This window comes from Leptospira adleri (assembly GCF_002811985.1).
GTDB lineage: Bacteria > Spirochaetota > Leptospiria > Leptospirales > Leptospiraceae > Leptospira > Leptospira adleri.
Map to the genome: position 1 here is coordinate 1 of NZ_NPDU01000021.1, position 57267 is coordinate 57267.

A 57267-nucleotide genomic window follows, 5' to 3' on the forward strand; every position below is an offset into this window, starting at 1 on the left:
TTATCCTACTCCTAAGTTTCGGATCCGTAATCTTTTTGTAATTCTGCGGTAACAATTCTCTCTTATATTACAGTCACATTTTGATCGGAGATATCGATGAAATTTTCTTCTTTAAAAAAAGAATTCAAATGGGTGACAACCGCACTCATCCTTTCGGGACTCATTTCCCTTTCCACGACTGTAATATTTGCGCAAGATAAAACAACCGAGCCAACTAAAACCGAAACGACTCAGACCGCGCCGGCCGCGGAAGAAGCCAAAGCGGAAACTCCCGCGGCTCCCGCGCCAAAACCCGAAAAAAGCTGGGGCTTTGTCGATCTCTTTCTACTCGGTGGTTGGACCATGTATCCTCTGGCTCTTTCTTCCATCGTCGCTCTTGGAATCATCTTCGAAAGAATCTTCTTCTTATCCACGGCGAAACTTCTTCCAAAAGGTTACAACATAGACTTGGGCGAAGCGATGGATTCGAAAGGACTCGATGCGGTTCAAAGTTTCTTGGATGAAAGAAAAGATTACAAGATCACTCAGGTTTTGGCCGGAGGGATCGACGTATCATCCGGAGACGCGGAAATTTTCTCCAAAGGTGTGGAAAGAGAAGCGGCGGAAGTAATCACCGTTCTTGAAAGAGGACTCGTTATCTTAGCAGCGGTCTCCACGATCGCTCCACTGATCGGATTCTTGGGAACCGTATCCGGGATGATCAACGCTTTCGACGCGATTGCAAACGCGGACCAAGTAAACGCAAAAGTGGTTGCAGGCGGTATCAAAGAAGCATTGATCACGACCGCAGCGGGTTTGATCGTAGCCATCCCTGCGATGACGTTTCACCAATACCTTACCTCAAGAATCGACGGATTTACGTCCGAAATCGAAGAAGCGGCGAACAGAATCTACAAAGAATTCTTAAAAAGAAATTCTAAAAAAGCTTAATTCGCTTTTTCTAATAAAGGTATCGGCATGATCCAGATAAAAAAGAAACGCGTATTGGAAGAGATCTCCGCTTCTTCGATGTCGGATATCGCATTTCTTCTCTTGGTGTTTTTTATGGTTACGGCAGTATTCTTCGTAAAAGAGGGGTTAAACGTTCAACTCCCGCGAAAAAACGCCAATCCCACGACCGTCCTAAGGGAAAACGTCTACGAAATTCTCGTGACGGGCGAAACGATAAAGATGAGAAATAAAACCATCGGAACGAAGGATTATAGAAATCTAAACGACTTTCGTCAACAATTGAACCTTTTGGAAATTCCGGACATCGCGAACAAGGTTGCGCTCATTAAAACCACCGGCGACACTAAATACGGAAACATGCTGGACGCGCTTTCAGCGGTTCAGTTACGCGGATTCAAGTTGATCTCCGTAAAAAGGTTAAAGTAAAACCAATGAGTTTAAAAAAGAAAAAGAATCCACCGAGCATTCCCGTCAGTTCCATGGCGGATATCGCTTTCCTCTTACTCGTATTCTTTATGGTCACTTCGGTTTTGGATACGGATCCCGATATACCGATCGCTCTTCCGGACGTTCCCGGCGGAGAACAGTTGAATAAAAAGATCGCGAACATTTATTTGAGCGCGGATCCGGGCAGAACCGTTTTCTACAATTCGATCAAGATGCCGATCAACGAAGCGATCAACAATATCAGAGCAAAACTCACGACCACTCCGGACTTAAAAGTTCTCATACACGCCGACAAGGAACTTCCTTACGCGGAACTGGACCAAGTGTTTGAAACTCTTCAGGATGCCGGCGCACTTAAAATCTCTCTCGTGACTAAAACCACGCAGGGCGGCGGGTTGAAATAAAGGAACTGGCATTGAATACCGGGACTCAAAATAAACTTAAAAGTAAACTCAAACGTTTTGTTGAGAGATATCCATACGAATCTTGGATCGGACTTTCGTTCGTTCTACAGATATTGATTCTTTTGTTTTGGTACACTCCTTCGATCGAATTCGATCGTCTGGATAAACTCGTGGAAGAAGTCGCGTTCATCGACAATCTCTCCATCCAAGAACCGGCCGAAGGAGCTCCCGAAGACGGCGACTTCGAATTAACGGACACGCTCAAAAAGAAAGAGGATCCGAGAATTGCAGGCGCACAAGACGCGGTCATCTCCGGAGCGACCGCTCCCGTGGATTTGACTCCGAACGTGATCCCGGTATTTACGAGCGACGCGAAAGCGGCGGGAATTTCCGGAACCACAACTCTTGAAATCGTAATCGCCGATACGGGTGAAGTGCTCCGAGTGAGATCCGTCGGAAAGGCGTTAGGATTCGGCTTGGAAGAATCCGCCATCGAGGCCTTTTATAAAAAAAGATATTCACCCTCCATCTTAGAAGGTAAGGCGATCACCGTCAAAGTTTTGATACCGGTTCGTTTTAGTCTTTATTAGCATTCCAATTCAAAATCAAAGGACAGGGTTTAGACTCTGTCCCATTTCCTCTTTTTCTTTTATCTAGTTGCAATCCGGGAAAAACCGAATTTTCTTTGTAACTTCGAAAGTTTTCTTCCGAAGAATCCAGCGATGTTACACATTCAGTTTAAGAATATACGAAATACCTTTAATCAACTCGCGGATCTACTTTCCACGATCGAGGAAACCGATTATTCCCGGGAGATCACTCAAGTAAAAGGATCGAGTATCGGAAAACACGTACGTCATTGTATGGAGGTTTTGGAGAATCTGGTCGGCGGAATCGATACGTCCGGACTTTCCTATGACCGTAGAAAAAGAAATCCTCTCTATGAAACCTCTCCTCTCGCGGCCAGAGATAAAATTTTCGAATTATTAAGCGAATTAGAATCGATCGACGAGAATAAGATGATCGAACTTTCCTATCTTTTGGATCCGGAAACCGGACTGGAAGGCAAAACGATCAGCAATCTCAAACGGGAATTCTTATACGTCCAGGATCATACGATCCATCACATGGCGATCATCAAAATTTACGCGGAGTGTTTTTTAAGCGATGTTTCCCTACCGAAAGAATTTGGAGTTGCCTTTTCGACTCTTCAGTTCCAGAAAAAAACAACTCACAAAGAAACCTAATCGGAAAAAAAACTTTGGTAGAATCCCGTCATGGGAAATCTCGTTCGGAAAAATATCCAAACCCGAGTTCTGGCCGGCTTGGCTCTTTTATGCGCCGTTGGTTCCGTATATAGTCTATTTGACGGTTCGTAACGGAGGATTCGGAACGATCTGCGCGGCCAACCCCGGGATCGACTTAGGCGGCTTGGTGGGAGAATCCAAAAATGAAATTCTCAAAAACATATCCTCCGATCATATATTAAGATTTCATAAAATTTCAAGAATCGATTCGGAAACCGATCTAAAAAACATTAGAACATCTTTCGCAACTAATACATTCCAATATCCTTATATTCTAAAACCGGACGCCGGACAAAGAGGCGCGGGAGTAAGGCTCGTAAAAGAGGAGGAAGACGCGGTTCGATATATATCCGAAACAAACGTTGACTTTATCATGCAGGAATATCACCCGGGACCGATGGAAGCCGGAATTTTTTATTACCGTTTGCCGAAAGAAAAAAAGGGAAATATTTTTTCCATAACCAGGAAAACGTTTCCGATCGTCGAAGGAAACGGAATATCTTCGCTTGGAGAATTGATCTTAAACCATCCTCGATTTCGATATCAATCTAAGGTCTTTCAAGAAAGACATGAAAAACAATGGAACAGAATTCTTGCAAAGGGAGAAAAAATGAGACTCGCCGAAGCGGGGAATCATTGTCAAGGAACTCTATTTTCGGACGGAAGCGATCTGATTACCGAAGCCTTGGGTGAAAAAATCGATCAAATCTCCCGAACCTTCTCCGGTTTTTACTTTGGAAGATACGACGTTCGATACCAATCGGATGAAAAATTAAAATTAGGACAAGAATTCGGAATCGTAGAATTAAACGGAATCACTTCCGAATCCACAAACCTCTACGATCCAAAATTTTCGGTTTTGGAAATGTACTCGATTCTTTTTAGACAATGGAATCTTCTTTTTCGAATCGGTTCCGAAAACCGCAAATCGGGCGTTCCTAAAACGAGCTTGTATGAGATCGTTCGAGTTCTGCTTCGATTCTACGCGGGAAACAGAAAAGTAACCGATCGATCCGATTGAATTTATCGAAAAGAATTCGGTTTTTAAGAACTCTTTGGAAATAAATGATTTATCTCCGACGAAAGGAAATCTAGGATATCGAGAATGACCGATCAAGTTCTAAAGTTCGTATATTTCATGTTTGGAGATCCGAAGAAAAATTCTTTGGAACACAGGCTTTTTAATACCGTCGCCTTTGTAAACGGCGCGCTTAATATTTTCGGCGCCTTTTCTTCTTTTTATCTCGAGAATTTCATGGTTATCTTTCTCTTAAACCTCGTCTCGGGAGTTCTTTTGACGGGAATGTATCTGATCTCTCGGATCAAAAGCGTATATTATTCCCTGTTCTGGCCCTTCAATCTAACGATCTTAGCATATCTTTCTTCCATGTGGTTTTTTAACGGAGGATCGATCGGCGGAAATCACTACTACTTCATTCCCGCCCTCGTGATCGCGACAATTCTATTAAGGAATCATAATGTATGGCTCGTGTATCTGATCTACGCGGCCGCGACCGCATTCCTCTACGCCGCCGAATTCCACAATAGACAATGGATCAAGGCGTATCCCAACGAAACGGAAAGATATTTGGACGCGGGGGGAAATTATCTTTTTGTGCAGATTCTTACCGGACTTTTGATCTTCATTCTAACGAGAAATCTGAACATAGAAAGAAAAAAATCCGATTCTTTATTGTTGAATATTCTTCCCGAAACGGTCGCAGAGGAGTTAAAAAGAAACGATTCGGTGGCCCCGGTCCGTTACGAAAACGTAACCGTACTTTTTACGGACATGGCGGGCTTTACACAAATCGCGGAAACGATGACGCCGGAAGAATTGTTAAGCGAACTGGATCTTTTTTTCCGCAAATTCGACTCGATCATAAAAAATCACAGAATGGAAAAAATAAAAACGATCGGCGACGCTTATATGGCGGCGGGAGGACTCCCCGTAAAAAATAAAACGCATTGTATCGATGCGGTCCTTTGCGGATTGGAATTTCAAAGATTTATGAATTTAAAAAAACGGGAAAGAGAAAGTAAGAATCTTCCTTTTTGGGAACTCAGACTCGGAATTCATACGGGTTCGGTGGTGGCGGGAATAGTAGGAACTGATAAGTTTGCGTACGATATCTGGGGAGATACGGTCAACACCGCGAGCAGAATGGAAAGCTCTGGAATACCGGGAGAAGTCAACGTTTCCAGCGAGACATACGAAAACATCAAAGACTTTTTTATCTGCGAGCACAGAGGAAAGATAAAGGCTAAGAACAAAGGTGAAATCGATATGTATCTCGTAAAAGGAATCCGAGAGGGCCTTTACGAACCCGATAACCCTTCCTTACCGAATTCGACTTTCTTGAGATTCTACGGACAGATACAAAGGGGAGAATTTCCGGCAGCGTAGACGGACGATTATAAAATGTCGCTTAATCTTTTTCGAATTATCACGGCTGCGGCTTCAACCGTATGTCTTTTGTCTTTCTGCAGAATTCCGGAAGACCTCCAAAAAAAACCGGAGGAAAGCCTGCGGCAACTCGAAGAAGAAGGGGCTTCCCCGAGAGAAGTCCGGTTTTTATCGGAAGGACTCGTCGTCTACGGCGTGACAAGCGGATGCGAATCAAAGAATGAGAATATTATAATATTCATTCACGGATCTCCGGGCGGCTGGCAGAATTATGCTTGGTATCTGGGAGATAAAATTCTCACTTCTTCTTTTTGTATTCTTTCCGTGGATAGACCCGGCTTCGGAAAATCAAACAATAAAATAAGCCTCCCCGACGTGGAAAAACAATCTTCAATACTGGCTAAGACTATTTTAGAATTTCGAAAATCGATTTCAAAAGAGGAGAAAGGAAAAACCATTTTAGTAGGACATTCCTACGGAGGACCGATCGCCGCGAGAATTGCATCCTTCCCGAAATCAAGGATCGACGGACTTCTACTCTTGGCGGCTCCTCTGAGCGGTGAAGCGGAGGAAGTTCAGTGGTACAATCGAATCGCAGATTGGAATTGGCTCAAAGCGCTCCTTCCAACGGAACTCAATCACAGCAACTCCGAAATGCTTCCTCTCAAAGAACAGCTCTTCGCATTGGAACCATATTGGAAGAATATTCGCTGCAAAACAGTTCTCATCCACGGAAAAAAAGATTCCCTTGTTCCCTATCAAAACTTGGAATACTTTCAAACTCAACTTTCAAATACCGTTTTGAAAACGATCCCCTTAGAAGATGAAAATCATTTCATCCCTTGGACTCAAAAAGAACTAATTCAAAAAACGATTCTGGAATTCATAAGAACCTGTCCCAAAACTGGGACAGGTTCTTGCAGCCCGATCTTTCCGACAAAATAAAATAAGGTTTTGCGACGCGCTGTAAATTGATTTTCTAAAACGAAAAATTCAAATCTCTCTTGATCTCTCGAAAGAAAATGTTGCGCAGAAAGATTTCTTCATTAAATTCTGATCCGGAGCGTATGTATTCGAAAATTTCTTTGAAACAGATCGTTGCTACGTTTTTGAGGCATTCTTGTTGATCTGGATAAAGTATGAGATCCTACGTTAGACTCTGAGGAAAGTCCTTTGAAATTTGAGGTTAAACTTCGTCCGAGAAGGTGATTTCAGAATTTATTTCTCATCTTCAGGCAATGCTCGCCGGAAATAGAAACGAGTTTTACATTCGGAATATACGATAAAATATTCAGTTTTTAGAATACATTAAATACATAATTCTTCGAGAAAAATGCGCGCGTCAAAAGACGCACGCATTAAAATACTCAATCCAATTCCCAACCGGAATGGATATCGATCTCACAGAAATCTTGCACAGTAACAATCTTGTTTACCCTTGCCTTTAGCTGACTCGCAAATTCCAACAACTTCGCTTTGTGAAACGCTCCGTCCTTTGCGACTTGTCTAACCTGAAAAGGAGTATGAATTTTCCATTCTTTTTGACTCTCACCGTTCCTACACTTCAAAGGAACGTCGACCTCCGGAAAAACGGCTCCGTTTAAATTCATTTGATCGTCCCGATCAAATGAATAGTGATGTGAAGATCCCAAGGCCATCGACAAAAAACCGTATATGATCTTTTCAGAACAAAGAGCGTTGATGTCGTGAATCATATCTTTTTTCTTTGAGACGATATCCAACTTCCAACCGGAGGCGGTGTGGATTTGATGGGGAATTATATTTTCGTTTTCATCTCGAAGAGGATTATCCTCCGTTTCAGCTTCCGAATCCAGTTTGTCATTCCAGTCCTGGAGCATTCTTTCTCGCGCCGTTTTTTTATCATAAACGGACTTTGGCTGAAAAGCCACCGCAACATCATCACCATCGAGCGCCGCCTCAAATTTATCCTGAATTCCCGGATTGTAATGAATTGCATAGACGACCTTGTGCTGCGTCTCATCAAACGAATGCCAAGCATTTTTACCGTTTAATTTCCGAGGATCCGAATTGATCCAGAGCACTTTGTTACTTTCCTTTTCTATAATATAATTCATGCTACCCTCACTTTGTATTTTACTGCTACGTAAGCAGGCGTGGTTTCGTTTCCGGTTCGCGGAGTGCCGTTATTATAAGCGATCGCATAATCTGTCGTGGACCGATGATCTGCACCAGTGAAACCACCTCCCCCCGTTGGACCGGCAGTATAGTTATAAGGAAATCCATTTAAGACTTGGTGGCCGTGCTCTTGGAACTGATCTTGTCCTTCAAACCCGATGCCTCCTCCATCATAGTTCCCGCCGGCCGCCTTGGCTCTTGTTCCATGCAGTCCGGCTCCTCTTGCAAAAAGACCTCGCCTATCCGGAACATTGAACGTAGTAGCTCCGTCCCCGAAACCATATTCAGTATTTAGAATCATCTCGCCCGTTTGAGAGGAAGTAAGATCCAATACGCTACCCGTCGGTGTGGATGAAATTTGGAAATCGTTTGTAGTCGGATTTCTCACGTAGTATTTTGTGAGAGCAGTAACTCCTCCTCCCGTGAATGCAAATTTGACGATTTGTCCTTCGATCAACCCGTGAGAAGCAACGCTGATTCGATCACTAGCGGGAACGATACCGGTTACGTTCTTTCGAACCAAGTTCCAAAGCGCCGAGTATGTGGTCCGCGAAATCGCCTGAGCATTTGCCTCCTTAAACAAAACCGATGAGGCTTGGTCCAAATTATCTTCTATGATTCCGCCTAACGGAACCTGTGCACCGGAAAGATTCAAATCCGTTTGATCAATTCGATCCTTCAAATATTGATCATTCGAATATTGACGATCGATTTCATCATTAATAAGGTCGCCGTCCGCCGGCGTGCTCTTTGACCAAGTCCTTGTTTTTGTAGCGTTGAATACTGCCATTGTTACTCCTTTACGTTCATATAATATTGATTGAATGTATTTTAAATTGATTGAATTTTACAAACTCCTTTGATCTTTTTTGTCATACTTGCGCTCCTTGAATCAATCCTGCCTCAGCCAAACCGTTTTCTTTCCGACCCTTTTGACTTGCGGAAGGAAAACGGATCTCTGCAAGTTAGGGAATCGAGACTTCATTTCGATCTAGATTCCTGTTTTTCGAACCTCATCTTTCTCACAAAAATTGATCATTGAAAATCCTCTTGAACTACGAAGTTATAAAGAATCAGATTGTCCTTCGCCTTTGAAGGAAAGGTTTTGAGAAAGAGTAAACTTCCGTTTTCGTCAAAGAGTCCGAGCTCGTTGATGGAGGCGCCAATAGCTTCGGATTGTTTCAGAGTCGTCTCGAAGATTCTTGTACCATCGGGTTGAGTCCTTATTTCCACGGCCTTTCTAAGAACTTCGTTTTGCAATCCAGTGTCCTCCGCTTGTGGAACTCTCGGTTCGCCCTCGTTCACTCCTCCGACCCCGAACGCAACCTCATAAGGTTGGATTCTTATATTAGAATCCGATAATAGAGTCGAGGCGTCCAACGCCCACCCCCCGTCCAAAAAAGGGGTTCGAAGCGCGGCTCCATACAGGCGCCCGGATTGAGTCGATGTTTCGAAACGATAACTAATGACGGCCTTAACGCCGCCCGCTCGAATCTGAGCGATCGCCTTATTGAACTCAGGCGCAACCACGACGGAATCGACCGATCCGGAAAAGATCACTCGAATCGTGGCGGGCCTCTTTGTATTCCCGGAAAGGGGAAATTCTCCGTTGAGCGTCAACGAGCCGTCGAGATATTGAGGAACACCTCCGTAACAAAGTTCTTGAATTTCATACAAAGTCCCCGTTCCGGCGAGAATCTGAGATCCGATTTCATTCATAGAATGAATATCTCCTTTCGACTTTCTTTTTTGTCTCGCGATCGAAAGGAAAATCTTATAACGAAAATCATCCATTGCTTCTCGTGGTTGTTTTAAGTTTTTTCCGATCAGATCCAGGACGCTTCCGGTTTGTGTGCGAAAGTCCGTCAAACCGCGCAACGACTCAAAAACTAAATTGACTTCGTTTAACAATTCTAGATCCGCATTCCATCTTTTTCCGATCTTAGAATTCGGATCGCGTGTAAAAAGCGAGGAAGGGTATTTTTGTAAAACCTCGATAACCGATGTCATATAAAATTCACCTGAACGTTTGCGGTGACGAGTTTCGCCCTTTGACGACTGTTCATCGAGAGTTCGTCTAACGTAGCCGGAGCCGACAAACCAACTTTGACCGACATTGACTTGATTCCCTGAACCTTTGACGATTCGTATTCGCTCAGACCGCTTTGAGCGGCGATCAGTTTCCAAGCAAACACGTCAGCCCCGGTTCCGTCCCCCTTATAAGTCGTAGAAATCGCGTTAACCGTATCCACTCCTCCGATGACTTTGATACAATTCGTTTTTACTATGGATTCAGATCCCGGGATCCAAAGCGCAGAATCCTGAACGATATCGATTCTCACATATACGGTCACGTTAGTCGGCCTATTAAAAAAATAGGTTCTCGCAACTCCTTTGCTATCGATTACCGTCGTATTTGTGGATCCGTATGATTCGATTCCTCCGGGCCAATTTTTTAAAAAGACGTCTCCGATTTCCTCCGAACTTCCCCCTTCGATAACCGCTTCCATAGAATGCGGAGGTCGCCCGTCTATATCCGCAAAATCTGTATTGTTCTCATAGACGACGGCGCTCAGTACTGAGTCTATCTGATTCAGAACGCCTTGAACGTTAGCCGCTGACGAACCTCCGTTGACTCCGAGTCCCATGAAGCGGTTCAAATATTCCACGTCGGTTTCAATCGATCGTCCTCCTCTCGCGGGCTCGAGATTGGCGACGGAATCAACGCCTGCAATCGCGGTGTTGATCGTATTTACGGTGTTAGCCGCTACGTTACCGTTGAGACCGTATTCTATGCTCAACGCTTGTGCGTTTAGAATTACGAACCCGCCCGAAATCGAGCCGGATTCAATCGTAATAAACTGATAACCGCTGCCAGTCTGACAAATCGTACCAGTTTCTACAAACGAACCTTCCAAACCCGAAAATTTTAATGCGACAATAGAACGTTTCGCCGGTTGGCGTTCGGCTCCGAGCGGATTCAAAACTCGATCCAAAGAAACCCCTCTTGCCGTGTGAGCGAAGTTGGAATAAAATACGGACTCGGCCAATTGATGAATCAAGTCCAGTTCATCGGCAAGAATTCTCATCCTAATCCCGTCCTCGCTCAAAATGGATAAGTCGATATCCTGACCTAAATTTGTTCTGTATTTCTCTTCCAATTCCGAGAGAATCTGATCTCTCGTTTTTCGAATAAAGCCCTGTTCCGTAACTCCAGCCATTATATTTCCCCCACAACGGTTCCGAATTTAGTATTTGCAGAATATTGAATATACAACCTACGACTTGAATCGTTCGTCTCTTTCACTTCTATCCTTTCGACGGAAATCGTTTCAGGATCCTTTAGAATGACTTTCCTGATTTCTATCATCGCTCTATCTTTTGAAACTTTGGTGGAAAAGATCGTAAACCAATCCAAACCGGTGAGCGGTTCGTAAGCGGATTCCCCGAGAGACAATCGGATCGCGTGCTTGATTCTTTGAGCATAGTATTCCAAACCCGCCAAAACGAAACTTTGACCGTTCGTTCTTACTATATCTCCGTCTTCTATCTTAAAACCTTTCATCCTATTTTCACCTTATTTGAAAGAATCTGGTCCACTTCCGCTTTTCTTAGATTAAGTTGCGATACGACCGAGGGAGCCAAGCCGGCTGGCGAACTCGGAATCGTATTCGTAGTAAACGAAGCGGCGTTATTAATAAAAACGTCCAAGATCAGCTTTATCAACTGTGCAAGCGTATCACCTAACACCGCCGATTCGGTAAGATCGATCAAACCTCCCTGAATCTTAATCGTATCGTTATCGAACTGGATAAAGGATTTCCCTTCCTTATCGCCTATCAACAAGCCCGAGCGATTCGAAGTAAGCGCCGGCGCCTCTGCGTCGCTTTTATAGCCGCAAACGATACATGCGCTTTGAAGATCAAACAAGGATTCCGAGACCACGGAACTCACTCCTCTGATCGCGTCAGACGTATCGTGCGTGGAAAAAGAAATCCAAACGTTGTCTCCGCGTTTATAATCGGGCTTCACATAAAAATCACCCGCCCACAACGTTCCTACTCTAATATTTGAAAGAATAGGGAACGTCTTTTCATCACCGGATCCGTCCTTTTGTTTAAAAGGAATTCTTACGTTAGCCGTCATCTCATTCGGATTAAAAGAATCTATGATTCCCGGTAAACCGACCTGGACCCTGGAGAGGGACTTTTTCATCGCTGCGATAATGACTTCGTCGAGATTCATAAGGGAAGTACCTCCAATTCCGAATAGTTTTCGGACTGAAACGTGGAGAATTTATGTTTTCCGCTTACGATTCTACAATCTCCGTTCAAATTTCCTCCGTGGATTGAGATTACCATGTTCTGTTTAAATTTATGTCTAAACAGACTTGTAACCTTCCAATTTTTTTGTCCTTCTTCGGGAAGACCGATCAAGCCGGATGTGCTATCCAGAAAAATGGAACTCCGTTTTTGCTTTGGCTGAAAAGAATCTATGTGCAAAAGGCCGTCTTGAAACCAGTACTGTGATTTGGTAAGATCGCATATTTTTTTGACGGACTCGCCTAACGAAGTGTTTGCGCTTAGGCTTATCATCTTATTCTCGCCAAGAACGATTTTACCGGGTTTAATGTTACCTCTTTCCAAAACGTCCAGTATTACGCTCATTGCGGGAAGTTTACTATACGTTTTCATAATATAGGAACGAGACCAAGTCCCCGCGTTAGCGCTGATCTGAAATTCTAAAATCCGATTTGTTCCATCCTGTTTGAACTTAGGACGAATTACGTTCCCGGACGCGACCAAACCGTTCTCATCCTTATAACCGGCGTTCAAGAAAACGCTCGGATATTGAAAACCGGCTCCTTGCGCTTTTGCCCCGACCAACGTCATCGTATCTTCGTTCACATTGTAAAGAGTGACCGTGGTTAGGTTCAAAGGACCCAAATCGGATTCGAATTCCATATCGAACGGAGGGAAGGTAAACTCCTTTGCAGTTCCTCCTTTGGGAAAAATTTCAAGAGACGCCACTCTGCCGAAAAGTTTTGGATTTCCGTTCATTCTTCACCTTCTATGTAGAGTTGAACGTTTGATCCGAGGGTCTGCGGGTTTACCGGGATCTCGACAAATTCATCACGATATAAATCGTCGATATCAAGCGGTCTCAGCACAATAGACACTGGGAACTCGTCGACGACGAGATGATTGAGGGAGACACCATAGACTAGACAAGAAGAGAACAGTTCGTTTCCGTTCTGGTCTCTAACGAGCACCGTCACGAAATCTCCGACCTGATTGTACGCAAATTCGAATTCGAATTCCTTAGATCCGATCTGATATGTATTTCGAATCGGAATGGAATCCGAATCAATGGGTAAATATTTAAATATTGGCATATTCTAATAACCTATTTTACTTTTGTTTGGCGGGGTTTGCATTTCCCGATTTATTGACTTCACGGGTCGTTTTTTTACCGCCGGATTTCATGGAGTTCAACTCCCTCGTTTTTGCTTCTGCGACCAGAATGGGAACTATCGAAATATTAACCGGAACGTCGTTTCCGTTCTCCTTGGATTCGGAGAATGTAATGTCTCCGAGAAGCAGGTTTGGAATCTCATCCACCGATCTTCCCAAATATCTTTGATCCGGATCGTTCGGTTTTACATAACGAAAGAAAGACGGAAGCATCGATAAAATTCGATTGATAATGCCCCCGGTTCCGTAACCCAGCAAAGTCAAGACCGTTCCGTCTGTTTGCCAGCGAATCAAAGTGTTTAACTTTTCGTCCACGGTCATTATAGAAAGACTCGAAACGGAAGAAGAGGAAGACAAAAGAGCGCCTAACGTAATCCCTCTTTGACCCGGAATAACATAATCCGTAATGGATGCTTTCCCCTTTTCCCTTTCTATCGGATGTCCCGTAACCTCAGCCGGATAGGAATATTGAATATCGAATGATACGTTCATTTCAACTTCCGTATCGCCGTCGGTAAGCGCGATCGTGTCTCGGCTTGTGAGTATTCCCATTATGCAGCTCCTTCCGGTGAAAGTCCGGATTGAAGACCGATTTTCAAAGCGATCTTCTCGAGTTCTTTTTCCAAATAAGCTCCAAACATTTGTGCGTCTTTTTGAGTGGAGCCGGACCCTAACGTCACGTTGGCAATGTTAACCGAGATTCCCTTTCCGTTGCCCGACTTGGATCCGCCTAAGATCCCCAGATCTTTCACCGCGACCAAATTGTCATCGGGATGAAATTGAATCACCTTTCCGTGTTTGGTGATGATCGCGTCTTGGACTTGCGTCGGCGGCTCTTTTACTTCGGGAGCGATTCCTAAAAATTTAAGAACTCCGGCAGGGACGATGTCGCTTATCATTTTACGGATCTTAGATCCTAAATCGCTGAAAAACTGAATAATTTTATCTTTAAAGGATCTAACCGTGTCCAATAACGTGTTAAACTTCTGTATCAACGGATCGATAAACTGAAGAAAGTCTCCGATAACCGATTTTCCGCCCTTCATCCATTTGAAAAGATCGCGTATTACAAAAGTGATTCCGCCGATCACCAACGCGACCGCGATGCCGATCGCGATAAACGGAAGCCAAGGTGCAATTGCGGCCCAACCGGCGGCGGCCATTCCGATCAAAGCTGGAATCAAAGACGCGAACGTAAAACCGGAAGTGATCAACATCTGAACTCCGGCCGCGATCAACGCCGCGACGATTCCGGCCAAAATACTACCCAGGACGATACCGGCGACTTCCAATCGGCCGACGGCCTCTTCACCTATCGTAAAATATTCAAAAAGATCCACGAATAAACGCAAGACCGGATTTAGCGCATCCAAAATCAAGGATCCGAGTTTTTCCTTTAAGATCTCGATCGTCCCGTTGAATCTATCAACGAGGGCCGAAGTAGTCCTTACGTGTTCTCCATAAGAATTTTGTAATTTACTATTCTCACTCAAAGCGGAGGAGAGGAGCTTTTCTCTTGCGAGTCTTTTATCGGCGGCGGAAATTCCCGATTGATTGATCCGCTCGAATTCCTGGGTATAATCTGAAAACAAAACGCCGTTCTTTTTTAAGAATTCTCCGTTACCTTCGTTGATCGCAGTGTACGCATCCTGCATGGAGGAAGAAAGATCGTTCCCGGCAAGTCGCGAAGACTTTTGCAGACCGGAAAGATTTTTGGAAATGAAATCAACGGATAAACCCGCTTTGACAGCCTGATTAGCGGCTTCAGTAAGTTCCCTTTGATTCGACAACCCCTTGGAACCTCGAACCGCGTTTTCGATCGAGGATTGAAGTTTCGGATATTCAGTTCCGGAAAGAGTTTTGAGAACTTCATTCTGTTTTTCTAATGCGATTCCTGCTTCCAGAGAAGGTCCTATCACGGTTCTAAAGGCGGAGGAGGCGATCGAGGAAAGAATTCTAAAAGAGGCGGAAGCCGCCGCCGCGATTTTAGAAGAAGCGCTCAACTGAAAGTTTAATTTTGCGACGTCTTTTTCGGTGAATCCTGCGGCCTTGGCGACGTTAAAAAATTCCTTCTCGAGTTGAGGATTTCCTTTTGCACTCGCGTACAACTTTCTAAGGGAACCTTCCGTCGTTCCCAATCTCTCGGAGAGAAGAGCGAGACCGGACATTCCTCGAACGGAATCCGCCATCGAAGCTCCCAGCGATTCCCAGGCTCGTATTCCTGACTCTGAAACGAGATTGGCCGAATCCGAAAATTCTTTTAGCTTAGAACGCAAATCATCCAATTCCTTTCGAATACCCGAAAATGGATCGTCCGGATCCACTCCGATTTTAATCGTTACGTTAAGTTCTCTTGCAGCCATATTAATTTTTTTTCCTCGACCTTGCCCTATTCTTCCCACTTTCAAAAATTAGAACCTTGAATCATTTTAGCTAAGAATTTCAATTCTTCCGCTTTCTCTTCGGCTTCCCTTCTCTTCCTTCGATCGACTACTTCCATCATCTTCATGTAGAGTACGGTGGACGCACTTTCGAGTTCTCTACTCGTAAAGTGCGCCACACCGAGAATGAAGGGTTTCCAAAAGAAGAGTTCACGATCCACTTCTTCGTCTATCCACTTCATCCATTCTTCCGTAGCCGGCGCTTCGCCGAATTCAGGGAATCGGTTATTCCAACTCCCACTTAAGAAATCGATTCGCTAGATGCAGCCACACCTCCACATGGTTAGGCTCAATCGTGTCTAACGTAGGTTCGAACCCATGACCGACTCCTTTCACACAAAACTTAAAGAACTTGTCCAAGAGTTTATCTTGATTGAGTCCTTCGGTTAACGAAATCGATTCCTGTCTCCATCGAAGCGCCTTCCTGTTTCCGGGGTGCTGAAGTTTATATCTTCTTCCGTCGATAAAATGAATCTGAGCAACCTTCGCGTCGTCGTCCACGGTCTCCAAGATTGGCTCGCCGGGCCTTGCCGAAGAATCGGATTCAAGTGCCGCGAGGTTACCAAGGGTATATTCCTTTTTTTTGGATTCAAGTTGAGTTGTTTCGTCGATCATGCCGTTAAAACTCCTTTGTAATCCGGAAGAAGAAAAACCCAGGCGCGATCTTTATATTCCTTACCTCTTTCGATGTTCGGTCTTTCCCAAACTCGTCCCTGAGCGGAGAAACCGAGCATCCCGCCGTCGCTCTTGTCCTTGACGGTGAACACGCAAGGAAGTCTCCCCTCTCCCAACGCATAAAAGAATTCATTCTCAGGAGAATCACCCAGAAGAGTAATCGTAAGTTTTACTCTTCCGTCGTAAACTTCGGAGATATTCCAATCTCCTTTGATTCCGACTTGAGAGAGAATGTATTCTTTAGTGACCGGCTCGATTTTGAAAAACCCGTCGGCTTGACTCATTCCGGATACGTCTCGTCCGTTGCAGTTAACGTTTAATTTTTTTGGATCCCAAATGCCATTCATTCCATTGCTCCTTAGGTTAATTCGCCGTCGATATCCACTTCGTTGATCGCCCCTCTCAAACGGCATGAGAAGGTGATGTTCGGAAGGATCCGATTGTTTCGATCGTTCGTTGGGATTTCATCGATCGTTTCCGGCAGATTGATTTTATATTGGTAGTCTCCGAGATCGGATCTCGCTTTATCGCTTTCTGTCTCCACGGGCGCGATGATCCCTTGAACTCCCGCTTGCACGAACACCTCGCGCATTCTGGATTCGATCATTTGTATTCCTTGGATCGTATAAGGAACTACGTCCGAGTTGAGAAAAAGACTTGTGATGTTCTCTCTCAAACGAGCCTTCAACCACGCTCGATTCTCCACAACGTCGGCGTAAACTTGGCCAGTGGAAATTCCCGGATAAGGAACTTGTTTTCCTCCGAAGTCGACGATCAAGTTGCCGTTATCCGCAAAGACGGAACTGACTTGAGAATTCGTATAACCGGAATTCTCGACGCCGTCTAACGGAAGATAGGCGTAGTTGTAAGAGCCGACTCTTCGAGGCGACGAATTTCCGACCCAGGCCGCTTCCGGAAAAGAGTTCGGATTCTTATGAAGCATATAAAATTCCCAGATGGAATTTCTTCCGGTCAAAGCGGTAAGATCGTCCGTGCAGGCAAAAAACATCTTCTCAATGGACGCGAGATGATCGCCTAATGCGTGTAACTCGGTCTTATCATGAGTGGTGGCCGTAGTTTTAAACCAAGCGTCCTTGCCGCCGCTTCTGAGATCCGAGATTTCCACCGCGGCGGTGGCCCAGGAAGTCAAAAGAAAAACCGCGATCGTCTTCGGTCTGGGCGTTTGTCTGAAAACATTAACCGCCTGAAGATATTCCTTATCGGTGGACGTAAAGCCGAGTTCCAAAAGATCGCTAGCGGAAGTAATTTCCATATAACGTTCGTAACTCAGAGGGGCTTGAACGAAGGCGGAAACGATTCCGGAACCTAAATCTGAAACCTCGGAAATTTCCACGATCTTACTTGCTCCTCCGATGTTTGCAACCGCTTCCGCAGCCAACTTGACCTGATGAGCGGTGGAAGTGGCAAGGCCGGAAGCGTCGGTGGCAACGTTAACCGTAATCACATAAGGATCGTTAGACGTTCCGGTTCCGCTGCGAACCGTGCTTAGCGCGGTGCTGTTTCCCGAAACGACGTATTTGACTTGAATAAAAACAACTCCTTGAGTTGCTGATTTCCAAATGAGTCCCGAAGAATTGTTCGAGACTTGCAGAAAATAGGTCGGAGCCTTGATTCCGAGAATCAAAGGCAATCCGAACCCCGTTTGAGAGACCGGTGTATTTCTAAGAAATAGATTGATACTGATCGGTTCTATTTTAGAGATTGTTTGTGCGCTCATGCTTCCTCCTGAAATTCAACCGCTGGTGCGCTTGCGGTTGATTCGCCTTGTTTTTCACTGTACTTCCTCGATTTGAATAAGAGATCAAAACCGGCCTTGTATTGGTAAACGCCCTCTCCCGTTAAAACGGTTCTGTCCTGAACGCTTACCGAAACTACGTCCGGCGTGACTCCGAACTTTTCGCATTCGATCAATCCTTCCAGAGAATCGAACCAATCCATCGCGCTCTCACAAAGGTTCCAGCAATCGGCGATGGAGCTATCGTGTAAAAAAGAAACGCTGATCGTAGTTCTTTGGATTTTACGACTGATCTCTTTAAAACTTTCAGAATCTACTCTTTGGATCCATTTTGAGGAATTCTTGGAAGAATCCTGAGTCAACTCGAGGATCTTATAGGTGCCGTACGGGTAAACGGGAGAAGTTACGATTTGGTCCGCTAAAATCATATCGATCGGAGGATCCGGTTTGAGAATCTCCAATATCATCTTGTTCATTACGGATTCTATATCTTCAAATTTCATAAAATACGAATACTTCCTTGCAATGCCGGGATATCCCAACCGGGGCCTTCCCATTCACTGCAGCGAGTCTACAACGGATGAAACTGAAAATCTACGTCGCTCATGAACACAATAGAACGCAATTTCCTATCGGTCCCATTTGCGATATGCGAAACCGCAACTCAAAACAAAGTTTTTATCAAATCGATTGAAACAAAAAAGAGGAAAGAAAGAAATCAAAGAAGGGAATCGACGAAAAAATCGAACTAAAAAATTGACGGATAAAAAAAAGAAGAATCCTACGTTCTATTCTAAAATCGAATCGATCGAATAAAATGAAATTTTTCTCCGATGATTTATACGAATGAATAAAAAAGCGGAACAGAAACGGTTTACCGTTTTGACTGGTATGCCGCTTAAAACGAAAGAATCAAAAGTCTTCTTCCGTTTCCACAAAATGTTTTCTAAAAAATTCCTCCACGCCGATTCTGGAATACAAGATTCTTCCGTCCCTAAGTCTCCAAAACTTACCGAGCAAACCTTCTCTTCTATAATCGCCGACTCTGCGAACGGTCCTTTTTAAAAGGGCGGCGACTTCTTTCGGAGTCATCGTATCGTTCGGATTTTTAGGGATCACCGGATCTGCGGATAAACCTTTGTAAGTCCTTTCGGATTTTCTGTCTTGATTCAAAGAGGTATTATAAAGGGACCCTTCCCGAGAATATCCGTTCACAGCTTTGGATTTGATTTCTTGGGAAACATTTCGTTCTTCGTCGTTTCGTTTCTGAAGCATGAACCTAACGAAAGAACGAATTCATTTTTGTCAAGTCCGAATGTATATTCAAAGAATTGCACATACTCTTTCGACAATGAATCTTCTATGCAAATAGGGACCAAAAAAAGAAACCGCGGGAAACTTTTTTGTCCGGGGGTTCGGATAAGATGGATTTCAGAAAACAAATCCTGAAGGAACCAAAAGTATGGCAAACACAACAAAACGAGATAGGATCAGAATTCGATTTCTCTGCGATCAGGTTGGATTTCTCAAAGAAAAAGGTTTGAATCCGATCACAACTTTTGACCGTTGTTGGGAAAAAATTCCGGAAGCGTTGATCCAAAAACTGAACGCGGAAGAATTGTCTCTCTACGTCCAAAGACATCTTCTCCCGAACGAAATCCAAATCGCAAAGATGGAAAGGGAAAAGAACGAATACGATTTTAAATCGGCGTAAAATTCTAAAAAGACTTGAGATCGCAGATTTCCGAAAGGCAAAAAAAAATCCCGAATTGCGGAGTGCAACCCGGGATTTTCACATTCAAAAAAGCGAATGTCTTTTTAATCTTCCTGATTCAGATTCGATCTTCCGATTTCGAGAACCGTGAACTTGGTTTCCGCGCCCGTAAGGTTTAGAACCGCAGAATCTCCGACCTTTTTGTTGAGAAGGGATTTTGCCAAAGGAGACTGATAACTGATGATGTGCTTTTCAGTGTCGGCGTCCCAAGCTCCTAAAATAGAGTAAGTAACCGCTTCTCCGGTGGATTCGTTTTTCAGCTTCACGGTCGCGCCGATATTGATCTTATCCGTTTTGACGTTGGTAAGATCCAGAATGATCGCGCTCTTAATCTCAGCTTCCAGTCTTTTGATAGCGGCTTGCAGCTGAACTTGTTTCTCCATAGCGGCCTTGTATTCCGCGTTTTCCCGCAAGTCCCCGCGTTCCTGAGCCTCTCCGATATCTTTGGAGTTCTCCGGCATTTCCACATTGAGAAGATGTTCGAATTCGTCTTTTTTACGGTTGAGCGCGCGTCTTGTGACAAGAATCGCCCCTTCCGGAATTCTATTGAGAATATCGTCATCCTCTTCGTCTTCATCCTCGTCTTCTTCCCAAGCGATATCGGGCTTTAACTCGACGATCAGAGCGTAGAGGCGATCCTTTTCGAGATCGGTAAAGTAAGGAACTTCTTTGTAAAGAGCGAAAAGTTTACGGATGTATTCGGAGTCTCCCGCGTGAATCGCTTCCTTAAGAACCTCGTCCTCGTTTCCGTGAAGGATGTCCTTACACGCGTTCTTGAGTTTGGTTCCTTTGTCTTCGATTTTGGCAAGAGGTTTGAACATACGGAAAACTCTGAGAATGAGATCCAGACGTTCTTCCTGTTTAGAAGCCGTCAGCCATTCTCCTTCCCAAATCTTTGTAAGAATGGATTTTGCAACCCAGATAAAAACTTCCGGAACTTCCTTCGCTCTCGCCGCGGCCGATTTGATAAACGAATTGAGAAGATCGAACTTCCCTTCTTCTTCCAAGATGGAAAAAACGTATTTGTTCACTTTGATAGGAACTTCGAAAAGAATTCCGGTAAGAATCTCGTCCGGGTTCTTCGCGTGTTTACGCAGAAGATTCACATAACCTTTTTTGATTTCCACGTTTCCGATCTTTGTGGAAATTTCCACAAGCGCCGCAGCGGGAAGCGACTTGATAAGTTCGGCGATCTTCGCTTCCGTCAAATGACGCGGAATCTCCTCGTCTCCGAGTTCTTCGGAAGCGGATTGGAGATAAAGATAAGCTACCAACTTGCGAACCGGATCCGCGGCTTCTTCTTCCTCGAAGTAAAAATGATTGAACGCTTCGATCGCACCTTCCGCGTCCTCGCGGTTGTCCAGGGCTTCCATGGCGATATCGAGTTTTTTGTTAACGTCGGCTTGGTGGATGAATTTTTCGGAAAGTTCTTCGGAAAGAGAAATCGCTTTTTCTCTGTAAACGAGTTCGTCTTTTTTCTTGGGATCAAAACCGATGTTCGGTTCTTTTTTGATCACGTTCTTCGCTTTGTTCCACCACTTGGACCATTCGGCCAACGGCAAGAATTTACCGGAGACTTCAGATTTGATGTCCGCGGTAAGCATTCGATTATCAAAGGAAGTTAAGAGTTCTTTGAAAAAGTCGGGGATATTGTTTTTGAAAAGATCCACGATGTCTTCTTTGTTTTCGTAGAACTTCACCCAGATATGATCTTTTTTGAGAGGTTTTAAACTCGTGATCGCCATCTGAATCGAGAGTTTGTGATCCTTCTTATCCTTGAAATCGACGAAGATGGAATCTCCGTTAGGCGAAATCGAAGTGATCTTTCCCACTCCCCAGTTTCTATGAAGGACGTAGTTGTTCGTGTCGAACACGATGTTTCTTTCGAAGTTCGCGATGCACACTTTGATCGGTTTACGGTTGTTTCCGATCTCGGACATCTTGAGAAAATCTTCCAAGAGCGAATGATTTGCGTATTTCGCTTTATAAGCGCGGATGAGTTCGTTTCTGGCTTTGTTGGAGGAGGCTTCGTGTTCGAGAATCTTCTTTAAAAGATAAATGACCTTGTCCCAGTCTTCGAGTTGTTTGTAAGGCTCTACGATCGGATAAAGATAACCGACGAGCCTTGTTCTTTCTCTGTGGCCGAGCATGATTCTTTCGATTCTTTCAAAGAATTGAATGTCTTCGTGATTGTTGGTTACGATGATCGGCCAAATCTCTTCCAGTTGCGGATAGTCTTTCGTTTTGGCGAAAGTTTCGATCGCCTGTTTGAGATAGGTGATCGCTCTTTCTTTGTTTTCATCTAAGATCGAAAGAGCGTATTTTTTTAGAATTTCGGGATTCTTACGATCGTGTTTCGCGAGTTTTTCAAGAACCACTTTGAGTTCTTTATTCTTCTTTAATTTTTCCAGGGCCTCGGCTTTGTATTTCAAAGCGAGTCTTTGGTCCCCGTATTTTAGAATCTGATCGGTAATGTGTTCGATGATCGCCCATTTACCCGCAACTTTAAAGGATTCTAATAGATTTTTTAATAAACCGGAGTCGCTGATCTCTCCTCTTTCCAAGGAAAGAATCCCGAGCAGATAACGCGCCGAAATGCTGTCTTCGTGTTCCGCAAGATACTCTTCAATTTTTTGTTTTGCTTCGTCTATTTTGCCGGCGGACTTATAAAATTCGATGAGGTCGTCGAAAATTTTGAACTTAGAGGCTGGAATTGAATTCGCATCCGTGCGAACATAGATTTCTTCGTTGAAAAGAGATGTCAGCTTATCCAGATCGCTGGCCGGTCTGGATTCCGTAGTTGCTGATATTTCGTTAGACATAGGATACTCCACCGATTGAGTCTCGGCTTGATGAAAATTGGGACGTTTGGGGTAAAATTCCTCTCTGACAGCCCTGTATTTATCAATTATAGCTAAGTTGGCTTATCCGTAAACCAGAATTTAGAGAGAGGGGGATTTCCCGGTAAAGCCGTTGTTTTGGCCCTACCGAGAGAGGAAACGGGATTTAGAACATCCCGTTGATGAAATTCTTACTTAGTCGCGTTAGCGCCGCCGCATTCCTTATCGACTTTTGTTTTGAGCATCTTGTCAAGTTTATGTTTGCTTTTGCAATCGTCGTCGTCGAAGTCGATGGACGCTCCGTCGAAATGAACTTCGAAAACGTCGGAAAGAACTCTGAGTTCGTCGAAGAAAAGATAAACGGTTTCACCGCTTGTATCCGGACGAGAACGAATCTTAAACTGTTTGAAAACGATCGTCTTTACCTGAGGATAAGAATTCACGTCCTGCGGAACTCCTTGGGGAATAGAAACCGTAAGAGGTCTCCATCCGATAAAATCCAGAGATCCGAACTGAAGAATGTGAGTGTCGCCTTTCCAGTCTTCGATCCAACCTTCCAGATTGTACTCGTTTCCTCTTCCACAAACCCAAACGGAGATCGCCTTACTCACCCCGGGAAATTCCACCCCGTAGATCTTGGAAATTTTTCTCTGGTTATTCGCATCCAGATAGGATTTCGTACGAAGCACTTCGTATTCAGGAACTCTTGGAGGACGAACGGTTACCGCGTTCTCTCCCGGAAAAGTAAACTGGAATTTAACCCCGAGAACTTTTGCGGTTCCGGTGTCCACGTTTTTAATGTCTCCCGGTTTTCCGGCGATCAACTTCACTTCCCTCAGAGACTGCGCGTTCTGTGCGGCGGGTTGATACTGTTGTTGTCCGTTCTGCGGTTGTTGCGTATCCTTATCTGTGGAAACTTCCCAGCCGTATGCCGCGGAAGGAGCCGGGTTATCCCAAGACTCGACGGTGATGGAACGAAGTTCCATTCCACTCACGTCGATTCCGGTCGCGGTATCGATACCACGTTTGCTTTTAACGATATGTTGTCCGTTTACGAGTCCAAGGAGAATCGCTCCTCCGAGAATCGTTACCATAGCTGCTGTAATTTTGAACGAGTTCATGAACCTTCCCATGCCTGCTTCCTTTTCTGAAGATTACCAGTTATCTTTAATTTCAGATCCGGGATACTTCGCATCAGATTTATCGGCGCGAATTTCCAAATCATCCACATAAAAGTAGAATTGTCCGCCCACTTCGTGCACGTCGCTCACCGCGAACAAGGAAACGAAGTGAAGATTCTTATCAAGAAGAGCGAATCTTGTGCTCTGAGGAACGTAACCCGGAATCGTCGCGGTCAGTTTTCTCCAACCGAAATAATCCAGTCTTCCCAGACGAACGTTATGAGTGTTTCCTCTGTAGTCTCTCAGTTTAGCGAAGAGAGTGTGACGGAATTTTCTTCCGAGAGCCCAGATGGAAAGCTGACGCGCCTTTCCTTTGACTACATACTCGTGAGGAGGATAGACTTCGACTCTGTCAAAACCTCTGTTCGTATAATGAGTTTTGATTCCGAGGATATGGTTCTTTTCGATTTGATCTCCGCCGTTATCGGGAACGGTATTCTCGTCGAATACGTCTCTCATCAAACCGCGTTGAACCATTTTGAGAACCTTGGTTTCCCCGAGAGGAGTTGTGGATTTCGCTCTCCAGTCTTCCGCCTCTTCGAAATTCTCGAGAATGAGTTTCTCAAGAGGGTCCGGGGCCGCGCCTGTTTGCTGATTTCCACCAGCCTGATTGTTTCCGGTCTGCTGGCTATAGACACCTGGTACAGCAAGAATGCAGAGCAGTCCGGCAAGTAAGATGATCTTCTTCCTCATGAGAATTTCTCCTGGTTACAAAATACAAAAATAAAAAATCGTTTAGAGACTTAGGTCCGATTCTTTTAATCGCTTCGCGATCCGGAAGGAAACGAAGCGCCGAGGCATCACGAGGATCCGAATCGCCTTTATATTCCATTCTTTGAATTCTTTCAAAGGTCTCGCGGAAGAAAGGGAAAATCTGATTCTACTACCCGTCTCTGTATAAATATCGGAAGATAAAGGATCAAAATTAGCAAACGAAAAAGTTTTTTAGGGAATTGAAGATTTTTTTCTTTCCGACCTATTTGTCCTTTCTAAAGAATTTTCCCAGAAATATGCAGACAAACCAAGAATAATTTAAGAAGAAAAGCCCCGAAAGGCCGTAAAGTCCCGTCCGAACCAGTTTTTTTTCCGGGTTTGCGATGGGGCGAAAGATCGCGGGAGATTCTTCGATTGAAAACTTGTAGATCTTCCCTGCTTCCTGGACCGCGAGTTTATAATAGCCGTAATAGGAATGATTTTTTAGATTCTCACCCCAGAAAAGGACCGAATTTCCCCAATGACAGTTCGGGAGTTCCAGACTTTCACACGCGACCCAAACATGAATCGGATCCCCCTCTTTCCAATTCGCGGAAACAAGGGGCGCGACGTGAAAGTAGATCGTCTTCGGAGGTTTAGGCGATAATTTTCCCTTTCCCGTCTTCGCCGATCTCGACGAGACATAGTTGGTAAGAATTTTGACTCCTTTGAATACGAGGATTCGATCGTTGCCAAGTTCGTTGTTCGCGGTCAGATTTGTGTTTTTTCCGATCGGAATCCCCAAGAAGAATCCTACGCTATGACTGATATAAAGCGAAGAAACGCCGGCGGAGAGAAGACTCAAAAATAATGCGACATACAATAAATTTCCCATGGTCGAACTCAGACGGATCACGAGAAAAAGAAGCGGAAGAAAGAGAAAAAGAAGAAGCGCCGCCGTAACCAAAACGGATCCGTAGATTCCGAGAGGAATAAAAAGAAGAGCCATTCCGTCCACGAGACAAAAACCGAAGAGAAGAAGTTTCCAATGAGAATTTTGGGACGAAGGATCCGGCGGCGGAATTCTGTCTCCGGATTTTACCAAGGCGAAAATCATATCTTCATTCTACGGTTAATTTTTGATTCAATTGTGACCAGAGTTGTCTGATCTGATCCATCTGTTTTTCAGGACCGGAGATTGAAAACAAAAGTCCTCGATTCTCCCGTAAATAATATTTTTCCATAACAAACATAGGAACCTGTCTTCCGTCTTGATGAGTCCAGTTGTATCTAGTTAGGTAGCCGTCGTCTTCTTTCTTTCTTCGGAAGTTGGATTCTTTGATCGTTCGAGGATTGATTCCTCGTTTGAGATCCCAAAGTTGAAAGTAGTTCTTAGAAGTATATACGGCAGCGACCGGATGATAGGACAGTCCGATCGTAAATAAAATCCGATCCGGTTTGTATTCGAGGAATTTCTGCGATTGAGATTGATAGGCGCGCTCCCATTCTCCTATATTCGATTCGTTCGGCAAGGTTTTATAAAATCTGCGAACCTTCCAAACATGATCCTCCTCTTCTCCGCTCTCCGAAGAATCGAGTTCCGGAAAGAAATGTCTCCAGTCCGAGGTCGTCTCGAGAGAAAACCGAAACGGAGCGCTTTCAATTTTTAGAATATTCTTTTTGGAGCATCCGTAAGGGTCGGTGAGATCGGAAACTTCCTTGTTTTTGTGGGCCATGTGTTTCATCAAACGACTCAATTCTTCCGTTGCAGTTCGATAACCCTCCGGAACGAGCCTGCCGAATTGAATCCGATAACAAAGTCCAACGCCTTTTAATAAGCGAATTGCGGAATACGGTTCCCCGTGATCCGCGAGAGCCGCCGCCTCGCTTCTGTGAACGTCGAGCTCGGAAACGTCCGGAAACACTTCCTTGTAATCCCGATCGATCAGGAACTCCACTCGTCCGTCTTTGTAAAACCGGTAGTTACGTCCGTGAAGATCGGTCTTCCATACAAAATGAGCGTCGGGACGAAAAAGTTTCATCACTCTGTTGTGAAGGACTTCCTCTTTTTTTTCCTGATCCTCATACCAAGAGCCGCGGAGCAATGGATCCGTCTGAGAAATCAAGGAAGAATTCCCCAAAAGAAGAAGAATCAAAAGAATCCGTTTGAAACGAGTCGTCACGAGTGATTAGATTTCATTGTTTTCCTTTTTAGTCACTCAACTTTCTTACGTGAGGAAAACCCTCGTTTGTCCGCGCAAACTTCCAAAGAAGAATTTGGTTTTTCGGATTCGATCTTCCGGTTCGAAAAGAATTTCTTATCAAAGCAAGAATTTTAGAATCGGACTTCGCTTTCCGTTCGGGATAAATTTTTGAAAGAACCCGGGAGTTCGTTTCAAATCCGATTTGAATTTCAAAGTCGACTCCGTCGGATCGTATTTTTTTGATTTTAAGAACAACTGTGTCAAAACGCACGGCCGTCTAAAATCAAATTAGGAAATCCTAATTTTCTATCGACACTTCATTTATAAGTTACAACTTTCGACTCCTTTCACAATTGTTCGATCCTCTTGACAGGGCGATTTTCAATTTCGAGTCTGAATCATGGAAAAAAAGGGACGCTCGGGTCGCAAGGCTGGACTCGAATCTATTCGAAAATTCTTATTCTCAGATACTAAGGCGGAAACCGATGGAGATAAAACTCCGGTCGCATTCTTTTGCTTTCTATTTCTTTTTGTCTTTCTTTTAAACTGCAATCCGCTTCAGTCTCAAAATACTTGCGATCCTTTTAATAAGGATTTTAATCTTATTTTTCTTATCAAAGGCGCCATGAACGATAAGACCGCAACCTGCGGACTCGGAAGAAAGGTAAGTGCGAATCTTAAAGTTCAGAGTTTAATTCCGGCCGACGGCGCTTCCTCCGTCGACAGGGGAGCCAATATTCGATTTTCATTTTCGGAGGCTGTAGACGCGAGTAGCCTCACGATGCAGACGAGTTCCGGAGTCTGTTCCGGCTCCGTTCAGATGAGCTTGAACGACTTCGCTTCCTGCGAAGGAGGCGAAGTCGATTTTTCCGCCAATCCTTCTTTCCAAATTCTGACCAAGAATATTCTAAAAGGAGGAGTCAATTACAAGATAAGGGTTACTACGGATATCCTCAACGTTGCGGGAGAAAGTATGCCCAACGCTTACACTTCGACTAACGGTTTTTATACGAACGGTTCATGGGCCTATGTTACCAATGCGACCACGGGTGATATCTGGATGTTCACAATCGATCCTGCAACGGGCGTTCTGCTCAACAACACACCGGCAACGATCGCAGCCGCCACAGGTCCCGTTTCGTTGACGGTCCATCCTTCCGGAAAATTTCTCTATTGCGCCAATCAAGGATCCGGATCGATCTATTACTATTCGATCGATTCCGCGACGGGCAACTTAACCTTTCTCAATGCAATCGGAGCGGCCGACGTGACAAGTTTCAAAATCCACCCGTCCGGCAATTTTGCCTTCGCCACCGGAGGCAATCCTCAAAACGTCATCTATCAATATATTCTAGATCCGGCCACAGGAGCGTTGAGTCCCAATATCGTCCCCGCGCCCTTTATCGGCGGAGATCCAAGAGATCTTACGATCGATCCGACCGGAAAATTTGCGTTCGTTTCCTTATTTGCCTCGGGGAATATTTACGTTTATTCTATCGACTCCATGGGACTGACGAATATTCTTTCGATTATGCCGGGTGGGTCGAGTCCAATCGGAATCAGCATGGATCCTTCCGGTAAACATCTCTATTCAGTCAATTCCGTCGGGAACTCGGTAACCATCTATAACATGGACTCAGGCGGGAACCTAACCTTAGCCGGCGGGTTTTCAACGGGGACGACTCCTTGGAGCATTCATTTTGATCCTAAGGGAAGATTCGCTTACGTCGCAAACAACGCGTCCGCGACGACTAACGTAAGCATCGGACTGTTAGATCCAACAACCGGACTTCTCACTTCGGTCGGAGGTCCTCTCACAGCAAGTCTCGGCACTCGGAATTTTGTCGTGGACCCAAGCGGTAAATACGCCTATTCGACCGAATCGACCGGGAACATCGTTTATATGTATAGAATCATCGACTCGAGCGGAAACTTAAGTTTCAATACCCCCGCATTCACCGGAGTCGGAGCTCCAGGCGGTTGGGCGATCGAAATCTACTAAAAGAATTTAGAATATTCTATTTTATTGATTTACTTACATTTCTATATAACCGCCAAAGTAGCCACTGGCGACGCCAAAACGAGGGAGACAATCCTTTTGCCTTGGTTTTCCCGATAGGGATACTTTTTCCGAACCACTTTTCCAATTTCTAAAAGACTCCTAAGCTTTCCGAAGCGTGCGCAAAAACGAGACGCGCTAACAAAGGAACTCGAAACGACATTACGATAGACTAAGAGAAACGCGTTTGGTGTTCCGCCCTCTTCGCAGTGAAAAGGTGCGATTTTATTTTTTCGACTCGCTGTTCGAACGCGGATTCGCTTCTCGAACTCTCAAAAGGAAATTCCTATTTTTTTCCTTAGCCACAAATCGAAGAACGCGCAATCCACGAGAAGCAATTTAGAATTTCCTAATTTCTTTTCGAAACATATTTTATAAGTTAATAATTCAGAGTATCCGTTCCTAAAGAGGATCGCCTTGACAGAGCGATTTTCAATTTTCAGTCTGAATCCATGAATGAAACGATTGTCAAAAGCCGTGGATCTGAAATTTGTCGCTTAATTATTCTCAATTTAGAATTATCTTGTTCGTTCTTTTCAGCCCGAACCTTCAGAACTTGGATTGTCTTTTTCTCTTGTCTTCCACTCGTTTTGAGCAATTGTAATCCTCTATCGTTTCAAAACTCTTGCGATCCTTTTAACAATGACTTTTATCTTGTTGCTCTTCTAAAATCGGCATTGAACGACAAGACATCAACCTGCGGACTCAGTAGAAAGGTAAGCGCCAATCTTCGGGTGACCAACTTGACTCCGAGCGACGGAGGCTCCTCCGTTCCAAGAGGAAGCGATATTCGTTTTTCATTCACCGAATTGATTGACACAAACAGCCTGACGATGCAGTCGAGTTCAGGCGTATGTTCCGGTTCCGTTCACATCAGTCAAAACGACTTCAACACTTGTGAGGCCGGATCCATCGACGCTTCATCGAATCCTTTCGTAAGGATCGTTCCGCAAACTGTTTTAAAAGGAGGCGTCAACTATAAGATTCGAATTACTACAGACGTTCTCAATTCTGCGGGTGAAAGTATGGCTAACGTTTACACTTCGACAAACGGCTTTTATACGAAAGGTTCTTGGGCTTACGTTACGAATGCAACGACCGGTGAAATCTGGATGTTTACGATCGATCCTGCAACGGGCGTTCTGCTCAACAACACACCGGCAACGATCGCAGCTGCCACAGGTTCCGTTTCGTTGACGGTCCACCCTTCCGGAAAATTTCTCTATTGCGCAAATTCCACTACAGGTTCGATCTCCTATTATTCGATCGATCCTGATTCCGGCAACCTCACCTATATCAATGGAATCGGTGCAGTCGATGCCGTGAGTATCAAAATTCATCCTTCCGGAAATTTTGCTTACGTCGCAGCATCCTCTCCAACGTCATTAATCTATACTTATAGAATAGACGCGAATAACGGCGATCTAATCCCGAATGGAAGCGGTTTTTATTCTGCATCTGGAGACCCTCAAGACATCGCAATCGATCCAACGGGAAAGTTCGCCTTCGCTCCGCTAAATTTGACCGGTGGCATTCGGAGTTTTTCAATCGACTCTTCAGGATTGATCAATCAATATTCCCTGATTACTCCGGGATTGACCAATCCGATCGGGGTAAACATGGACCCATCGGGGCAATTTCTCTATATCGTAAATTCGAATGGGAACTCGGTCAGTATTTTTCGAATGGATTCTGCAGGAATACTTTCATTGACAGGCGCATTCACAACCGGCACGACTCCTTGGAGCATTCATTTTGATCCTAAGGGAAGATTCGCATACGTCGCAAACAACGCCTCCGCGTCGACTAACGTGAGTATCGGTCTGTTAGATCCTGCAACCGGACTTCTCACTCCGGTCGGAGGTCCTATCACAGCAAGCCTCGGCACTCGGAATTTTGTCGTGGACCCAAGCGGTAAATACGCCTATTCGACCGAATCGACCGGGAACATCGTTTATATGTATAGAATCATCGACTCGAGCGGAAACTTAAGTTTCAATACCCCCGCATTCACCGGAGTCGGAGCTCCGGGAGGTTATGGAATGGAAATCTATTGAGATTTTTGAATTCTCAAGAAGAATCGAATACCATGAAATTCTAATCTCTTGTGTGAGTTCCCACAAGTTACGTCTCATGGGCGATTCTGTAAGAATTCAAATCGGTCCTTATCATCCGAAAAAGTATGAGTTCCTACATTTTAGATTTTTAGATTTTAGAAGGAGGCCCGGACATTTTAGAATATTCTAAAATTTAGATTTTTTTTTGAATAAAAAGTCTTCCCTGGATTTTTCTTTTCGGATCAGAAAGTCCCTCTGGCGAAATGGGCCAAAATTTCCATAGTAGCCGCCACTCCCAGATGAACGATGATACCGCCGACAATGGATCCGCTTCGATAAGAGAAAATTCCGAGAATCCATCCTCCGAAAAAGGAACCCAACGCTTCTCCGAACGGCTTATTGAAGTGCAAAAAACAGTACGCGATTGCCATCGGAAGAATCGAATTCTTACCCAAATATTTCACTAGAGGATAGATCATAAACCCTCTGAAAAACATTTCGAGTGCGACAAAATTCGTCAGATAAAAAAGTTCGAAAATACCAAACGTCCAATAAGGTGAAATTCCTAAAAATTCCGAGGCCGTCGTATCGGAATAACGGGGATACACTTTTAAGAATGAGGGAGATCCCGAGGCCCAAAAGACGATCGGGATCATCAGGAGAAGCAGGATCCAATAGGGTAAAAGTTCAGTTTTTGTTTCAAGCCCCAGAGACGTCTCCGGCTTTTTGAGAAAATAGTAACCAACGGGCAAGATCAGATAGATCGCCGTGTTGATTCCGTAATTCAAACAAAGAAGCGAAAGATATCTTAATTCTTCCGGTAAAAAACCGAAGAGATCCAGATCTTCGAAACGAACCGAGCTGATCAAAACCAAAGTCGCCCAGATGGAAAATACGATCGAAAGAAAACCTTTCTTTCGCAGAAGATCCCACCGTTTGTAGGCGATCATGTAAGAACCGAAACCGGCGAACAAAGACAATCCGTAAAAGAAAAAGTGAAATACGTAGATCGTAAACGTTCCTTTCCAGATTCTTGTGAACGTCGGTCGTATCTGAAACGTATAGTTGAGCAAAAGACAAACGGTTACAAAGGCAATCGAAAAGAAAAGATGTCCGTATCGAAGGTCTTCTCTAAAATATTCGCATACATATCGAAAAAGTTTTTTCACCCTACTTCATGCTCTTAAAACGTTTTGAGAGTTCCGATGAGAATTCTTGAAGAGCCTTTTCCTTGCTTTCAGATACGATCGATACCTCGTCGATCCATCCGTAAGGTCTTGTGGAAGACGAGGACGCTTCCGACTCCGTAGTGAGATAGAGATATTCGTTTCTTACATCCCAAAGCGTTCCTTCCAGAGTGAATGTGGATTCTCCATGGGATCCGGGTATGATCCAAATTCCAACGATCGTCGCATAGAGAAGGCTAAGTATGTTCGGTTTTTGTTCGTAACGCGGGGTCGACTTGATCACCAAAACCGCATCGGCGCCGTAACGGGAAGCGAGGATCCGAATCTTCTTAATTCCATCCAACGTTCTCGTTCTGTTTTGATAGTAATTCTTAAATCCGCTTTCGTATCTTTCGGAATCCAAGTCGTAAACGGACGCCGAAATGAGAAACATCTGGGAGACGATTTTTTCAGCCCTTAGATTTTCTTCGATCGCAAGGAGCATGGATTTATTTTTCGCGTCGATTCTATAATTGTGTCCTTCCGGATCTATAAAGTAGACTCCGACTCGAAACGGAAGACGAAGCTGCGGTTTGAGGGAAAGATAGTGTTTGATTTCCTCGGAATCGATCACGATTTTATTCGGATTTACTTCCGGCAAGGCGCCTCGATCGTAACCGGAGCTCGCGCAACCGATCTGCAACAATAACAATAGAATCCAGATTTTTTTCTTCATTCGACCTTGTGCTCCTTGGTTCAACTTCTATATCCTTTTTTTGTGTTTTTTAGGACAACATTTCGATGGAGTTCCAACATCGCTTTGTCCAGACAACATTTCGATGGAGTTCCAACATCGCTTTGTCCAGACAACATTTCGATGGAGTTCCAACAACGCTTTGTCCAAACAACATTTCGATGGAGTTCCAACATCGCTTTGTCCAAACAACATTTCGATGGAGTTCCAACAACGCTTTGTCGAGACAACATTTCGATGGAGTTCCAACATCGCTTTGTCCAAACAACATTTCGATGGAGTTCCAACAACGCTTTGTCCAAACAACATTTCGATGGAGTTCCGTCCATTCGCCCGCTTTTGTAGTAACTACAACAAAGGAAGTTTGTTTTTTTACTTGAAATCCGACTTAAAGTCCGAAACCAAAATCCTCGGTGAAATCCGTCTTTACAAAATCGAGTAATTCAGTTTGCACCGGGGAACAAAGAACGAAGATCGTTTAAGGAGCGAATCCCTTGGATCTGAATGTCCAAACTCTTATCGATCTCGCTTACGTTTCCCTCGGGGACGATCACCTTCTTCATTCCGACGCCGGCGAGTTCCTTGATTCTCAAACTCGCCTGACCGATGCTTCTGACTTCTCCGGAAAGGCCGACTTCACCGAGAACGCAGGTTCCTTTGGGAAGCGGTTGATCCAAATAACTCGAAATGATCGAAGTGCAGATCGCAAGATCGAGAGCGGGTTCGTCCGCGTCTAACCCACCCGCGAGATTACTGAAGATATCGCATTCGCCTAATTTGAGTTTGATGTATTTTTCGATCACGGCCGCCAGTAAGATCAAACGGCGCGTGTCCGGACCTTCCGCCATTCTTCTCGCTTGCGAAAAACCGGACTTGCTCACAAGTGCTTGGACTTCCACGGTCAACGCTCGGCTTCCTTCGAGGACCGCGCTGATCACGGAACCGCTTCTTTCTTCGGCTCCCGTGCTGATAAAAACCTGATTCCGGTCCCCGACTTCTCTCAGGCCTCCGGAGAACATTTCAAAGATCGCGAGATCTCCGACCGCGCCGAAACGATTCTTCACCGCGCGCAACAGACGATAATAATTGAGACGATCCCCTTCAAAGTAAAGAACAGTATCCACGAGATGTTCCAAAACTTTCGGACCCGCGATCGCACCTTCCTTTGTGATATGACCCGTCATCAAAATCGGAATCCCCGATCTCTTTGCGGTCTCGAGCAACACTTGTGTACATTCTCTGAGTTGAGTCACCGTTCCCGCTTGGTTGGGAAGCGCTTCTCTTGCGATCGTCTGAATCGAATCCACAAAAACGACCGCAGGTCTTTCTCCTTCGATCATCGCAGAAATATTTTCCGCGTAGGTTTCCGAAGTAAGAAACAAATTCGCAGAACGAATCCCCATTCTTTCAGCGCGCATCCGAATCTGAGAAGGAGATTCTTCTCCCGAGATATAAAGAACTTTTTTGTTTGCACTCGTCAGATTGCGGGAAACTTCGAGAACCAAGGTGGACTTCCCTACTCCGGGTTCTCCTCCGATCAAGGTCAACGAACCGGGAACGACTCCTCCACCCAAAACGAGATCCAGTTCTTTCAAACCGGTTCCCATTCTCTTGAGGGATTCTTCTTCCACCTTGTCGAGAGGAATGGGTTCCTTATACGATTTGTTTTTGTGAGAATTTCCGTTCGAAGCGGCGAATCTTTCTCCGCCGACTTCCTCTACGATCGTATTCCAGTTTCCGCAGGACTCGCATTTCCCGGCCCAGCGCGCATAGTCCTGACCGCAGGACTGGCAGACAAAATTTCGAGTGAGTTTCTTTTTCAATGTTCGAAAAGCGCGGGCATCTCAAGCCAATCGATCTGGTTGAATACGGGAAGACAACGAAACGCTTCTCTCGCCAAAGATTCTCTTCCTTCTCTCACGAGAATTTCGGTCAGCTTTTGTTCGAGAGAAATGAGATACTTCACGTCTCCGCTTGCATAATCCACTTGATCCTTGGTAAGAATTTTTTTCCCCCAATCCGACGATTGATTCTTCTTATCCAAGGTCTCGTCGTAAAATTCTCGGATGAGATCCTTGAGTCCGTGTTTGTCCGTATAAGTCCTCGCGAGTTTACTCGCGATTTTTGTGCAAAAAACGTTCTGCATCGAGATTCCCAAACGATAGCGAAGGAAGAGAGTATCCATTCTTGCGAAGTGAAAAATTTTTACGATCTCCGGATTTTCGAATAAGGACTTGAGATGAGGAGCCTCTTTTTGATCCGGAAGAATCTGAACCAAACTCACGTTATTCGAAGAATCGCAGATCTGAACGACGCAGAGCCTGTCCCTTCTCGGATTGAGTCCCATCATCTCGCAGTCGACGGCCAAACGATCGTCGGCCAGATATTCTTCGAATCTTTTTTGTGTCAGATCCCCGGGAAAAAGCTCCGGTTTTATAGTTGAACGTTTTGGAGGCATAATTTCATAATAATCCGTACCGCGTGGTTTCGGGAATCAAAAATACAAAACAAGGCCGCTGGAATTATAGAAAAGTTCCTCCTGAAAGAAAAATCAAGAGCGGCCCCAAAGCGATAGAACAAAAATGAGAGCCATATTAAACTACAAAGTCTACGAGGACGCATTCGTTTCCTCTTTCGAATTTTCGGGAAAGGAACTAAAAACGAAGAGCGATTGCGGAAACTTCTCCCTTTCTCTCGGCCATAAAAAAACGGGAAAGAACAACGTTTATAAACCGACTTTAGAATGGATCGGAGAACAGAGACCCAAAGCGGGAACCGAAATTCTCACGTTGGAAATCGAACTTCCTCCGCATTCTCTCGCTGGTCCGAAAATCTTTCAACACGGATATCAATCCTGGAGTCTTACCGGTGTTCACGCCTTGAGTGAACCGGACGAATCACCTCGTCTGGATTTTCTTCAATACACTCAGGAGAATATCTACACAAAACATTCCGGAGTCGGAGGCGATTGGCAAAGCGAAGGAATGATTCTTCTGATCTCTTCTTCCAATGATCCGCACTACTTCGCCGGAGCGACCGGTCCCGGAGAACAAGGGGTCAAGTTCCGGGCGATTTCCGCGGAAAGAAAAGAAGAACTCGCAAACGAAAAGAAAAAATCCTGGTACCCTACTTCCGGAGTGTCTCTGATCTACGACTTCTATCGTTACGAAGACTTTCGAGGAAACAAACTTTCCCTGACTCCGATCAGCGTCGTTCGTTTTAGCGCGAGCCCGGAAGCCTTTCTCAAAAAGTATTTTAGCGAATTAGGAAAAGCTCATAAAGTAAAACTTTCCTCAACTCAGGTTCCAACGGGTTGGTGTTCCTGGTATCACTACTACACCAAAATATCGGAAAAGATCATCTTGAAGAATCTGGCTCTCGTGAAGGAGAAAAAACTTCCGATCCAATTCTTCCAGATCGACGACGGTTATCAAAAAGAGATCGGTGACTGGCTTACCACCAACGATAAATTCCCGGGAGGAATGCGCCTTTTAGCGGAAGAGATCCGAAGGGAAAAACTCACTCCCGGTCTTTGGCTCGCGCCGTTCCTCGTGAGAAAAAAATCGGAATTCTTTCAAAAGTATCCGGAAGCCGTATTGAAAGACCGAGACGGAAAACCGGTTCCCGCTCTTTGGAATCCTCTTTGGGGAATGGACTACACGTATTGTATCGACGTCACACATCCCACTTCCCGGGACTTTTTGGAAAACGTCTTTCGAACCTTGGTGAAAGAATACGGATATCCCTATCTCAAACTCGACTTCTTATACGCGGCCTTGCTTCCGGGTTGGACATACGACCGAGGAGTATCGCCTCACAAACGTTATGCGGATACGATTCGGTTCATCCGAAAAGTCGTGGGAAAGGACGTCTTTCTTTTGGGATGCGGCGCTCCGACCTATCCTTCGATCGGACTTTTCGACGCGATGAGAATCAGCTGCGACGTGGCTCCGTTTTGGGGAAGGGAAAAAAAACGAATTCTCGCGAACGATAAACACGCGCTCTGTACCGAAAGGGCTTTGATCAACGACATTACCCGCGCTTCCATGCACAGAAATTTGTGGTACAACGATCCGGATTGTCTTCTTGTAAGAGAAAGTAAAAATCAAATGACTCCGGCTCAGACACAGTTTATGGCGAGCGTGATGGCTGTCAGCGGAGGAATGATTCTTGTGAGCGACGACCTCGCATTGATCGGAGAGGAAAGACTTTCTCTTTTGAAAAAAACTCTGGAACTCGGCGCGAAGTGCAGAAGTAAAACTCCGGTTCCGGTCGGAATCGCATCCGGACTCTTTCCTCCGGCGCTTTATAATCCGGCAGGCTTTTTAGGAATATGGAATCCAAGCGACGAGGAAAACACGATTGAAATCCAAGCGCCCTTCGTTACAAAACAAAAACAGTTCCCGGATTTCTGGACCGGAAAGGTTCCCGAGTCTCTGGAGTTTTCTCCGAAAACGGGAATTCTAAAATTGAAACTTCCCGCGTTTGGATCCGTGGTTTTACAAACTGGAAAAGTTGTTTGACTGGAATTCGATCCCGGATAAGATTCCAACCGAAAAAACAACACGGAGACATCTTCTGATGAAACGCACTCAAAAACAACTGATAGCTTTGGCTTTAGGTCTTTTCATTCTCACTTTCAATCACTGTTTTATTTCTGAATCGATCTCTGCCGGAGTGAACTCGCTCAGTAAGTCCTCGGATTCTTTGCAAAGTCTTTCGGGTTCGATCAAAATGATCTCGGGCTCGGTAAGTTCCATTTTCTCCTCTTCTTCCAGCGACGATGAGAAAAAGGAAAAAGCCTATCTAAAAGACGTTCGCGATCTAACTGCGATGCACGTGGAAAACGGATTTCAAGAAATCGAATTCAAAAACGATCTTACAACTCTGGCTCTTCAGAACGGACTCACCAACTGGAAGTCGTTGCGCGTAACGTATCTCGGAATCGGAAGCGGATTGAAAAAAGCGGGAGTGAGCGAAGAAAAATTCCAAACCTTCGTGAAAGGGTTGGGAACGTCCAAACCTGAAATCGTAGAATCCATTCAAAAAGGATATACTCAGTTCTGAGATATTCTCTTCTCTTGTCGATAGCCCTGCTCTTTCCTGCGGGGCTTCGTTCCACTCCCACAACAGCCGACTTTATCTACGTGGACGCGAACACTGGTCAATCCAGCGGAGGACATACCGGAATCCGAGTCGGGAACAAAGTATATCATTATCAGTTTTTTCCCGATGATATCTTTCACCTTGTTAGAGAATCCTACGACGACTTTGCGTTCAGCTATAACATTCTTTCCAATCGCACGAGCGTTCTTACAAGGCTCGATTGGGATCCGAAGGAAATTTCAATCTTAGAATCCGGACTCAATCATCTCTATCTCGTTCAATTCAAACATCTGCAGAACTGGGAAGTCCTTAGAAAGGAGGCGAAGTTCTTCGAGGAATTGAATGCTCCGGAAAAAAAAATCGGACTCAGAGCAACGGCCTACTTCTCCGCAAAACAAAATTCTAAAATTACGAAAGGATTCAAAGAGGAACTGCAACTCAAGCTCGGGAAACAATTTCTTTCCGATTTGGAGAATCGTTTAAAAGAGGACGTTTTGTCACCGGAAAGCGAACTCGCCAAAACCGGCTTTCCTCCTTTGCCCGAAAAAATTTCCACAAACCGTTTTCCGTTTTTTACGCAAGGCCCTTACTTAAGAATCCGAGATACGCTCGAAGGAATTTTACTCTGCCAAATTCTTAGGGAAGAATGGGGACTCAACGCCGAAATGCTGATATCCGATCGAGTGGAAAACCTTTCCGAAAAAGAAAGAGAACTCTTAGAATCGTTTTTCGAAAAACAAAAAGGAACACTTTTGCAGATCCTCGAGGAACGAGATCCCGGCTGGGCATTCAGTGCGTTAGTCGCTCTTGCAAGGATGCAGGCGGTTCGGGAAAGTTTAGAATCCGGTTTTCCGGTTTTTCTTTCGAGTTTTCCGGAAGATTCGCCTTTGATTCAAAAGGAAGCCGCGATGGATCGGGAGGCGGTTCTCCATATCGGAGGAGAAACTTCTGCGATCGTATCCTTGGCTCGCAGAAAAATCTCAAACCTCAACTCTATTACGGAAAAGGAATATCAAATCTGGGAGGACGCGACCAACCGAGCCTTCGAACTCCAAGACGGACTCGCAAAAGCGATTCCCGTGAGAATGTATTCGGGAAAGTTGATTCCGCAGAGGGAAAATTTTTTTCTGATCTCGATGTTTTTACCCGGGAACGGACGACTCAAGGAATTAGCGGAGATTTCGAAAAACAGAGAAATGGAATATCATTCTCTTTTGAAAAAACTCTATCCGTTTCGTCTTTTTTCCCGAAACTGCACGACCGAAATCATAAAGAGCGTCCAAGAAACGTTCGACATTCAAGAGCGTTCCTTTCCCGGAAAAAAAATCGATACGACTCTTTCTCCTTCGATCGCTCCGTTCTATGCTTCTCACAAAATCTCAAAGGAATGGAAGAATTCAGGCGACACGGTATTGCTTTCGTATCGCAGAAAAAAACTCGGCGAAATTTTAGAAAAAGAAACCTCTCTTACAACTCAAATACGAGAATCCTTTACGTTCTCTTCTTCCGTTTATAGATCGAATCGGGAAGATCATTTTTTTCCGCTCTTTACGGACGACGTCTTTTGGAAAAGACCGCTCTACGGAATCGTTAATTTTACTGCGGGCGTGAGCCTTACAGCGACCGGAGTATTCAGCCTTCCTTTCGATAAGGGAGAACGTCTTCAAAAAGGATTTCAATCCGCGTTCTTTAGTCTTCCTGAATTAGTTTTTTTTAATATTCGAAAAGGGACTTTTCCGTATGTTCCAATGAAGGATCTTCCGAAAGAACTTTTTCAATTTCAAGAAGAGGATTGATCGAGTCGGATCGAAATCAAATCCGCCCGTCGAGGGTATCCATTGGTCGCCGTAAACCGAAATTTCCATCGAACATTTGGTCCGACAAAGGATAAACTCCCGTAAAAAAGGTTATATCGGACTTCAAGTCTGTTTTGAGAGAAATTCGGCTAAAACTTAGTTTGTTCCAATTTGGATCCAGGTCTTGTCTCAAAACCTAAGAAGTGTAAGAAAGAATATTGATCTATTAAACTCGAATCTTTCGTGTGAGTTCCTACAAAACACAGCGTTATCCGGCCTATCGGTCGCCGAAAACTTTGAAACGTACCGAACCATTCTGAAAAAGTATGAGTTCCTACTTTTTTAGTTTTTGGGAAAAACCCTTAAGCGTGCTTTCTAAATTCGGGAAACCGAAAAGATTCAAGGGATTTCCAGCAGGACATACGAGGCGTCGTCCCTGTATTCTCGAGCCGGAATCGCCGAACGAACATAAGTGTCTAACGCGTTTTTCATTCTTTTGATCGTATCGTCGCCCGATTTGTGGATTTGATTCAACTCTTCGATCAGAGGATGATTCAGATTGTTGATGATCCCGTCGGTGAAAAGAAAGATAACGTCTCCGAAATTTACGGAAACCTCGTGACTCGGGAAGTCGACGTCTTCCAGAATTCCCATCAACTGACCGGACTTTTCTTTCAAAAACGAAAAACCTTCCCTGTGAAAGTGAACCGGAAACGGATGACCTCCCCTCGCATAGACCAACTTTTTTTTCTCCGGAAAAAGAATCACACAAGCGGCTGTCATACTGTGAGTTCCGATGTTAAGACAGAGTTCCTGGTTCATCTTCCCGAGAAGCTCCGTCGGATTGTCCGAATTCTTAAATTCCTCCCGAGCCAGGGTCGTCATCAAAAGAGCGATCAAACCCGAAGTGACTCCGTGGTCTTCCACGTCTCCCAGTAAAAACAGGATCGATTTTTCCTTTTTAAGAATTACGTTAAAATCGCCGCTCACAAAGGAGACGGGAGTGATATCCGCTTCCACTCGAAACGGAGAAAGATCCGGAATCGAGAAAATTTTTCCCTGAACCCTTGAGGCGAGACGAAGATCCCGCATGATCACTTCGTCTCTGAGATCCCGTTCCTTTAGAATAGTATAATAATCGTATGCTCTTTGAATCGCAACCTGCACTGTCTGAATCGAAAAAGGTTTTAAAAGGAAGTCGCTCGCTTTGTGAGTCAAGGAAGTTACTACGTTGTTGATGTCGCGTTCTCCGGTCATCATAATGACCTGAGTTTTGGATTCTAAGTTTTTAAAATAAGGAAGTATTTCGAGTCCGCTGCTTCCAGGCATGTGAATATCCAGAAAAACGATCGGGTTTAATTCCTTTTCGAAATACTGTTTCCCCTGTTCTACGGAATCAAAAAAAACGCTCTGATAACCCAATTTGGTAAGAATTAGTTCCAGCGTCTCGCCCACGTCTCTGTCGTCGTCGAGAATGATAATTTCCGGTCTTAGGGAAAACTCTGCCATATTAGACTTTCCTTATATAATGAGTACCTGAAACGATCTTTTTCACTTTTTTATAATATTCTTCGTCAAAAAGCGCCGATTCGAGATAGCTGCTGATACAGGATACCATCTCTCCGTATTTCCAGACGTAGACGTCTCCAGACGCGGAATCGCAGATTTTCTCGCCGTGAATTTCATTGCTGAGTTCCCTCAGATTGGTTCTGCTAAAGGATTGAAGAATCGCTCGAAACTTTCCCTCTTTTTCAGGATCGACGAATTGAAACGATTTATGAAAAAGAACCGCATCGTGAAAGTATTCCGGAATATTAAAAGCTCCGTATGCGCCCATTTTGGTCGCAAGAATTCGGATAAAACTTGTGATCTCATTCATCACGCTTAAACCCGGAAATTCTTGACCTTGATGGAGTTTCTTTTTGACTATCATCGTTTTCGCTTTTAGATTCTGAGTCAGGAGCCAGTCAATATAAACGAGCTTGTAGGATTGATCCAGCTTTTTAAACTGAAAGTCTGAAAATTTTAAACGCATGTGAACCAGAATCCCGCCGGAAGGATCCTTGATATAAATTCGATTGTCCATTTCGGAAATTCCGTCTAAGGAAATCTGAAAATCGGAATATCCCCTTGCCTGAAGAATCCGAAACATCCCGGCTTCTTCCATCATCACTCTTACTTCGTCTATCGTGAAACGATTGAATAGAGTGTTTTCTATTCCGAGAGAAGTCTGAAATTCGCGGGAGATGTCGATCATCCCGAGTTCTTGACCGTCCAAAAAACCGGGATTGCCCTTATTCTTATCCGAATCCGAGAAGATTCCCATAACTTCAATCGGCCGCAAATACCTTGATCGTATTGTAGTGAATCGTCACCGTATCGTGAAAGTCCTTAGCGTATCCTCCCGCGGGAAGAATCACGACGGGAGCGTCGACTCGAATTGCAAAGTCCCTGACGATCTTATCCCTCTTTCTCAATCCTTGAAAGGTGAGTTTCAGATCTCCTAAAGAATCTCCTTCGAAAGGATCGGCTCCGGCGATATAAAAGATAAGATCCGGTTGAAAGGAAGATTGAATTTGATCCAGGGATTCTTCCAAAAGAGCGTGATACTTTTTATCATCCGTGCCTTCGTCGAGGGCGATGTCCATCCCCGATTTTTCCTTTTTGGGATAAAGATTTTCCTGGTGCATGGAAAACGTAAACACGTTGGGCTCGTTCTGAAATACGATGGAATTTCCGTTTCCCTGATGAAGATCCAAATCGATGAACAACACTTTTTTACCCGGATTCTCTTTCAGAAATAATTTTCCCGCAATCGCCGCGTCGTTGAGATAACAAAACCCTTCGGCGCGATCCGGCATACTGTGATGAAATCCGCCGCCGATATGATAGACAAATCTATACTTTCGAGTGAGTTCAGCGGCGAGAATCGTTCCGCCGACTGCGAGCACAAAACTTTCGACAATTTGTTTTGTAAGAGGAAGCTCGGAATATTGGGTTCTTTCCGTGAGTTTGAGAGAAAAAAAATCTTTTAAGAATTCTTTTGTGTGGACCAGGGCCAATTCTTTTTCTTTGGCCGGATCCGGTTTGTGAACATAAAGATTCGCAAGTTTAGGATCTTGTTTTACGAGATTATAAACCATCTGGTACTTCCTTGCCGGAAATACGTGGGGACCCAGATCCATATTATAATCCGGATGATACACTAATCCAATTCGTTCTAACTGCTTCTCCAAGGAGAGGACGCCTATTTTTGGTTCATTCTAATTTCCTCTTTCCGTTCGTAAAGAGGAAATATTCGCTGGAACAACGGAAGGCATTTCTTTAAAATTGCCGTTCATGAAAACCCTAAACGGGAAAAAAACCAAAATCGTTTGCACAATCGGCCCCGCTTCCTCTTCGGAAGAGTCTATTTTTTCCATTCTCAAAGCCGGAATGGACATTGCACGGATGAATTTTTCACACGGAACTCACGATTCCCACAAAAGAGTTTACGAGACTCTTCGAAAATGTGAGCAAATCTCCGGTTTTCCTCTCGGTATCATGGCGGATCTGCAAGGTCCGAAAATAAGAACCGGGAAATTAAAGTTAAACTCCATTCTACTCCATAAGGACCAGGAAATCAAAATCGTTCCGGACGCGGAACTTCCCGGCGACGAGGGAACGATCGGCTGCACTTATCCGAATCTGATTCAAGACATCAAAGAAGGCGATAAGATTCTCATAGACGACGGGAAGCTCGTTCTCAAAGTCATTTCCAAAACTTCCGATTCTGCGATGTTAAAAGTCGTCGTGGGAGGAATTCTCTGGAGCAACAAAGGGATCAATCTTCCGGGAACTCCGATCTCCGCGCCTGCCTTATCGGAGAAGGATATAGAAGATCTGAAGTTCGCGCTTTCCTTGGGAGTCGACTACGTTGCTCTTAGCTTCGTGAGAACCGGCGCCGATCTGGAACTGGCAAGATCTCTTTTGCAGGGAACATATACGGGACTGATCGCGAAGATAGAAAGACCCGAAGCGATCGGAAACATCGACGAGATCATCGAACGCGCCGACGGAATCATGATCGCGAGAGGTGATCTCGGAGTCGAAATCGAAACGGAGAAGGTTCCGATTCTTCAAAAAGAATTGATCTACAAACTCAACCAGGCCGGAAAACCTGTGATCACAGCGACTCAGATGTTGGAATCGATGATCGAAAATCCGAGACCGACTCGCGCCGAAGCAAGCGACGTAGCAAACGCGGTGATGGACGGAACGGACGCAGTGATGTTATCCGCGGAATCCGCGAGCGGACACTATCCCGTTGAATCGGTGGAGATTATGTCGAAGATCATACAGGAAACGGAAACCATCGATCATATCTATGAGATTCATTGGAACATCAAGAAGACGTTTTTGGAATCGGAAAGAACCGCGCTCGGAAACGCCGCGAGAGAAATCGCGCACGGAATTCACGCAAAAGCGATCGTGAACTTTACGAGAAGCGGTTATTCCGCTCTGATCACTTCCGAGATGAGACCGAAAGTTCCGATCTACTCCTTTACTCCGTTCGCAACGACCGCAAGAAAGATGAAACTCTACAGAGGAGTGATTCCGTTCGTGATGCCGTTTTTCACGAGGCTCGAAGATATGATCGCCTATATGAATCAAAAACTCAAAGAAGATGAGTTTCTTTTTCCGGGAGACAAGGTCGTAATTCTTTCCGGCGCTCCGGGCACGAGCGTACGAAGCGTGGATTTTTTACAGATCTATAAGATTCATTGATCCGGAAGAATCCGCGGGTTCAATCTTTGCGCCGAAGATCGAGAGGTTAATTTTGTGATTTCGAAATTCTCTCCAATAGGCAAGCGTTCCATTTCGTCTAACGTTCCTTTTGTAAGAATCCGGTAAAGACGGAATTTTCCGTAATCTATCGCAAACGGACTTTAGGTCCGTTTGCAATTCTTTTTTTAAATTCTAATTTGTGGGAATTCCTACAATTCCGTTTTATTTTCCAATTTAGCTCATCAAAATCAAAGTCTTTAGGGAGCTAAGAATCCCTCGAAAAACCGACGGGCATGTTTAGAACCCGAAAATTCTTCAAAAAGCGGGAGTTCCCGCAAATCACGGCCCATTGCGGCTTTTTTTGGAGGTTTTGAACCGTTTTGTGAGATTCTAAAAAGTATGAGTTCCTACTTTTTTTAAATCCTAGGACAAAGCTCTAAATCATTTCTTTCACCGAGAGTTGTCAAAACCTAAATAACCCCAACGAACATTTCCCAATATTATAATTTTATAAAATCTTTTTATAGTACAAAAATAATCAGAATCCCCGTTACAGATCTTGGACGGAACTCGATCCTGATTCGAGGACAAATAGGTAAAGGCGAACTTTCCGATCAACCGATCAAAACCAACCGGCCCGAGCATACGAGAATCTATAGAACCGTCTCGATTGTCCCCTAAAAGAAAAAGCTCGTCCTCCGCAAGCTTGACCTTAGGAAAAAGAACGATTCCCGAATCGGATTTTGATTCCAAGACGGGAACGAGACGATCGCCGAGAGCCTCTAGAAGAACGATCCTTTCTTGAGCGTCCAAACCGGAATGAAAGTTCGTCGCCTTTTTATCCGATCGTTCCTGCGGGACTTTTTCTCCGTTCACAAAAATTCTCGTGACGGAAAAGCCGTCCGAAGTGATCTCTTCGCTTATCAAAATCGTTTCTCCGGGAAGACCTACGATCCGGCCGAGAGATTGACGACCCGCTTTTTCATTTTGATAAGCGACTATATCGCCCCGCTTCAGTTCCTTCTTATAAAACAATTCCGTAATATAGAAGGTATCGTTTACGTTTATACTCGGGACCATTCCGGAGGAAAGTTGCACCTTCCCTTTTAAAATTCTATCCTTCAGGAGTTCGTCGACGGCGATTCCGAAAAACAAAAGAAAAAGAACGCTCACCGGCAAAAACCAATACGGTGAAGGGAAACGTCGAAAAGCCGATGTTTTTGTTTTCGCTTCGCTTGCAAGCGTCGCAAAGATAAGAATTCCCCAATTCGACAAGAGACAAATGATAAGAAAGAATAACGCGGCTTTTCCAGAGCGATTCTCAAAAAGAATGTAAGTAAAAACGGAAACAAGCAGACCCGCAAACAACGAGTATCCGTAAAAAATCCAAAACAAAAAACGGTCTCTGAGATAATAAAAACCGAACGGGGGAAAGATTAGATTTAAGAATATTCCGACGATTTTTCGTTTCATTTTTGTAACTTCCCGACAGCCGTTCGTTTAGATAAACGAATCGATGATAAAATTGAAATCATAAAACAAAAGGCGATCGAAAGATATGTTTCTATTTTGAGATAAAAAAGCGGTGAATCTCATCCCAATACTTTCTCACGGTTCGATCCGTACTCAGATGGCCTCCGCGTTTGAGAAGTTTGAGTTCGATCTTTGTCCGATCCGCAAAGTCTTTCACAACGTTCGCGGATACGTAAGGATCGTCCGCGGCGTGAAACATGCGGATTTTATTCGGATCCAATTCGTCCGCATAAAAAGCCGGATTGAAAAATTTTCCGTCATAAAGTTTTTTCCAATTTTTTTCAGAAAGTCGATACGCGTTTCCAAACGTTTCCTTCAAAAAAGAAACGTAGTTCGGATTTGCGGTTTCGGCGGATTGTTCTTCCTTTAGGATCTTCCAATCGACAACGGGACAATTTGCGATCACCTTTTTTATTCGAGAATCCAAAGAGGAAAGAATCGCGGTCGCACCTCCGAAACTTCCGCCGATCACAAAAATTTCCTCGGGCTTCAGATCGAAGGTTTTATAAAAAGAATTTTCGCGGATCTTATTGCCGATCGAAATCTCATCGATGATATCCTTGATATCCAAGTGAGGGGATTTTTTCAAAAATTCTCCGTCGCTTTCCCAAGCTCCGCGATATCTGGGATAAATCACCCAGTAACCTTTGGAGGAAAGAAATTCCATAAGATCCTGCTTCTTCGGGATCGAAGGCATTCCATCGCAAAGGAGAATGAGTCTTTGTATTTTTGTTTTTCGTTTCGGAGGCAGAAATTCCGCGACGATCTCTTTTTTAAATCTGGTTCTAAACATTGATCTGTGTTTATATTATCGAAACAGTTCCGGAGGCGGGAAAGAATATTATAAAATTCGAATACCCGGGAACAGTTTGAACTCTTTCAGAATCGTATGAGCGATTCTCGTTTTCATATCCCTTCTTTCCCGAACATGAGTCAGATAACGGAGAGAAAAAAGAATCCCGCCCTCTTCGAGAGAAAGATAAACGATCGGCGTGGTCTTTCCTAGGCGAACCAGATAATTTTTAGAAAGTTCCTGCAGAGTATAATCGATTTCTTCCTGATCGATGATCGCGTTGTTTTGAATGATGCCGTTGAGCAATTCTTCCGCTTTTTCAAAATCGGAATCGTATGGAATTTTAATTCTCATTTCGTCCCAGACGTAATTCATCTTGTCCTTAACGACTACGATCGGTTTTAGGATGACGTAGTGATTCGGAAAATGAACGAGACGGTTTGTGGATTGGTCCGACTTGGGGTCCGCGGAAATTTCCATCAGAGTAAAACGGTTCATTCCGATATTGATCACGTCTCCCCGGACGCCTTCGATTTCGATCCGATCTCCCACCTCGAAACCGTTGCTTCCGTGGATAAAAAACCAACCTACGTAATTCAGAGTGATGTCTTTCAGAGAGATGACGATCCCCGCGCCCGCAAGTCCCATTACCGTGGGCAGGTAGGAAAGTCCGGAAAATACCACTGGAAGAAGAGTGATCAAACCTAGGATGACGAAGGACATTCGCGCCATCTTTCTTCGATTGTAACGCGCGGTGACGTCCACGGTCGGGCGGAAAAAATCCAAAACGAAAAGAATCACTCTGTAAAAAAGTATCAAAAAGAGAATAAAATAGACGATAAGAATCAGCTCTTCCGCTAAACTTCTTTCCTTCATCTTGAGAAGGATCAAAGGATTGATGGACTTGAAAAAATCGACTTCGAAATTCATCAAAGACCTTTTTGTTTTCGAATGTTCAGGATGATATCGCGGGAATCGACCGGAACATCGTAAACGGGAGAACCCGGTTTTTCCAGAAGCACAAAACGAATAGAACCGCCTACGTTCTTTTTATCGTGAAGCATGTGTTTGGCGAGTTCTTTCGATTTCAATTTTGTCTGATACGGAAGTCCGTAATTCTTCAAAGATTCGATCGTTTCCTTAGTGGTAGTCGGATCCAGACCGGATTTTTCCTCGCTGATCAGAAGCGCGGTCACAAGTCCGATCGCGACCGCTTCTCCGTGCGAATATTTTTTGTATTTCGTAACGGATTCGATAGCGTGCGCCGTCGTATGTCCCAAGTTTAGAATTTTTCGAAGACCCGTTTCCTTCTCGTCGCTGGAGACTACGGAAGCCTTGAAGCGAACGGATTCCGCGATCAAATAGGGAAGAATACCGGAATCCACATTCAAATCTTGGAATGAATGTTGTTTTATCTTTTCCCAGTATTCTCCGCCGGAAAGAAGGGAATGTTTGATGATCTCTGCTTGGCCGCATCTCCATTCCCGATCCGGAAGTGTGGAAAGAGCGAACAATGGAGCGAAAACAAATTCAGGCTGATAAAAGGAACCGATCATATTCTTACCAAGATCTGCGTTCACTGCGACCTTGCCGCCCACGGAAGAATCCACGCAAGCGAGAAGAGTTGTGGGAATCTGAACAAAACGAATTCCTCTTAAATAGGTCGAAGCGATAAAGCCCGCAAAGTCTCCGACAACTCCTCCTCCGAAAGCAAGAATCAACGACTTACGATCGGCGCCGTGTTTGATGAGCTGGTTGTAGACGTCGCCGGTCTTTCCGATATGCTTTGTCTTCTCTCCGCCTTTGATGTAAATCTCTTGAAAACGAATACCAAGAGAGGAAAGTTCTTTTTCCAAATACTTCGCATAGATGGAATGAATCGATCTTTCTGTGATCAGGAAAATCGAAGTGACTCCGGGAAGTTTTGCGATCTCTTCGGATAAACCCGTAAGGTCCGTATGAAGCTGCACTGAAACAGATTTGTGTTCCGTGTTTACAGGAATGGTTTCGATATGACTCATTTTTTTTCAGATACCCAGGTGCTTTTGATAAAGGGCGCCGGACTCAAATCCCCTTCCAAAAGAAAAGTTTTGATATCGGGTCTTAGATCCATTTCCCGAACTGCGGCCGGACTGAAATATCCGAAACCGGTGATCGCCTTTTCATTGAGATTGAGTTCCGGAACTTCTTTTTTTACGTTCACTAAAAATACGAGTTGAATGAGATGTCTTTTACCGCCGGGTTCGATGGATTCGTTCAAAAGAAGGAAAGCCGCGGATTTCATTTCGAGAGAAAGTTCTTCTTTCAATTCTCTCCGAAGAGCGTCTTCCGCGCTTTCACCGAATTCGATACCGCCGCCCGGCAAAAGCCAATAGTAAGAATCTTTTTTCTTTTGTTGAATGAGAAGGATTTCGTTTTGGGAATTGAATATAAGAGCCGCGACTCTAACTCGCATTCCTTTCTTTTTAAAGAAAAAATCCATAGTGTATGATTGTCGTCCTTTCATTCGTTGAATCTTGATTTGGCGAGGGACGTTTTCTTTTAAGACCCTCTCCTAATCCGATTGTAAAGTTCTTTAGCCGCGTTTTGTTCCGCGGCTTTTTTACTCACTCCGCTTCCGCTCGCTTCCCATTGATCTCGGATCCGAACGGAAACTTGAAAAACTTTCGCGTGATCGGGACCCGATTCTCCTTTCATTCGGTAAACGGGAAGAACCTTAAAATTCTTCTGCGAATATTCTTGGAGTTGAGTTTTGTAGTCTCTGACAGATTCTTCTTTTTCCGGATTTTCCGCAAATTCTATTAGGTGTTTCAATATGAATTTTTCGGAAGCCTCGAATCCGAGATCCAAATAGATCGCTCCGACCAAGGACTCGAAAAGGTTCGCCGAAAGTTTACGCCTTCCCTTTCCCTGAGAACTTGCTTCTCCTTTGCCCAACAAGAGGTATTCCGAAAGACCCAGCTTCTCCGAGATTGTGTTTAGAATGGGCGTAGAGACGATTCTCGATTTAATCCGGGACAATTCGCCTTCGCTCGCTTTGGGATAGTTTTGGAAAAGATAACGCGCGGCCACAAGACCAAGAACGGAATCTCCGAGGAATTCGAGACGTTCGTTGTCCTCCGAAATCTCCGGATTCTCATTTTTATAAGAACTATGAATGAATGCGGTATTATAAAATTCCAGATTGGAAAATTTGACACTGATCTTTTTGGAAAGTTTCTGTAGAGTTTTGACCCGCTCGGGGTTTTTGTGAGGAGAAAGAGTTTTTGATTTTTTAAAGATCAAAGGAAGGAAAAAAGAATTCCGAGTTCCGTGAAGAACCCGGAAAGTCTCAAACGATTAGGACTTGAGGTTGTCGATGAACTTTGTTACGTCACCAACAGTTTGAATTTTCTCAGCGTCTTCGTCAGAGATTTCGATTCCGAATTCTTCTTCGAGAGCCATTACCAATTCAACTGTGTCCAGAGAATCTGCACCGAGGTCGTCTATGAAGTGAGCCTCAGGTGTAACTTCAGATTCATCCACTCCAAGTTGTTCTACGATGATAGATTTAACTTTTTCAAAGTCTGCCATTGTTTCCTCCGTACCACATTTTGTGGTATGATGATTTTTTGTTAGATTTAGTCAGGTGGATATAAAATCCACCGAATTTTATAGATTTAATTCCGAAAATATTTGGCAAGCCAATATACTTTTTTTCAGAAAAAAACTCCCTCAAATTGTTCCCAAGTTTTTGTTTTTCAATTCGATTTTTATCATTCAGAAACGATCTTCTGCTTTGCGGAAAAGAACTCATAAAAGCCGTCTCATTTCGGAACGAACGCGATCTTTAAGAATGATGAACGATGATTTTCAGAGAAGTCCTCGAGTCATTCCGCACGTCGATTCTAACGAAGAGAAAAACTCGTTTTTGATAAGAGATTGTCTCATTAGAATCCTTTTAGAATGAAAACCGTTCCTTCTCTGCGATTTGATTCCGAAAAAAAAAATCTAAAAAAGTGAAAAGAAAAATTTAAATAGGATGAGCTTGGAAGAATCGAGGGAGAATTCTTTTTTTCGAACGAATTAAAGGAAATAAGGAAAATTGAAAATTCTTCCACTCCGTTTCGGAATGGAAGAATCTTTCGAAAATAATTATTCGGTAACGCCGGGAAGAAATCCTCCACCGTTCACTTCTATTACTTGACCCGTAATAAAAGATGAGATGTCGGACGCTAGGAATGCGATGGTATTCGCGATATCTTCCGGAAGTCCGGCTCTTTTCAGAGGAATCGCCGCGACCATTGCATGTCGGATCTTTTCGGGAATAGCGTCGGTCATTTCCGTCGCGATAAAACCCGGAGCGATCGCGTTACAACGAACCTTGCGAGACGCCATTTCCAGAGCTACCGCTTTTGTAAAACCGATCACGCCCGCTTTGGAAGCCGAGTAGTTGGTTTGTCCGATGTTGCCGTTTACGCCGGCAATCGAAGAAAGATTGATGATGGATCCGCCGTTCGGATTCTTCATCATATATTTCACCGCGGCTTGAGTGCAGTTGTAAGTTCCGGTTAGGTTTACCGCGATCACCGCATCCCACTGTTCTTTTTTCATTCTCATGAGAAGAGTGTCTTTGGTAATTCCCGCGTTGTTTACGAGAATATCTACGGAACCGAATTCTTCCACACAAGCTTTGATGGCATTTGCCGCTGATTCGGAATCCGCTACGTTGGTCCCCACTCCGATGGCTTTTACACCGGTTTGTTTTGCGATTTCTTCCGCAGTTGCCTTGCTGGATTCTTCATTGAGGTCTGCGATAACAATATTGGCTCCTGCTTTTGCAAGGACGAGGGCTGTGGATTTTCCGATTCCGCGCGCGGATCCGGTGATAACAGCGTTTTTACCTTTTAAATCGATCATAATTCTTTCCTTTCGGGTGCTCTGCGGCTAAAGTATTTCGGTCGAATACCGGGTCAAGGGAGTTTTCCCGCTTTTAAGACCGTAAGACAGAACGGACGTTCTGCTTTTGTGTTTTTATCCGGAGAATAGTTTTTTGCAAAGGAATCATCCTTCGGTGAAATCGGAAAAAAGTAGGAACTCATACTTTTCTTTGATTCGACAAAGTCCTCTGTCAGTTGAAAAAGTAGGAACTCATACTTTTCTCTGATTTGACAAAGTCCTCTGTCAGTTGAAAAAGTAGGAACTCATACTTTTCTTTGATTCGACAAAGTCCTCTGTCAGTTGAAAAAGTAGGAACTCACACTTTTCTTTGATTCGAGAAGGTCTTTTATAAAGAGCCAAAGTCGTTTTGTCGAAAGGGTTCTTTTCCAAAAAAATAGATGCAGAAAACCGAAAACCTTTCCTTTGTGAGTTTACTCGAAGGACGAATCAAAACCGAGAATGTAAACGGGTGAAAAACCTCCGCCCGGGGTTCTAAAATTCGTCGTTTGACCTTGATACAAGCGAGCCGCTAAAAGTAGGATCTCCTCCCGAAACACATAAGTTCTCAGATCCATCTTATAAGGAACTTTTTCGCCGTCCTTGAGAAGAATCCTTTCAGACGGAAGAACGATCTCTTGAAAGATATTTTCTCCCTCCAAAATTTCTTCGAACTTCGCTTTGGTAAGTTTCTCGCCTCTGTAAGCGGCCTTGCTTCCATAACCGCCGGATGCAGGTTTGAAAAAGAATTTTTTTCGATCCTTCCAGAGCGTCTCTGCATTTTCTTTTTTTACGATTCCGGTAATCGGAATTGAATTTGCCAAAACGTTTAGGTCGGATTCTTCCACGCCTGCATGTCGTAGGAACTCCTCGTTTTTCCAAAGAATCAAATTCGTTTTTTTCGCGTAGAGTTCGTAATCAAGAGGATTCGGAGTTACGACAGTTCTCTCCAATTCCCAAGAAGTTCTAATTTTTTGATTCTGCAAATCCGAAAGATAAAAATCAGTGAGGCGATTATAAATAAGATCCACCTTCTTTCCTTCAAAAGTAAGAAAGCCGTTTTCCTCTAAGTTTAGAAGTTCCGGATCGACAATCTCGCAAGAAATTCCTCTCGATAAAAACATCTCTCGAAACAAAAGAAACTAAGGAAATAAAAACTGATCTTTCGGACTCTTATCGACGATCGCGATAAAAGTAGGAACTCCTTCTTTAGCGGCAGATTTCCATTCTTCGAGAAAAGAATCAAAAAAACGATCCTCGATCTTTAAAATTTCCTCCGGACTCGCAAGCGCTTCCCTTACTTCGGGGCAGCATTCCTTTTGTGCTTCCACGAGTTTGGTCTGCAAAAAAGCCCCGCCCGCGTTCGTGTTGATTTCGATTAACTTCGGACCCTCTTTTGCAAGATGAAAATCGAAACTCAGAAAAACGCCGCCTCTGGAAAAACGTCCTCTTAAGTTCTCAGGAAATTCTTTAAGAATTTCGTCTCTCACGATTTCATTGTTAAGAATTTTCTGAATTACCTGAATGGTCCTTTCGATCTTGCGAAAATCGCTCGGATCTAAAAAGGAAGCGCTCGAAGCGAAAAAACGGTCAGTCAAAGAAGCGAGATCCGAATTCTCAGCGCTCATGGAGTTTTTAATTTTTTGTAGAAAACTCTTATCGAGAGTTTCCTTTTCGATAGTGATACACTGACATTCTCTATTAAATAATTTTGATATAGTTGTCATGTTAATCTTAAGCTCTCTCCTCACCGGAACTTAACTTCAGCTCTTCGATCCAGTTTTGACAATAGACTCGGATCATTTCGCGAACCTTTCTGAATTCTTTCATGATTTCCGTTTCAGTGCCGATAGCTTTTGCAGGGTCCGGAAAATTCTGATGAAACCTCCGAGCTCTCGAAGGAAAATAAGGACAGTTCTCTCTTGCATGATCGCAAACCGTGAGAATATAATCGAAGTCAACGTCCTTGTATTCGTTGATATGATTGGAAGAATGATTCGAAATATCGATGCCGACCTCTTTCATCGTTTGAATCGCTCTAGGATTGACTCCATGCGTTGTAATTCCCGCGCTAAAAATCGACGCGCGATCGCCCAAAAAATGTCGCAACCATCCTTCGGCGATTTGACTCCTGCAACTATTACCCGTGCAAAGAACAAGTATGTTCGGCTTTTTCATGAGCAACAATTCTCGCTTTGTGATTTTTTTAATTGATTAAGATTTTGGAAAAAAGAATTCAATTCTTCCTGGAATTGCTTCAATCGGGTCCAATCGATACAATAACAGGATTTGTTCCCTTCGATCTCTCCCTTGATCAACCCGATCTCTTTGAGTTCTTTGAGATGTTGCGAAACGGTCGCCTGCGCGAGAGGAAGAACTTCTACGATTTCGCCGCAGATACATTCTTTTTTTTCGGCAATCGTCTGTAGAATCGCCAATCGAGCCGGATGCGCCAAAGACTTAGAGAAATCCGCCAATCTCCTCTTATCTCTTGCAAACTTAGACCTATTTTTGATCGCCATATTCTTTATCGTAATTATACGATAAAGATGTCAACGATCTTACTTTGAGAATTCCGAATTTTTAAAAAGAATTCTCCATGCCGACACTCGGCTTTTTCTTTCATCCTTCTTTTCAGAACGTTTTGGATCTTCCTCAAGACAAAGGCCTTCCCGTAGAAGACCTTAAAAATCAGGATCTAAATCTTTTTATCGGTTTTGGAAATGAATCCGAACTCAAGGCGGCCATCGGTTTGGAATTACCGGGTAAATTTGCCTTGTTGCGTTCCTTGGCGGTGGTTGAGGATTTTCAAAAAAAAGGATTGGGAACACAGCCGGTGCGAAGAATAGAAGATCTAGCTCGACTACTTCCAATCGAAACACTATTCCTCTTAACGACGACAGCGAAGGAATTCTTTCTAAAATTAGGATATCGGGAAGTCGAAAGAGATTCTCTTCCGGAAGAAATCAAAAGGACGGAAGAATTTGTCTCTCTTTGCCCGGCGAGTTCTTCGATTCTTGAGAAAAAACTTTGAACTAAAGAATTCAATTCAAAGAAGAATCTGCGCTTCTTTTGCTTATCGCATCGACATCTACGATTCCGGCGGACAATGAGGAGCGTATCTGTTAACCGTAAGATATTCAAAAGGATTCGATTTAAAAACGTATTCGATCCCGCATTGGAGCGATGGATCTTCCGCATTTACTTTCAGTTTTCTATCCGCGATCGCGCAGTAAAAACCGTCTACAATGGAAACCTCGTATCGAACAAATTGATTCTCCGGAAGAACCTTCTCCGTATATTTCCATTCCGTTTTCATAAAATCCAGGATTCTCCTTTTCTCAATTTCGACTTGATTCCGATCGGAGTTTTCTTTCACGTTCGCGTAATCGGACTCTTTCAAAGAACGAATCATATCAAGACAGCGATGTCTTTCGATCAATGGTTTCGCTATACTTCCGGGTTCTGACGGGCTTCCTGACTTACATACAAAGCCAAAAGCTCCGAGCGTTAGGATCGACAGCCTTGAAGCAAAAAGAATAGAATATATTTTCGGGAGTCTTATCTTCATAATCATTTCATTGTATATTCTTTAACGCGCGGGAATGTTCGTTTCTTCGAAGATCGAGTCGATCTTTTATTAGTTCATACGGAAATCGAAGCGACTTCTGCGAGGACATTTCACAGATCAAAAACGGTCTTTAAAGAGAATCCGATTTTCTGATCAAACCCGCGTGAGTCGAAAAAAGAATGGCCTTCACCCAAAAAGAATTCCAGATCACTCTAACGATCATCTTTCCAACTGCAAAGATAAACAAACCACCGGAAATAATTTGTTGCACTTCGGATCTCATTCTTTCCATGCCGTTAAGACGATCCGCTTCTAATTCCGCTGTCGTTTTCCAAAACATCCTGAAAAAGAATAAAAACCAATTTGAAATCGCGAGCGCTTCCAAAACAAGAACCAGAAAGATAAAAACGCCGGAAAAAATAAGAATTCTTCGATCGACCTTCTTATCCAAAAGCAGAAGTCCGTCTATGGACGCAAAGTAAATAAGCGAAATGGTAGAAATCACGAGAGGAAGATGGATATAAGGATTCAATTTTTCCGGGTTTTCAGGATCACCCGCAATTCCCAAAAAACGATTCATGGAAATTCCGATCAAATAAGTGAGGACGAGAAAAATTAAATCTAAGCCTATTATTTTTCGGTTATTTTTCGGCACTTCGTTTTGTCCCTCTTTTGATTTTTGGCTCATACATTCAATAGTCGTGTTCGACTCTCATGATTCTAAAGTCGGAAGTTTTCTTTAGATGACGAAAAGCGTCTTTACTTTTTAGGATTTCGAGAATTTCGTTCATCGCTTTCGCATAGGCAGCGTTCTTCTGAGTTTCGTCGTCCGCTTCGTAATGCTCATCATACAAATCATCGTCAAAAGGACCGTTTCGAAAACCTTCTTCGTCTTCCAGATTCAAATTGCGGAAACTTGCAAAACCTTGGTAAGCCCAATCCCCAGGGTTGTATTTGCTTTTTTCGATTTTTTCATCCGTATCGTATTGTTTTGGATATTTGGCGGAATATTCTTTTAGATAACTCTTAAATGATTCGAGAGAATTGAGACAAAGCAAACTTGCGTCGATCGCAAATGAGTAGAAGGTTTCCTCGGTTTGTTTCTTTGAAAATTTCTCGATTTCAGAAAGGGCAAATTCTGCGAGTTTAGGAACGTCAAACATAAGGCCGCCGATAAGTTAATTGAATTCCTTTCATTCTACAAATGACAAACTTATTTTTTGATCTTTTTATTTTAAAAAAGTTCATTCCAATTTTCTAATATCCTTAAACTCGGATAATTCAAATATGCCGTGAAATCGAAATTGATAAATCTTCCGAGTTTGTTATCAATCGTCCACAAAATAGTTGCTTTTATTCTTCCTGCAAATTAATCCAATCGAAAAAATTCTTGCAATCGAACTTGAAGTCCGCTTGTTTTAAAATTTCGGGAAGTTTTCTTAAAATCGAATCAAGGAGATGTTCTTTTTAAAACGTTAGACTTGATGATTTGCTATTAACGATCTCAATATGAAATTCCATAGTATGAAAAGGGATTCAGTGCAATCTGTAAAATACTTCGCTTCGACTGAAATCATACCGAGAAAAATTCCGATAATGGCATTTTTTCATTTTTAAAAATTTCCGAGATCCTCAAAAAATATGATTTCTTCTCACACGTTCGCGCATTTAAGAATCAAGGCGATATCCGAGAAAGGAAGTTTTAGAAAGTTTAGCTAAGCGTTTTATCGCGGCAATTTCAAATCCTGTCTCACAGTATCGCGAAAAAATCAAAATCCGCGTCGGATCAATGAGCCAATCCTCGACAAGATCCATGAATAAGTTATAATATTCCGGCTTAAAACCGTTCCGTCAGAATTGAAGTTTCGAAATTTATTTACTTAAGAGACTGCCTATCATAGGACGTTCAAAGAAATTGTCGAAAAAGAATCCAAAGATTTACAAGATATCTTCTCGAAAAGATTTTCTTATCCGCAAGTTGCCTAAATCCTATAGGGATCCGTCGGAGTTCCGACGCTCCCCCGTAAAACTCGCGCG

General features: G+C 43.9%; 61 protein-coding genes. 17 read left to right on the top strand and 44 right to left on the bottom strand.

The features are described 5' to 3' along the window. The first annotated feature begins 96 nt into the window (after positions 1-96). The 8 genes from CH376_RS09705 to CH376_RS09740 all read left to right on the top strand — a co-directional run bounded on the left by CH376_RS09705 (position 97) and on the right by CH376_RS09740 (position 6461). Complete coding sequence (locus CH376_RS09705; protein WP_100786004.1) at positions 97-930, top strand: MotA/TolQ/ExbB proton channel family protein; 834 nt, start codon at positions 97-99, stop codon at positions 928-930. 27 nt (positions 931-957) lie between these two features. After that, on the top strand, positions 958-1377 hold the full coding sequence (locus tag CH376_RS09710; protein ID WP_100786003.1) for an ExbD/TolR family protein: 420 nt from the start codon (positions 958-960) through the stop codon (positions 1375-1377). A 5-nt stretch (positions 1378-1382) separates the two neighbouring features. Next, entirely contained in the window at positions 1383-1802 is a 420-nt protein-coding gene (locus tag CH376_RS09715) for an ExbD/TolR family protein (RefSeq protein WP_100786002.1), read from the top strand. Positions 1803-1813: 11 nt separating this feature from the next. After that, a complete protein-coding gene (locus CH376_RS09720; protein WP_100786001.1) occupies positions 1814-2392 on the top strand; it encodes an energy transducer TonB in 579 nt (192 codons plus the stop codon). A 132-nt stretch (positions 2393-2524) separates the two neighbouring features. Continuing rightward, positions 2525-3049, top strand: coding sequence for a DinB family protein (locus CH376_RS09725; RefSeq protein ID WP_100786000.1), 525 nt, complete (start codon positions 2525-2527; stop codon positions 3047-3049). Positions 3050-3071: 22 nt separating this feature from the next. Further along, positions 3072-4130: a carboxylate--amine ligase gene (locus tag CH376_RS09730; protein WP_100786028.1), complete on the top strand. Its 1059-nt coding sequence runs from the start codon at positions 3072-3074 to the stop codon at positions 4128-4130. A gap of 84 nt (positions 4131-4214) precedes the next feature. Further along, complete coding sequence (locus CH376_RS09735; RefSeq protein WP_100785999.1) at positions 4215-5516, top strand: adenylate/guanylate cyclase domain-containing protein; 1302 nt, start codon at positions 4215-4217, stop codon at positions 5514-5516. 15 nt (positions 5517-5531) lie between these two features. After that, positions 5532-6461 carry an alpha/beta fold hydrolase gene (locus tag CH376_RS09740; protein WP_100785998.1) on the top strand — a complete coding sequence of 310 codons (930 nt, stop codon included), beginning with the start codon at positions 5532-5534 and terminating at the stop codon, positions 6459-6461. Positions 6462-6883: 422 nt separating this feature from the next. Here CH376_RS09740 and CH376_RS09745 read toward each other — a convergent pair whose 3' ends face one another. The 16 genes from CH376_RS09745 to CH376_RS09825 all read right to left on the bottom strand — a co-directional run bounded on the left by CH376_RS09745 (position 6884) and on the right by CH376_RS09825 (position 19294). Next, positions 6884-7612, bottom strand: coding sequence for a DUF4376 domain-containing protein (locus CH376_RS09745; protein WP_100785997.1), 729 nt, complete (start codon positions 7610-7612; stop codon positions 6884-6886). Continuing rightward, a complete protein-coding gene (locus tag CH376_RS09750; RefSeq protein WP_100785996.1) occupies positions 7609-8463 on the bottom strand; it encodes a tail fiber protein in 855 nt (284 codons plus the stop codon). The genes CH376_RS09745 and CH376_RS09750 overlap by 4 nt, the downstream gene beginning before the upstream one ends. A gap of 245 nt (positions 8464-8708) precedes the next feature. After that, a complete protein-coding gene (locus tag CH376_RS09760; protein WP_100785994.1) occupies positions 8709-9683 on the bottom strand; it encodes a phage tail protein in 975 nt (324 codons plus the stop codon). Then, a complete protein-coding gene (locus tag CH376_RS09765; protein ID WP_100785993.1) occupies positions 9680-10894 on the bottom strand; it encodes a baseplate J/gp47 family protein in 1215 nt (404 codons plus the stop codon). Before CH376_RS09765 ends, CH376_RS09760 begins: the two co-directional genes overlap by 4 nt. Continuing rightward, entirely contained in the window at positions 10894-11238 is a 345-nt protein-coding gene (locus CH376_RS09770; protein WP_100785992.1) for a contractile injection system sheath initiator, read from the bottom strand. The genes CH376_RS09765 and CH376_RS09770 overlap by 1 nt, the downstream gene beginning before the upstream one ends. Continuing rightward, positions 11235-11918 carry a Gp138 family membrane-puncturing spike protein gene (locus tag CH376_RS09775; RefSeq protein WP_100785991.1) on the bottom strand — a complete coding sequence of 228 codons (684 nt, stop codon included), beginning with the start codon at positions 11916-11918 and terminating at the stop codon, positions 11235-11237. The genes CH376_RS09770 and CH376_RS09775 overlap by 4 nt, the downstream gene beginning before the upstream one ends. Continuing rightward, the gene (locus tag CH376_RS09780; RefSeq protein ID WP_100785990.1) at positions 11915-12733 is read right to left on the bottom strand and encodes a phage protein; all 819 of its coding nucleotides are present in this window, start codon (positions 12731-12733) and stop codon (positions 11915-11917) included. The genes CH376_RS09775 and CH376_RS09780 overlap by 4 nt, the downstream gene beginning before the upstream one ends. After that, a complete protein-coding gene (locus CH376_RS09785; RefSeq protein ID WP_100785989.1) occupies positions 12730-13068 on the bottom strand; it encodes a phage baseplate plug family protein in 339 nt (112 codons plus the stop codon). Before CH376_RS09785 ends, CH376_RS09780 begins: the two co-directional genes overlap by 4 nt. Positions 13069-13084: 16 nt before the next feature. Further along, positions 13085-13699, bottom strand: a complete 615-nt coding sequence (locus CH376_RS09790) for a phage baseplate protein (RefSeq protein ID WP_100785988.1) — start codon at positions 13697-13699, stop codon at positions 13085-13087. After that, positions 13699-15510 carry an LIC12611 family phage tail protein gene (locus tag CH376_RS09795; protein ID WP_100785987.1) on the bottom strand — a complete coding sequence of 604 codons (1812 nt, stop codon included), beginning with the start codon at positions 15508-15510 and terminating at the stop codon, positions 13699-13701. Before CH376_RS09795 ends, CH376_RS09790 begins: the two co-directional genes overlap by 1 nt. Positions 15511-15551: 41 nt before the next feature. Continuing rightward, positions 15552-15770 carry a hypothetical protein gene (locus CH376_RS09800; RefSeq protein WP_100785986.1) on the bottom strand — a complete coding sequence of 73 codons (219 nt, stop codon included), beginning with the start codon at positions 15768-15770 and terminating at the stop codon, positions 15552-15554. Positions 15771-15813: 43 nt separating this feature from the next. After that, on the bottom strand, positions 15814-16203 hold the full coding sequence (locus CH376_RS09805; RefSeq protein WP_243394738.1) for an LIC_12613 family protein: 390 nt from the start codon (positions 16201-16203) through the stop codon (positions 15814-15816). After that, positions 16200-16610 (bottom strand): phage structural protein, encoded by a 411-nt coding sequence (locus CH376_RS09810; protein ID WP_100785985.1) that lies wholly within the window; start codon positions 16608-16610, stop codon positions 16200-16202. Before CH376_RS09810 ends, CH376_RS09805 begins: the two co-directional genes overlap by 4 nt. Positions 16611-16621: 11 nt before the next feature. Beyond that, the gene (locus CH376_RS09815) at positions 16622-18001 is read right to left on the bottom strand and encodes a DUF3383 family protein (RefSeq protein ID WP_100785984.1); all 1380 of its coding nucleotides are present in this window, start codon (positions 17999-18001) and stop codon (positions 16622-16624) included. Next, positions 17998-18522 carry a phage neck terminator protein gene (locus CH376_RS09820; RefSeq protein ID WP_100785983.1) on the bottom strand — a complete coding sequence of 175 codons (525 nt, stop codon included), beginning with the start codon at positions 18520-18522 and terminating at the stop codon, positions 17998-18000. The genes CH376_RS09815 and CH376_RS09820 overlap by 4 nt, the downstream gene beginning before the upstream one ends. 409 nt (positions 18523-18931) lie before the next feature. Further along, entirely contained in the window at positions 18932-19294 is a 363-nt protein-coding gene (locus CH376_RS09825) for a MerR family transcriptional regulator (RefSeq protein WP_100785982.1), read from the bottom strand. 187 nt (positions 19295-19481) lie between these two features. Here CH376_RS09825 and CH376_RS09830 point away from each other — a divergent pair, with 187 nt between their 5' ends. Next, on the top strand, positions 19482-19733 hold the full coding sequence (locus CH376_RS09830) for a hypothetical protein (protein WP_100785981.1): 252 nt from the start codon (positions 19482-19484) through the stop codon (positions 19731-19733). A gap of 104 nt (positions 19734-19837) precedes the next feature. Here CH376_RS09830 and greA read toward each other — a convergent pair whose 3' ends face one another. The 5 genes from greA to CH376_RS09855 form a co-directional block, all read right to left on the bottom strand. Beyond that, positions 19838-22615, bottom strand: coding sequence for a transcription elongation factor GreA (gene greA, locus CH376_RS09835; protein WP_100785980.1), 2778 nt, complete (start codon positions 22613-22615; stop codon positions 19838-19840). A 209-nt stretch (positions 22616-22824) separates the two neighbouring features. Further along, on the bottom strand, positions 22825-23766 hold the full coding sequence (gene flaA1, locus CH376_RS09840) for a flagellar filament outer layer protein FlaA1 (protein ID WP_100785979.1): 942 nt from the start codon (positions 23764-23766) through the stop codon (positions 22825-22827). 21 nt (positions 23767-23787) lie between these two features. Further along, positions 23788-24507: a flagellar filament outer layer protein FlaA2 gene (gene flaA2, locus CH376_RS09845; RefSeq protein WP_100785978.1), complete on the bottom strand. Its 720-nt coding sequence runs from the start codon at positions 24505-24507 to the stop codon at positions 23788-23790. Between the two features lie 283 nt (positions 24508-24790). Beyond that, on the bottom strand, positions 24791-25624 hold the full coding sequence (locus CH376_RS09850) for a hypothetical protein (RefSeq protein WP_100785977.1): 834 nt from the start codon (positions 25622-25624) through the stop codon (positions 24791-24793). Between the two features lie 4 nt (positions 25625-25628). Next, positions 25629-26663: an LIC10775 family protein gene (locus tag CH376_RS09855; RefSeq protein WP_243394740.1), complete on the bottom strand. Its 1035-nt coding sequence runs from the start codon at positions 26661-26663 to the stop codon at positions 25629-25631. A 448-nt stretch (positions 26664-27111) separates the two neighbouring features. Between CH376_RS09855 and CH376_RS09865 the strand changes: the two genes are divergently transcribed. The 3 genes from CH376_RS09865 (at position 27112) to CH376_RS24015 (ending at position 31017) form a co-directional block, all read left to right on the top strand. Next, entirely contained in the window at positions 27112-28713 is a 1602-nt protein-coding gene (locus CH376_RS09865) for a beta-propeller fold lactonase family protein (RefSeq protein WP_100785975.1), read from the top strand. A 734-nt stretch (positions 28714-29447) separates the two neighbouring features. Then, positions 29448-30827, top strand: coding sequence for a beta-propeller fold lactonase family protein (locus CH376_RS09870; protein WP_165781771.1), 1380 nt, complete (start codon positions 29448-29450; stop codon positions 30825-30827). Then, entirely contained in the window at positions 30808-31017 is a 210-nt protein-coding gene (locus CH376_RS24015) for a hypothetical protein (RefSeq protein ID WP_125231944.1), read from the top strand. Before CH376_RS09870 ends, CH376_RS24015 begins: the two co-directional genes overlap by 20 nt. 52 nt (positions 31018-31069) lie before the next feature. On the opposite strand, the gene CH376_RS09875 is transcribed toward CH376_RS24015, so the two are convergent. From CH376_RS09875 to CH376_RS09895, 4 genes are all read right to left on the bottom strand, one after another. Further along, entirely contained in the window at positions 31070-31996 is a 927-nt protein-coding gene (locus CH376_RS09875) for a CPBP family intramembrane glutamic endopeptidase (RefSeq protein ID WP_100785973.1), read from the bottom strand. A 1-nt stretch (position 31997) separates the two neighbouring features. Further along, positions 31998-32729, bottom strand: a complete 732-nt coding sequence (locus CH376_RS09880; RefSeq protein ID WP_100785972.1) for a hypothetical protein — start codon at positions 32727-32729, stop codon at positions 31998-32000. 461 nt (positions 32730-33190) lie between these two features. Then, positions 33191-34570 carry a DNA repair protein RadA gene (radA, locus tag CH376_RS09890; protein WP_100785971.1) on the bottom strand — a complete coding sequence of 460 codons (1380 nt, stop codon included), beginning with the start codon at positions 34568-34570 and terminating at the stop codon, positions 33191-33193. Beyond that, entirely contained in the window at positions 34567-35205 is a 639-nt protein-coding gene (locus CH376_RS09895; RefSeq protein WP_100785970.1) for a ribonuclease D, read from the bottom strand. Before CH376_RS09895 ends, radA begins: the two co-directional genes overlap by 4 nt. Positions 35206-35329: 124 nt before the next feature. Here CH376_RS09895 and CH376_RS09900 point away from each other — a divergent pair, with 124 nt between their 5' ends. From CH376_RS09900 to CH376_RS09910, 3 genes are all read left to right on the top strand, one after another. Further along, positions 35330-37270, top strand: a complete 1941-nt coding sequence (locus CH376_RS09900) for a glycoside hydrolase family 36 protein (RefSeq protein ID WP_100785969.1) — start codon at positions 35330-35332, stop codon at positions 37268-37270. Between the two features lie 58 nt (positions 37271-37328). Then, positions 37329-37814 (top strand): putative lipoprotein, encoded by a 486-nt coding sequence (locus CH376_RS09905; protein ID WP_100786025.1) that lies wholly within the window; start codon positions 37329-37331, stop codon positions 37812-37814. Positions 37815-37894: 80 nt separating this feature from the next. Beyond that, the gene (locus tag CH376_RS09910; protein WP_100786024.1) at positions 37895-39649 is read left to right on the top strand and encodes a hypothetical protein; all 1755 of its coding nucleotides are present in this window, start codon (positions 37895-37897) and stop codon (positions 39647-39649) included. Positions 39650-40048: 399 nt separating this feature from the next. On the opposite strand, the gene CH376_RS09915 is transcribed toward CH376_RS09910, so the two are convergent. Genes CH376_RS09915 through CH376_RS09925 form a run of 3 tightly spaced genes read right to left on the bottom strand, consistent with a single transcriptional unit; the run spans position 40049 to position 42885 of the window. Beyond that, positions 40049-41158, bottom strand: a complete 1110-nt coding sequence (locus CH376_RS09915; protein WP_100785968.1) for a SpoIIE family protein phosphatase — start codon at positions 41156-41158, stop codon at positions 40049-40051. Position 41159: 1 nt separating this feature from the next. After that, positions 41160-41975 (bottom strand): hypothetical protein, encoded by an 816-nt coding sequence (locus tag CH376_RS09920; RefSeq protein ID WP_100785967.1) that lies wholly within the window; start codon positions 41973-41975, stop codon positions 41160-41162. A 4-nt stretch (positions 41976-41979) separates the two neighbouring features. Continuing rightward, positions 41980-42885: a histone deacetylase family protein gene (locus CH376_RS09925; RefSeq protein WP_100785966.1), complete on the bottom strand. Its 906-nt coding sequence runs from the start codon at positions 42883-42885 to the stop codon at positions 41980-41982. Between the two features lie 103 nt (positions 42886-42988). Here CH376_RS09925 and pyk point away from each other — a divergent pair, with 103 nt between their 5' ends. Further along, positions 42989-44416, top strand: coding sequence for a pyruvate kinase (gene pyk / locus CH376_RS09930; protein WP_100785965.1), 1428 nt, complete (start codon positions 42989-42991; stop codon positions 44414-44416). A 450-nt stretch (positions 44417-44866) separates the two neighbouring features. Here pyk and lepB read toward each other — a convergent pair whose 3' ends face one another. The 13 genes from lepB to CH376_RS10000 form a co-directional block, all read right to left on the bottom strand. Then, positions 44867-45889 (bottom strand): signal peptidase I, encoded by a 1023-nt coding sequence (gene lepB, locus CH376_RS09940; RefSeq protein WP_100785963.1) that lies wholly within the window; start codon positions 45887-45889, stop codon positions 44867-44869. A gap of 91 nt (positions 45890-45980) precedes the next feature. Beyond that, positions 45981-46742: an alpha/beta hydrolase family protein gene (locus CH376_RS09945; protein ID WP_100785962.1), complete on the bottom strand. Its 762-nt coding sequence runs from the start codon at positions 46740-46742 to the stop codon at positions 45981-45983. 48 nt (positions 46743-46790) lie between these two features. Beyond that, positions 46791-47672 (bottom strand): mechanosensitive ion channel domain-containing protein, encoded by an 882-nt coding sequence (locus CH376_RS09950; RefSeq protein ID WP_100785961.1) that lies wholly within the window; start codon positions 47670-47672, stop codon positions 46791-46793. After that, the gene (gene aroB / locus CH376_RS09955) at positions 47672-48763 is read right to left on the bottom strand and encodes a 3-dehydroquinate synthase (protein ID WP_100785960.1); all 1092 of its coding nucleotides are present in this window, start codon (positions 48761-48763) and stop codon (positions 47672-47674) included. The genes CH376_RS09950 and aroB overlap by 1 nt, the downstream gene beginning before the upstream one ends. After that, a complete protein-coding gene (locus CH376_RS09960; protein ID WP_100785959.1) occupies positions 48760-49224 on the bottom strand; it encodes an NUDIX hydrolase in 465 nt (154 codons plus the stop codon). Before CH376_RS09960 ends, aroB begins: the two co-directional genes overlap by 4 nt. Positions 49225-49283: 59 nt before the next feature. Continuing rightward, a complete protein-coding gene (gene rnc / locus CH376_RS09965; protein WP_100785958.1) occupies positions 49284-50027 on the bottom strand; it encodes a ribonuclease III in 744 nt (247 codons plus the stop codon). A 54-nt stretch (positions 50028-50081) separates the two neighbouring features. Continuing rightward, positions 50082-50315, bottom strand: coding sequence for an acyl carrier protein (gene acpP, locus CH376_RS09970; RefSeq protein WP_000753030.1), 234 nt, complete (start codon positions 50313-50315; stop codon positions 50082-50084). A 561-nt stretch (positions 50316-50876) separates the two neighbouring features. Beyond that, positions 50877-51641 (bottom strand): 3-oxoacyl-[acyl-carrier-protein] reductase, encoded by a 765-nt coding sequence (gene fabG / locus CH376_RS09985; RefSeq protein ID WP_100785956.1) that lies wholly within the window; start codon positions 51639-51641, stop codon positions 50877-50879. 53 nt (positions 51642-51694) lie between these two features. Next, entirely contained in the window at positions 51695-51823 is a 129-nt protein-coding gene (locus tag CH376_RS24735; RefSeq protein WP_276328261.1) for a hypothetical protein, read from the bottom strand. Positions 51824-52093: 270 nt separating this feature from the next. Next, positions 52094-52690, bottom strand: a complete 597-nt coding sequence (locus CH376_RS24555; RefSeq protein WP_243398248.1) for a hypothetical protein — start codon at positions 52688-52690, stop codon at positions 52094-52096. A 111-nt stretch (positions 52691-52801) separates the two neighbouring features. Further along, positions 52802-53386 (bottom strand): hypothetical protein, encoded by a 585-nt coding sequence (locus CH376_RS24560; protein ID WP_243398250.1) that lies wholly within the window; start codon positions 53384-53386, stop codon positions 52802-52804. A gap of 7 nt (positions 53387-53393) precedes the next feature. Then, on the bottom strand, positions 53394-53837 hold the full coding sequence (locus tag CH376_RS09995; RefSeq protein ID WP_100785954.1) for an arsenate reductase ArsC: 444 nt from the start codon (positions 53835-53837) through the stop codon (positions 53394-53396). Continuing rightward, positions 53834-54181, bottom strand: coding sequence for an ArsR/SmtB family transcription factor (locus CH376_RS10000; protein ID WP_100785953.1), 348 nt, complete (start codon positions 54179-54181; stop codon positions 53834-53836). Before CH376_RS10000 ends, CH376_RS09995 begins: the two co-directional genes overlap by 4 nt. 77 nt (positions 54182-54258) lie before the next feature. On the opposite strand from CH376_RS10000, the gene CH376_RS10005 reads away from it, so the two are divergent. Then, complete coding sequence (locus CH376_RS10005; RefSeq protein WP_100785952.1) at positions 54259-54693, top strand: GNAT family N-acetyltransferase; 435 nt, start codon at positions 54259-54261, stop codon at positions 54691-54693. Positions 54694-54750: 57 nt separating this feature from the next. On the opposite strand, the gene CH376_RS10010 is transcribed toward CH376_RS10005, so the two are convergent. From CH376_RS10010 to CH376_RS10020, 3 genes are all read right to left on the bottom strand, one after another. Further along, positions 54751-55230 carry a hypothetical protein gene (locus CH376_RS10010; protein WP_125231943.1) on the bottom strand — a complete coding sequence of 160 codons (480 nt, stop codon included), beginning with the start codon at positions 55228-55230 and terminating at the stop codon, positions 54751-54753. A 130-nt stretch (positions 55231-55360) separates the two neighbouring features. Then, on the bottom strand, positions 55361-55810 hold the full coding sequence (locus tag CH376_RS10015; protein ID WP_125231942.1) for a hypothetical protein: 450 nt from the start codon (positions 55808-55810) through the stop codon (positions 55361-55363). A 112-nt stretch (positions 55811-55922) separates the two neighbouring features. After that, positions 55923-56393, bottom strand: a complete 471-nt coding sequence (locus tag CH376_RS10020) for a DUF4303 domain-containing protein (RefSeq protein ID WP_100785949.1) — start codon at positions 56391-56393, stop codon at positions 55923-55925. Between the last annotated feature and the right edge of the window lie 874 nt (positions 56394-57267).

Coding starts and splice junctions, on each gene's coding strand:
- flaA2 (WP_100785978.1), bottom strand. CDS start 24,507: ATGAGGAAGAAGATCATCTTACTTGCCGGACTGCTCTGCATTCTTGCT.
- CH376_RS09880 (WP_100785972.1), bottom strand. CDS start 32,729: ATGAAGAAAAAAATCTGGATTCTATTGTTATTGTTGCAGATCGGTTGC.
- CH376_RS09800 (WP_100785986.1), bottom strand. CDS start 15,770: ATGAAGTGGATAGACGAAGAAGTGGATCGTGAACTCTTCTTTTGGAAA.
- acpP (WP_000753030.1), bottom strand. CDS start 50,315: ATGGCAGACTTTGAAAAAGTTAAATCTATCATCGTAGAACAACTTGGA.
- CH376_RS09905 (WP_100786025.1), top strand. CDS start 37,329: ATGAAACGCACTCAAAAACAACTGATAGCTTTGGCTTTAGGTCTTTTC.
- CH376_RS09725 (WP_100786000.1), top strand. CDS start 2,525: ATGTTACACATTCAGTTTAAGAATATACGAAATACCTTTAATCAACTC.
- CH376_RS09815 (WP_100785984.1), bottom strand. CDS start 18,001: ATGAGCGCACAAACAATCTCTAAAATAGAACCGATCAGTATCAATCTA.
- CH376_RS24560 (WP_243398250.1), bottom strand. CDS start 53,386: ATGACAACTATATCAAAATTATTTAATAGAGAATGTCAGTGTATCACT.
- CH376_RS09900 (WP_100785969.1), top strand. CDS start 35,330: ATGAGAGCCATATTAAACTACAAAGTCTACGAGGACGCATTCGTTTCC.
- CH376_RS10010 (WP_125231943.1), bottom strand. CDS start 55,230: ATGAAGATAAGACTCCCGAAAATATATTCTATTCTTTTTGCTTCAAGG.
- greA (WP_100785980.1), bottom strand. CDS start 22,615: ATGTCTAACGAAATATCAGCAACTACGGAATCCAGACCGGCCAGCGAT.
- CH376_RS09760 (WP_100785994.1), bottom strand. CDS start 9,683: ATGACATCGGTTATCGAGGTTTTACAAAAATACCCTTCCTCGCTTTTT.
- CH376_RS09775 (WP_100785991.1), bottom strand. CDS start 11,918: ATGAATCTCGACGAAGTCATTATCGCAGCGATGAAAAAGTCCCTCTCC.
- fabG (WP_100785956.1), bottom strand. CDS start 51,641: ATGATCGATTTAAAAGGTAAAAACGCTGTTATCACCGGATCCGCGCGC.
- CH376_RS09745 (WP_100785997.1), bottom strand. CDS start 7,612: ATGAATTATATTATAGAAAAGGAAAGTAACAAAGTGCTCTGGATCAAT.
- CH376_RS09960 (WP_100785959.1), bottom strand. CDS start 49,224: ATGGATTTTTTCTTTAAAAAGAAAGGAATGCGAGTTAGAGTCGCGGCT.
- CH376_RS09995 (WP_100785954.1), bottom strand. CDS start 53,837: ATGAAAAAGCCGAACATACTTGTTCTTTGCACGGGTAATAGTTGCAGG.
- CH376_RS09865 (WP_100785975.1), top strand. CDS start 27,112: ATGGAAAAAAAGGGACGCTCGGGTCGCAAGGCTGGACTCGAATCTATT.
- CH376_RS09735 (WP_100785999.1), top strand. CDS start 4,215: ATGACCGATCAAGTTCTAAAGTTCGTATATTTCATGTTTGGAGATCCG.
- CH376_RS10000 (WP_100785953.1), bottom strand. CDS start 54,181: ATGGCGATCAAAAATAGGTCTAAGTTTGCAAGAGATAAGAGGAGATTG.
- CH376_RS09825 (WP_100785982.1), bottom strand. CDS start 19,294: ATGCTTCAGAAACGAAACGACGAAGAACGAAATGTTTCCCAAGAAATC.
- CH376_RS09850 (WP_100785977.1), bottom strand. CDS start 25,624: ATGATTTTCGCCTTGGTAAAATCCGGAGACAGAATTCCGCCGCCGGAT.
- CH376_RS09750 (WP_100785996.1), bottom strand. CDS start 8,463: ATGGCAGTATTCAACGCTACAAAAACAAGGACTTGGTCAAAGAGCACG.
- CH376_RS24735 (WP_276328261.1), bottom strand. CDS start 51,823: ATGAGTTCCTACTTTTTTCCGATTTCACCGAAGGATGATTCCTTTGCA.
- CH376_RS09710 (WP_100786003.1), top strand. CDS start 958: ATGATCCAGATAAAAAAGAAACGCGTATTGGAAGAGATCTCCGCTTCT.
- CH376_RS09830 (WP_100785981.1), top strand. CDS start 19,482: ATGGCAAACACAACAAAACGAGATAGGATCAGAATTCGATTTCTCTGC.
- CH376_RS09715 (WP_100786002.1), top strand. CDS start 1,383: ATGAGTTTAAAAAAGAAAAAGAATCCACCGAGCATTCCCGTCAGTTCC.
- CH376_RS10015 (WP_125231942.1), bottom strand. CDS start 55,810: ATGAATCGTTTTTTGGGAATTGCGGGTGATCCTGAAAACCCGGAAAAA.
- flaA1 (WP_100785979.1), bottom strand. CDS start 23,766: ATGGGAAGGTTCATGAACTCGTTCAAAATTACAGCAGCTATGGTAACG.
- CH376_RS09895 (WP_100785970.1), bottom strand. CDS start 35,205: ATGCCTCCAAAACGTTCAACTATAAAACCGGAGCTTTTTCCCGGGGAT.
- pyk (WP_100785965.1), top strand. CDS start 42,989: ATGAAAACCCTAAACGGGAAAAAAACCAAAATCGTTTGCACAATCGGC.
- CH376_RS09790 (WP_100785988.1), bottom strand. CDS start 13,699: ATGGGAATACTCACAAGCCGAGACACGATCGCGCTTACCGACGGCGAT.
- CH376_RS09705 (WP_100786004.1), top strand. CDS start 97: ATGAAATTTTCTTCTTTAAAAAAAGAATTCAAATGGGTGACAACCGCA.
- CH376_RS09810 (WP_100785985.1), bottom strand. CDS start 16,610: ATGAATGGCATTTGGGATCCAAAAAAATTAAACGTTAACTGCAACGGA.
- CH376_RS09805 (WP_243394738.1), bottom strand. CDS start 16,203: ATGATCGACGAAACAACTCAACTTGAATCCAAAAAAAAGGAATATACC.
- CH376_RS09785 (WP_100785989.1), bottom strand. CDS start 13,068: ATGCCAATATTTAAATATTTACCCATTGATTCGGATTCCATTCCGATT.
- lepB (WP_100785963.1), bottom strand. CDS start 45,889: ATGAAACGAAAAATCGTCGGAATATTCTTAAATCTAATCTTTCCCCCG.
- aroB (WP_100785960.1), bottom strand. CDS start 48,763: ATGAGTCATATCGAAACCATTCCTGTAAACACGGAACACAAATCTGTT.
- CH376_RS09915 (WP_100785968.1), bottom strand. CDS start 41,158: ATGGCAGAGTTTTCCCTAAGACCGGAAATTATCATTCTCGACGACGAC.
- CH376_RS09820 (WP_100785983.1), bottom strand. CDS start 18,522: ATGAAATTTGAAGATATAGAATCCGTAATGAACAAGATGATATTGGAG.
- CH376_RS24015 (WP_125231944.1), top strand. CDS start 30,808: ATGGAATGGAAATCTATTGAGATTTTTGAATTCTCAAGAAGAATCGAA.
- CH376_RS09945 (WP_100785962.1), bottom strand. CDS start 46,742: ATGTTTAGAACCAGATTTAAAAAAGAGATCGTCGCGGAATTTCTGCCT.
- CH376_RS09780 (WP_100785990.1), bottom strand. CDS start 12,733: ATGAACGGAAATCCAAAACTTTTCGGCAGAGTGGCGTCTCTTGAAATT.
- CH376_RS10005 (WP_100785952.1), top strand. CDS start 54,259: ATGCCGACACTCGGCTTTTTCTTTCATCCTTCTTTTCAGAACGTTTTG.
- CH376_RS10020 (WP_100785949.1), bottom strand. CDS start 56,393: ATGTTTGACGTTCCTAAACTCGCAGAATTTGCCCTTTCTGAAATCGAG.
- CH376_RS09950 (WP_100785961.1), bottom strand. CDS start 47,672: ATGAATTTCGAAGTCGATTTTTTCAAGTCCATCAATCCTTTGATCCTT.
- CH376_RS09795 (WP_100785987.1), bottom strand. CDS start 15,510: ATGGCTGCAAGAGAACTTAACGTAACGATTAAAATCGGAGTGGATCCG.
- CH376_RS09765 (WP_100785993.1), bottom strand. CDS start 10,894: ATGGCTGGAGTTACGGAACAGGGCTTTATTCGAAAAACGAGAGATCAG.
- CH376_RS09770 (WP_100785992.1), bottom strand. CDS start 11,238: ATGAAAGGTTTTAAGATAGAAGACGGAGATATAGTAAGAACGAACGGT.
- CH376_RS09740 (WP_100785998.1), top strand. CDS start 5,532: ATGTCGCTTAATCTTTTTCGAATTATCACGGCTGCGGCTTCAACCGTA.
- CH376_RS09920 (WP_100785967.1), bottom strand. CDS start 41,975: ATGGGAATCTTCTCGGATTCGGATAAGAATAAGGGCAATCCCGGTTTT.